Origin of the sequence: Lysobacter sp. S4-A87 (genome assembly GCF_022637455.1) — a bacterium.
In the GTDB taxonomy this organism is placed as follows: domain Bacteria; phylum Pseudomonadota; class Gammaproteobacteria; order Xanthomonadales; family Xanthomonadaceae; genus Lysobacter_J.
The window spans coordinates 455,970-513,640 of record NZ_CP093341.1; the positions used below are offsets into that span (position 1 = coordinate 455,970).

Sequence of the window (57,671 nt, forward strand, 5' to 3'; positions counted from 1 at the left end):
GCTACTCTGGAGTCAACGACCAACGCCTCACCCAACGCGCGATCGTCTGTCACCAGGGTCTGAACCCATCCTTCTGGCATACCTGCTTCATGGACCATCCTGACGAGTTCCATGCAACTCATAGGGGTCCTGGTGGCTGGCTTGATAATAATGGGACAGCCGGCCGCTATTGCGGGGGCGATCTGGTGCACCGCCAAGTTGAGTGGGTGATTAAAGGCCGAAACAGCTGCCACAACCCCTATTGGCTCGGCGATGCTCCAGGCCCGACGCCGATCGCTTGCTGAAGTTAGTCCCATTGGGATCTCGCAGCCGGCCTGGGTGCGAATCACGTCTATCGCACTGCGTACGCCGTCGACGGCGCGCTCAACCTCGACCCTGGCATCAGTGAGCGGCTTGCCGCCCTCGTGGGAGATCTGCAGCGCCAGTTTCTCCGCACTACTGCGCATCAGTTCAGACAGTGCTGACAGAATCTCCACGCGCCGATAGGGTGGGATCCACGCCTGCCGGTTCTTGAACCGCTCGCGCGCCAAACTCAGCTTGACTTCGAGCGAATCCGCATCATCTGTTGGGACTTGGCTCAGTAGCACCCGATCGAAGGCCTGAACGACATCAATCATCGCAATCACCTTTCGCGTGGTATGGCGCAGTGTCAAACGCAGCGCGACGCTACGGACTCAGGATGACGAAGAATCAAGCCCCAGATTGGCGCGCCGCGTTCGCGATGACTTCTGCGACCTTGCCTGGCTGGGAAAGAAAGACCGCGTGGCTCGATTCAATCTCGGTCACGACACTGCCCGCACGCTCGGCCATTCGCCGCTGAAGCTCGGGATTTATCGTCCGATCCTTGGTTGTAACTATCGCCCAACTCTTTTTTGAGCGCCAAGCCGGCTTCCCTGCGGGTGCAGTGAATGCTTGCTTCGATGCAAAGACCTGCGACCTTGCCATGAATGCCGCCTCCTCTTTCGGGACATCCGCGGCGAAATCAGCTGCAAACGCGGCATGGTCGAGGTAGAGGAACTTGTCGTCTCTTGTCGCGACGATCGCGCGGCTCTCTGGCGGTGTCTCTGTGGCGAGTTTCAGCAGGCTCTCTCCCGTCTCCGGCTGAAACGCAGCAACGTACACCAGTGCCGCGACATCCGGTCGGGCTCCCGCTTCTGTGATCACCATGCCACCGTAACTGTGGGCCACCAAGACGCTTGGGCCGTCCTGCATGTCTAAAACACGCTGGGTCGCTGCTACATCGTCGGCCATGGAAGTAATGGGGATCTGAACTAGACTCACCGAGAACCCCTGGCCCTCCAGTATCTCGGCCGCCTTTCGCCAGCCCGAGCTATCGGCGAAGGCTCCATGTACGACCACAATGTTGTTGGCATGGGCGGGGGACGCATCCACGGCGACCGGGTCTAACGACGCGGACAGTAGCATTGGGAGCAGAGCTGGGGTGTGCATGCCGTTCTCCGGCTGGGGCGTTCGCAGAATCAGTGGGGGGTGAACTCGCGCTGACGGAAGACCTCGTCATGAACTGAGACAACGGCCAAGGACGACTCACGTGCCAGCGCGATGCTTGCGGCAAGGATAGCGACGACGCCCAGTGAAGCCAAAGTCAATAGGACCTTGTCAAACCATTCATCTGTAAATGTTCCTATTGCTACGGCCAAACTCGTGCAGACAAAACAGGTTATCGACACATGCAGAAGTTGCCCCGTCCGCAGCATAATCATGCTGCGTTTTAGCTGGAGCTTTATGCACTGATCGAGCACTTCGGTTCGTTCTGGCGATGCCGAGACAGCCCTTTCATCGATCAGCGTTCTAGTTCTGTCCACTATTCTTGCAAGCCTCCCATTCGCAGACAAAAGTAAGGAGGCAGCTGCTGATAGAAAGAAGGCAGGTGTCAGCATCGCTGTAAGGACGTCGTAGATCATGGCTTTTGCCTGCTCCTGCTCCAACTCGCACACGTTGCAGAGGACCGTCAATGGCAGGACCGTAGCACCATGTGGATCGTCGTATCAGTCAATAGTCGTGAAGTGTGGTGAATATCGGATGTCGCGCCGTGATGTCGATCGGGACGAGGAGCGAATTCACATGGCGGAGGGTTGCCGCCGCGAGTCCGATTGCCCCCGCGCGTATCGGGGGGGGGGCGGCGATGGGGCCACGCGGTTTAGCAGGCCAGGGGCGTCTGCCGACAATGACGATTACGTCCATGCGCGGGGCTTGCAGGCGGGCGCTTTGAACACTGCGGCCGCGCACCAAACGGATGATTTGCAGACCGAGCGCGGACTTGCTCCGGACGCAGGCGCGCGGAGAGTTCCGGCGCGCCCATCGCGGTCAGCTGCGCGACAAATGCGATCGTCGCGCCACTGGATGGCTCAATCAATCAGCCCTCGTGCGGGCCGGATCACGCCTTCGGGCGCGCTGCCTTTTTGGTCGCTTCGTTCAATGCCTGGCTTTCGCGCCGGGGCGGGGTCAGTGGCGCGGGATGCGCGTCAGGCCCAGTTCCCGAAGCGTCATCGTACCGAAGTGCAGCGCCGACTCGATGGTCTCCCGCACCTGCCGGGTCACGCCCTCGCCGGCAAGTATTAGCTGCGAAAGCCGTTACGGCGGTGCGTATCGTCGCAGAATGGTTTGTTCGATGAGCCTCCGCAACGGCACAGCCGCGTCGATGTCACGCGATTGATGGTGCGTCCGGTGCCGCAGCAGACCTCGACGTTGCCGCTGAGGACGAGCGGGCCATTGACCTCCGGATCGACGTTCAGCGGGCCATCGCGCATCGGCAGGGGTTTCGATTCCACGCTGGCCGGTTCACCCGTCGCCTGAAAGTGGATCTCGCTGTGGCGGCCGTCACAGAACGGCTTGTGCCTGGATGCGCCGCACCGACACAGCACTGCGCGCATGCCGATGGGTACGCCATCGAGCACGATGCGGGCGCGGACACCCAACGGTCCGTTTTCGCGCAACTGGACGAGGTTGACCGGCGGCGGCGCTTCCTCGGCGCCACCGTCGCGGCGGCGATACGCGATCGCGCCCGACGGACACATATGGGCGACCGTGACTAGCGCTTCGGTGGTGGCCGCCTCCGGATGAATCCATGCGCCGGGCGTATTTGCCCTGAACACGCCCGGCAGCCCCAGCACGCAGTGACGTGCATGGATGCAGCGCGTACCGTTGTAGACGATGTCGACGGCGGGGCCCGGTATCAGTTCCGCGCCGTTTTCGAGGCGTTCCGGCGGCGGTGCCTGGCTTGCTTCGGGCGCACGAACGCCTGACACCTCGACGTTATCGGCGTTTGCAAGCATCGACGCTTCCTCGCGCCGGCATCGTTCCGCCTGCGCGGCGAGTCGATTGGCGAGGCGCTGCGTGCCGGCCCGCGTGGCATCGAGCAAGCCGGCTTCCTGCGGATGGATATCCATCAGGCGCTCGCAGCGCTCGCCGATCTCGCGCAAGCGCTCGACCAGGATATCGACGCTTCCAGCTTCGCCCATCAGTGCCGCCGACGGCCGAATGGTCGCGAAGCTCAAGCCGGCGGTCGCCTGCGGCATGCTCGGATTGGCGGGCAGGGTCCCCAAGCGGGTCGCAACGGGCGTGAGCAGGTGCATCATGTCGACGCCGGCCGACACGAGCGCGGCCTGCGAGTCGCGGCCAACGTCTCCATAGGCGAGTGACACACACCGCAGGCAGTGGTTGTACAGGGCATTGCCAAGATCCAGCAGCGCGGCGGCGGGTTCTTCACTGATCCACAGCCGGCCCGCTGGCGTCGGTGGCGGTCGCATCACCGGATTGTGGGCGCTCATTCGCGCGGGGCGAAACGCTGGCCGGGCCGCCAGCAGCGCGTCGTACTCGCGACCGATGCGCAGGAAGCGCTGGTAGTGCGAGTCGCCTGTGCACGAGTCGGCGCCTTCTCCCTGGCGAACGATCGCGTCGATCGCGTCCAGTGCGGTCTTCAGGCATCGGACGGTCTTCAAACCAGGTAATCGTGCGCCGCCGGCGTCGAGCTGGCGCTCCGGATTGCCGACGAACAGGCGCCGTTCGCCCATCGATTCGTTCAGGCGCTGCAGGCCAGCTGACACCGATCGGTACAGTTCGCCTACTGTTTCGTAGTCTGTGCAGGCCGTCATCAGCCGGTCCATGCCGAGCGCCCGCGAGTAGCGCTGGGGCGGTTCGAAGCCTTCGCCGTCGTGGATGTCGGCATCCTCGGGGCGCTCCAGGTACACGAAGTGCGCCAGCGTCTGCCGGTTGAACGGTGCGAGCTTAACCACCACGCCTGCAGGGTGATAGCCGGGCGGAATGGGGAAGTTCTGGTGGACCAGATGCGCCGGGGCGCCGAGCGCGGACAGGATATTGCAGACGATCGTCAGATGGCCCATCTCCTCAATGGAGACCGCCAGGATCTCGCGGCGCCATCGATCCACGGCCTGCAGTTCGGGCTCGGAAAGGTCTTCGTCGGTGCTTTCCTTGAGGCTGAAGGCTGCGTACAGGTAGCAGCACATCAGGTGGTGCTCGATCTCGGCCGCTTCGGCCAAGAGGGCCCACAACTGCTCGCGTGATGTCGGTACGGCGATCTGCGCTTCCAAGATTGCATCCTCCTCGCTGGCAGGTGCTGGGCTGTCGCGTTGCGGACCCCCAGGAATCCCGTGGCCGCCGTCACGAGTCTACCGCCGGCGCGGGGCAGGGGATGAATCCGTCAGGCGCCGAATGGCAGTGGTGCCGCGGGATCGACCAGCCGCGCCTCACGAAGCTCGCGCCAGAATGCCTTCGGTACGGATTCCGCCAATGCCGAACGATCCTCGTTCAACCGGCTGGGCTTGCTGGCTCCGGGAATCACGGCTGCCACGGCAGGGTGCGCGAGTGCGAATTGGAGTCCCGCGGCCTTCATGCTGACGCCGTTGCGGTCCGCGATCGCCTTGATGCGGGCAACGCGCTCAAGGATCTCAGGCGTAGCGGGCGAGTACTCGAAGTTGGGACCGCCGACGAGCGCGCCCGAACTGTAGGGGCCTCCCACCACGATGCCTAATCCCCGGTCCGCAACTTGTGGCATCACGCGCTGCAATGCTCGCGAGTGGTCCAGCAGGGTGTAACGGCCCGCAAGCAGGAACCCGTCGGGTCGCGGCGCTTCCAGGTCGAGCAATAGTTCGATCGGCTCCACACGATTGACGCCGAGACCCCAGGCCTTGATCACGCCCTCGTCCCGCAACCGGTCCAGTGCACGAAACGCGCCATGTCGCGCGCTTTCGAAGACGCCCAGCCACTCGTCGCCGTAGAAGTCCTGCGCCACGTCGTGCACCCAGACGATATCCACATGGTCCGTGTCCAGCCGCTTCAGGCTGTCCTCGATGGATCGCAGCGTCGCGTCTTCCGAGTAGTCGTTGACAATGCGGTTCGGGCGCCCGTACTTGAATACGTCGCCCTTCTCGCCGAGGTCGCGGGCAGTGACGTCCTCGATCTCATCGAGGATCAGGCGTCCGACCTTTGTACTGATCACGTACTCGCCACGCGGCCGTTCGTCGAGCACCTGCCCAAGACGGATTTCGGCAAGGCCCGCTCCGTAGAAAGGAGCGGTATCGAAGTAGCGGATTCCGTCCGCCCACGCGGCTTCTACGGTTGCACGCGCCTCCGCTTCCGGAATATTGCGGAACATGTTGCCGAGCGGGGCCGTACCAAAACCCAGCTTGCCGGGAAGAATGTCCTTTAATGCCATGGCGCGCCCCCGAAGGGAGGGTGGTGTCGATGCAACGTGGGAGGAGGTCAAACCGCAAGCCCTTGCCTTGCGGGTTGCGCACCCATGCTAGCGACCAGTCTCGCGCGCGGCCGTGACGACGACCTCTGCGACCTTGGCCGGCTGCGACAGGAACACCGCGTGACTGGACGGGATCTCGACGACCTTGCTTCCCGCGCGTTTAGCCAACCGCCGTTCCAAGTCTGGACTGATCGTACGGTCGTTCGTGGCCACGATTGCCCAGCTCTTCTTGTTCCGCCAGGCGGGATCGCTTATCGGCGTGGAGAATGCCGCTTTTGAGGCCAAGACCTGCGATTTGGCCATGAAGGCCGCGTCCTCGGCGGGTACGTCGGCCGCAAAATCGGGGCCGAACGCGGCGGGATCCAGGTAGAGGAATTTGTCGTCTTTGGTCGCTCGGATTTCGCGGCTGGGACCGGGCGTCTCGGTGACAAGTGTGATGAGGCTTTCGCCCTTCGCGGGCTGATACGCCGCCACGTACACAAGCCCAGCCACATTGGGATGGTTGCCTGCCTCGGTGATGACGACGCCGCCGTAGCTATGGCCCACCAGTATGCTGGGCCCGTCTTGCATGTCCAGGACACGATGGGTCGCGTCAACATCGTCTTGAAGGGAGGTGATGGGATTCTGAACGAGGGCAACCTTGAAGCCCTGCTTCTCAAGGATCTCTGTGACATTTCGCCAGCCAGAGCTGTCAGCGAATGCCCCGTGAACGATCACGATGTTCTTGATGTCGGCCGCGGCCGCATCGTGCGAAACAACTGACGCCAGGGCGGCAAGCGTGAGTGAAAGGAAGGAAGGAGTGTGCATGAGCTTTCTCCGAGGGTATTGATGCGATGTCACGGCACGCACGTTACTACCGCTGTGACGTGCGGACTGATCAATTCCAGTGAATTGTTGTGAACTGCGGGCACTGGCCGGTCGGGAACGGCGGCCGCGATGCAACTTGTCGCGCCCAGGCATCGATTCGTGCGCCGCAGGTCAGCGGCTATGGCGATATCGCAGCCGGCCAAGGTCAGGCCGCCCCCAGATGACGCAAGGGCGATATGCCCAACCGCCTCGACGGGTGCTAATGTCCGCTTCCGACTGCGGTTTCAACCGGTCGATGCAACACACTGAAGGCTGCCTCGGCAGCAGGAGTGTTGCAGATGAAGTACCGGGCAAGGATCTGTTACACGGAAGGCCAGAAGGCCCTGATGTGGGACCGCTGGCAACAGGGCGATTCGCTGCACCAAATCGCCCGGCTGTTTGATCGTCGCCACAGCTCGGTTCGCGGGATCCTGGCCGCGTCCGGTGGGATCCGGCCACCTCAGCGCCGCCGTTCTGAGCGGACGCTGAGCTTGGCCGAGCGGGAAGAGATTTCGCGGGGCGTGGTGAGCGGGCAATCGATCCGTTCGATCGCGGCCGCGCTGGGGCGGGCGCCGTCCACAGTGAGCCGCGAACTGCGACGCAACGAGGGTTCTGATGGCTACCGGGCGAACCGGGCCGACCAGGCCGCCTGGGACCGGGCGCGTCGTCCAAAGACTTGTAAGCTGGCCCGGCATCGAGCCTTGGCGCGGCAGGTCGCAGCTAAGCTTCAACAGCGCTGGTCTCCGCAGCAGATCGCCGGATGGCTCAAGCGCATCCATCCAGACGACGCGAGCGGTCAGGTGTCACACGAGACGATCTACCGCACGCTCTTCATCCAAGCCCGAGGCGCCTTAAAACAGGAGCTTCTGGGCTACCTGAGGCGCACGCGAGCAATGCGCCGCTCACGCCACCACACACAGAAGGCCGACAACCACGGCCGCATCAGCGACACCGTATCGATCCGCGAGCGCCCTGCAGCGGTCGAAGACCGGGCCGTGCCGGGCCATTGGGAGGGCGACCTGTTGTTTGGCAGCAGCAACAGTCAGATTGCCACGCTGGTGGAGCGGCATACGCGCTACGTCATGCTGGTGAAGGTCGGCGGCAAGGACACCGAAACGGTCATCGACGCGCTGATCAACAACGCACGGCGCCTGCCGAAGGAACTGTATCGATCGTTGACCTGGGACCGCGGTAAGGAGATGGCTGATCATCGCCGATTCACCATGGCGACCGACATCCAGGTCTACTTCTGCGATCCGCAGCATCCATGGCAGCGCGGTTCAAACGAGAACACCAACGGATTGCTTCGGCAGTACTTCCCCAAGGGTCTCGATCTGTCCACGATCACGCAGGCCAAGCTTGACGCCGTGGCCAGAGAGTTGAACGGACGGCCCCGGAAGACGCTAGGCTACGAAACACCGGCCGAACGATTTCAACAAGCTGTTGCATCGACCGGTTGAAACCGCAACCGAAAGCGGACGTTGAGTTAGTCCTTGAACATGTAGACGCCGCTCCTTCATCTGGTGCAACGATCAGCGCGCCGCAGATGAGCGGGTATGGCGATATCGGAGTTGGCCAACGTTAGGCCGCGCCACGTTGACCGCTGTTGCGGTACTCGTCGAGGGTGATGACCACGACCTTGACCAGCTGGTTGCGATTCGCCGTTTTCCGGGCTTCCTCGGCCTTTCGCCGGCTGGCGTAGCCCGCGAGTCGTAGTTCCATCTTGTCGCGCCACATGAGGCCGCGCAGGCGTTCAATCGTCATGCGCTGGCCGTCGTCGGAAACAAGATGGCGCCCTCGCAGGCGCCATCCGTACCAATCACCCTCAAAATCCGCGTTCACTGCATAGCCCCCTGTGGCTAGTGAACTGCCTACCGTGTCGCAAAAGCGGGGCGGGCGGTCGTAGGGAAAAGCCGCGCCAGGTTGTAGGCAATGCGTTTCTCGGCCTTCACAATAAGAGCGAACAGGGCGAAGAAATGGACAAGAATCAACCGGTTACGGCTGACTCTTACCAAGAATATGACCGGAAAATGGCTAAGCAGCGTTCCGCGGTCTCGCGAACGCTGGCCGTCTGTCGTTTTAGTCCGCCTATTTGACGTTCCCAGGGGTCGTGTTGGCGCTATGCTTCTCGCTTCCCTGTGATTTGGCGGGTTGCCGCACATCGCAATCGAGGCTATGCCTACAGTCGGACACAGCGCAGTGCTTCTCTGCGACGTGGGAACGCCGGTCGCTCACCGTGGGCGCGCTTGCAAGATTGCTCGCATTGAGTCCTTCGATCGAGTTGTTGTCCAGGACGATGTGACCGGCGAGCAGCTGCCGGCTAACCCCCATGAACTTCGACTGCTGAATAGCGAGAGAGCTCCCGAGGTGCGGAGCGTGGGCGATAAGGAGATCAAGAGGGCAATCAGGTTGACAGCACTTCTTCTCCCCCTAGTTGACAGGCGGATAAGTGCCGAAGAGCTCTCCACACTTCAGCGAAAGACCAGGCTCGGCAAGACGCAGATCTACGAATACTTGAAAAAGCTGCGTGTCTCTCCCTGTCCAGCAGCCATAGTCCGCGCCCGGTCTGGCTTCCCGAAAGGAAGGAGCCGTCTGAGCAGTGCTGTTGAAGCAATCATTTCCCGCGAAATCCGCAAAGCCGCTCGCAAGCCAGGCGCGCGCACTATCCAATCTGTTTTCGAGGATATAGAGGCCACCTGTGTTCCGTTAGGGCTGTCTCCTCCCTCGATTCAGACGGTGCGCACTCGTATAGCTACGCAACGACACGAGTTACTACACAGGAGGCGGCGTGGGAAGCGCCGTGCGATTGAGGAGACGAGAGCACTCCCCGGCACCATGCGAAGAGGTCTGCCGCTTGAATTAGAAGAGATAGATCACTCGCCGCTAGACATCACCTTGGTGGACTCGAAGAACCGAGTGCCCATTGGGCGGGCTCAGATGACTCTGGTCATGGATGTCGGAGAGAGCGCCTTTATGGGATTCCATATCGGAATTGACCCCCCGTCGCTACTGTCAGTCGCACTCGCTTTCACACATGCCGTGCTACCGAAGGAGCAATGGTTAATGGAGCACGACCTCCCGGAGGACAGCTGGCCGATGTACGGCCTGCCCAAGAAGGTCCGCACGGACCGGGCTGCAGAGTTCAGGGGATTACAGTTCAAGGGTTCGTGTAAAGCGTGGGGAATTGAGCCTCTGCTTCGTCGAAAGAAGGAAGATGGCGGCATCATCGAACGCGGCATCGGCAAAATACAGGCTCGTGCGGCGCTGGAACCCGGTGCAACCGGAAGCGATCCAAAGAAGCAGCGTGGAGAACGAGATCCTTCGGATTATGCCCAGATGTCGATCAAGGAGGCAGAACGTTGGCTTGCGCGGGAAATTACGGGGCGCTTTCACTACGAGCGCAATGACGAGCTTGGCATGTCACCAAGCCAAGCCTGGCAAGCGGCGCATTCTACGGGAGGGGAGCTCCGTCTTCCGCCTATCGTCTCAAACCAGAAGGAATTCCTGATTTCTTTCTTGCCATGGGAGATGAGATGCGTCACACCAAAAGGGGTGCAACTGTTCAAAGAGTTCTACTATTGCAGCGAGCTAATTCCGTTCGTCGGGAACAAGATCAAGTACAAGGTGCACTATGACCCGAGGCGGCTGGGTCGCATCTACATTGAGGCAGGGAAGGATCCTAAGGATCCTATCACCGTGCCCTATGCGGACCCGTCGAAGCCCTGCTTGCCGAAGTTCGAGGTAGATGCTCGTCGTAGGCGCCAGAAGGAGGCGTATCCCAACGAGTATGATCGAGCGCAGCGCGTGGCCCACAATACCGCGCAGGCGGCCGACCGACGAACTTCGAAAATGAAAACTCGCGAGGCGCGGCGTAAGGAACGCTTGCACCAGGCGGCAGTCCAAGCGGGAGCGGACATTCCTCGCGATCACGATCCGCCGCCGTCGCCGCCGAAGAAGGTAACGGTCGACTATAACCGCCGTCCAAAGGTGAGTGTTGGCGGTGTTGTGTGAGTAGCTATCAGCACATTGACTCTCGCTTGTGGCCGCTTATGGAAGGGTCGAACGAACAGCGAATTGACTATGTATTGTTCCCGCGATTCATTCCCTATCCAAGGGCTGAGTATCTGTTGGGGGAGATAGGCGACCTTCGCCGAATGGACGTCAGCCCCCGACCAAAATGCATACTCGTGTCCGGTGCTCCTGGCTTTGGCAAGAGCATGATCCTCAAGGAAGCGCTGAGGCTGTATGGAGCTGAAATAAGCGAAGCCAGTGAAGTCGGGAGGAAACGGTGGCCGTTCTTTGGCATTGAGCTTCCGCCGATGAGCGACATTCGACCGCTGTATGGCAGGGTGCTCACCAAACTAGGAATTCCGCACTCGTTGGAGGACAAGCCGTCGTTGCTGCACGAGCAAACGTGCACCGCTCTAGACGGCGCGTACACGGTGCTGCTCGGACTGGATGAGATCCATAATCTCCTCGCGACAAAAAAGACCGAAGAGTGCATGACAGCGCTTCGTGATATCACCAATCATGGTGTCGCGTTGCTTTGCGCGGGCGTAGAATCTGCTAGAAATGTGATCAGTGCCGATGCACAGATGGCGGATCGTTTCCGGTGCCATCGTCTACAGCCGTGGATATGCAATGACGACACGCGCGACTTCCTTGCCACGCTCGAGACACGTCTACCATTGCGCGATCCTTCCGGATTGGACCGTCAGGAAATGCTCGAGGCTATCGTGCTCCTGTCGCATGGGAGCCTGGGCAAGATGGTGACCGGTGTACGCGAAGCGGCCCGGGACGTGATACGAGACGGCCGTGAGTGCATAGGTCTTGACGATACTAAGCTTGCAATGTGTCGGCAGATTGCAGAGGGCTACGACGTGTTTGCGTGAGACTTAGTATGGACTTTCGATCGCCTCATTTCGGAGAGACCTTGTCGTCATACCTCGCGGCGTGGCGCGGCCACTTCTCGGTGAAGCGCGACGTAATGATGGCGCGAATTCAGCGGGCTAATCCGAGTGCGTCTGTCGCTCTCGCGGTTGACCCAGACCTACCATCGATGCCGGGTTGGTCGGCGGCTGTCGCTAGCGTCACTCAGCTTTCGCAGGAGGTTATCGACACCGTTGCCAATCCGTGTGGCTTTTGGTATCTGGCGCCTCCAGTGCGAACGAATGCCTGCCTTGCTTGCCTCGCTGAAGCGGAGAGCACTGCATCTCAATGGCGGGACCACATGTGGGCACATTCGACAGTAACGACCTGCTGGCTGCATGACATGCCACTGATCGAGGTCCCCGCCGTTGGTTGGGAGTGGGCGGAACTACCGGGCATTCAGCGGCGAAATCGACGGCGGCTAATGCTGCGACCCGAGATTGGCGCGGACGCGGTGATGAGTGCCTGGAAACGCGTGCCCGAACAGTACCGACGTGCGATCTTCGTTGCTGAAGCGAGCGTGTGGGCGTTGGGAATCGGCAACGCGCGCATGCTTGAGGCGCTGCGATACATGGACGACGACTCCGAGGGCGTATGGCGTGACCTCCTGACTCTGCTGTGTGTTTCGTGGCAGAACGTCAGCGCACCGAGCCTGGCACTTCTCGGCGTGCCGCTAACTCTTTATGGTGAACATGGCGTTCAGCGTTTCGGGGGTCGCAACCGACCAGTGCTGTTGGAGGACCCGAGATTCAGCTCTTTCTGCGCACTTGGTGAGCCATCAGAGCGGCGCGCATGCATGCTGATGGCGATGGACGCGATCAGGCATGAGTACTTGGTCGAGCTACTGCCCCTCTTTGGTACGGAAAAGTTCGGCTGGAAGAAAATAGTGAAGGGGATGCCGGCGGAGGCCTGGGCGTGGCTGGAGTCGCGAGCGGAGTCGTGGCCGCCCCGCTGGAGATATCGCTTCGGCGATTGGCGCGAACTGCGCGAGTCGAGGCCACGTTCGATAGCGGACGCGAGACGTCTTCGTGGTCTATTGTAGTTGGTTGCGGAGGAGGGAATCGGCGGTGAGGATGCGTTGCATGGCATGGGGGAGCGACCGGAGATACCGCAAATCCGAACGATCCCCGTAGCACCGATAAACCTCGCTTATCGGCAGTAGGCGCGCGAGCGCCCCTCAACGCGGCGCCAGCACCGCCAACGCAATCTCGCGAAATGCTTCCCGAACGGCCGCAGGATCCTCGATCCATGGGAAGTGTCCCGCGCCAGGGATCTCGCGCACCATGACGTTGGGCCAGTTGAAGCCCGCGGCGCTCCAGGCTCGCTGGCTGACGATGCGGTCGTTGGCGCCCCAAAGGCGCAGCACCGGGATGCCGGTGGGCCACCAGAGTGCCTCGTATGTTTGGTCGAAGTGCGCATCCGACCACTCGACCGCCGCGCTGTTGTACGGCATGCGCGAGAGCAGTGCGCGCCCGGCAATCAGGCCCGCGAGAGTGAAGTTCCATTGCGCTAACGCAATGACCAGCTTCGTCAGTCGATCGATCTGTTTCGCTCGTACTCTTCGAGGGAAGCGTCGAATCCTGGCAGCGGACGGTTGCGGGTCATCTCGACGTACTCGGCATGCCAGCCACTGTCCGGGGCGGTGTCCACCAGTGCCAGGCCGCGAATGCGGCCCTTCACGCCGGGCGTCGCGAGGAGGTGCATACCGCCCGTTGAGTGCCCCACGAAGACGGCGTCCGGAACGGAAATACCTGTGGTTCCTCAAACCGATACCAAAGCTGGATAGACACGGCTCGATCGATGGATGCACTCTCACAACCATCGAGGCATGGCAGAACGAAGCGTCGGATTCGAAAGACTTGCGCAGTGCCGCGTATCCAAACATTGATTGAGAAATCCGCTGGTGAGCAGGGGCGGTATGCAAGTACCCAACCACGACGCCAAACCGATGGAGAAGAACATGCGCATTCTTATGGTTCTGACATCGCACGACACCCTCGGAGACACTGGGCGGAAGACCGGATTCTGGCTGGAGGAGTTTGCTTCCCCCTATTACGTCTTTACCGACGCGGGAGCGTCTGTGACGGTGGTGTCACCGAAGGGGGGGCAACCACCGATCGACCCCAAGAGTGACGATCCCGACAACCAGACCGAGGCGCAAACGCGCTTCAAGGCTGACAGGGATGCAATTGCTGTCCTCGCCAACACCCTTCGTTTGGATTCCATCTCGCCGGCCGATTTCGACACCGTCTTCTATCCGGGAGGTCACGGGCCCATGTGGGATCTCGCGGAGGATCCCGTTTCGATCAAGTTGATAGAAGCGTTCTACGACAGCGGTAAACCCGTGGCTGCGGTATGTCATGCGCCCGGAGTGTTGCGTCACGTAACACACGATGGAGAGCCCATCGTCAAGGGAAAGCGCGTCGCGGGATTCACCAACACGGAAGAGGAAGAAGTGCAGCTCACCAAGGTCGTACCCTTCCTTGTTGAGGATGAACTGAAGCGTCAAGGCGGGCTGTATCAGAAGACCGATAACTGGTTTCCATTCGCCGTCGTGGATGGTCTCCTGATCACGGGTCAGAATCCTGCATCCTCCACGATTACCGCTCAGACGCTGCTTAGCATCATGAACAGGCGGTAGGTCTCGATTGCAACTTTGGAAGAGGGCGAACCATGGATATTCTCACGACAGCAAAGTTATTGGCCGAGCGCGTGGAAGCCGAGGCGGCAAAGGTCAGGATTCCAGTGTCGGTTTGCGTCGTGGACATTCATGGAAACCTTGTGCTCCAACATCGAATGAATGACGCTCCGGCGTTTTCGATGGAGATCTCGGAGCGAAAGGCCTATACCTCGGCGCTCGTTGGGGTGCGCACAGCTGATCTTCTACCGCTCGTGCAGCCAGGTCAGTCTCTCTTCGCGCTTCTAACAATGGCTGGTGGGCGTTACACCGCGATGGGCGGAGGCGCGCCCCTCAAGCATGAAGGCAGGTTGTTCGCCGGGGTAGGTGTAAGTGGCGGCACCGTCGAACAGGACATAGCGATCGTCGATGCAGCGCTTTCATAGGCAATCAACCGGGTCGGCATGCACCGAGCTGCAATGAACCCGGCGCGATGCATGACCGGATTGAATGATCTTCGAACCTGCATTCGGGAGTCGACCGGATGGATCACAATATGATCATCTTGCACGCAGCCGTTGGCCTTATGGCATGCACGGGGACATGCTCCGCACAGGGCGCTGGACTGCCCTCCAACGCCTTCGGTTCTGTATTGCAGGAAGGTATCCAATGGGCGCCATTCGCTGCATTTCCCGCGCAGGCTCGTCTGGCGGTGCTGGTCGGCGACCCGAAGAGTCCCGGGCCTTACGTGGTGCGGGTGAAGGTCCCCGCTGACCTGAGGCTGATGCCACATACTCACCCCGAGGACCGGGTCTATACGGTCATCTCCGGTGTCTTTTACATAGGGCTCGGACCGAAGTTCGAAGAATCAAAACTGATCGCCTACGCCCCTGGGAGCGTTGTGGTGCTGCCCGCTCACACTCCTCACTTTCACCGAGCGAAGTCAGGCGAGTACGTTACCCAGGTTACGGGCTATGGTCCGCTTGGCATTGAATACGTCGAGGCCACGGACGATCCACGCAAGCACGCGCCATGAGCCTTAGGGGTCTGCTCAGCACGGTCGGCGGTCACCCCGCATGGCGCCGGTCGTGCGGTGTCCTTCCAGTGTCCTGTTCGGAAACCACCAGCTATCAGACCATGATGGTCGATGGAGTCCGCATCTTCTATCGCGAGGCCGGGCAGGCGAATCCATCGACGATTGTGCTCTTGCACGGGTTTCCTTCTTCTTCCCGTCAGTTCGACGTCCTTATCCCGCTATTGGCGCCCTACTATCATGTGGTAGCGCCGGACTATCCTGGCTTCGGCCATAGTGATTCGCCGCCTCCCTCTTCGTACGAGTACACGTTTGACCATCTCTCGGAGTCGGTCGATCGTTTTCTCGAGATGAAAGGAATCGATCGGTGCACCTTTTATCTGCACGACTATGGCGGCCCGGTCGGGTTCCGCGTGATCCTGGCGCGACCGCAACGGGTGCAGGCGATTGTTGTCCAGAATGCCAACGCCTACGAAGAGGGTCTTGGAGCGAAATGGGCGGCCATCCGCGAGTACTGGAGAGACCCTGAGAGCCATCCCGAAGTGGTTGACGCGTTCCTTTCGCGGGAGAGCACAGAGCAGCGTCACACGCTCGGCACCTCTTACCGGGAGCGGTACAACCCGGATGCATGGACCGACGAGTCCGCGCACCTGTCGAAGCCGGGCCAACGGGAGATCCAAGGCCTTCTTCTCTACGACTACCGTACGAACGTTGCGTCCTACCCCGTCTGGCAGGCATGGCTGCGCAAGCAGCAGCCAAGTGCCTTGGTGATATGGGGAAAGAATGATCCATCGTTCATCGCAGCGGGTGCGGACGCATACAAACGGGACCTGCCGGGGGGAGAGTTTCACCTGTTGGACGCAGGACACTTCGCGCTCGATGAGAAGGTCGACGAGGTCTCCTTGCTTATGCTGTCCTTCCTGGATAGGCACGTGAAGTAGCTGGCCCGTAGCGCCGATATGGAAGCCACTAGAAACGGCCGAGCGGTGGCACGCCGCACTCGGCGGGCATCCCCCTTCGACGCGATGACGCGAACTGCCAGCTCGATGTTCTCGTAGCTTCGGCCTCGCCAATCGGAACCTGACGGCCGGCACTTCGGGCCCCGCCGATAGCGAGCCAATACTCGTCAAGGGTGAATCGAACATGCATGACGGAGGTCCGTGCACAGCCGGAGCGGGGCAGGCGCGTCAGGTGGCGTTACACCCCACATAAGCGATCGACCGTCCGTTGACCTGAGTGGCGTGATCGGAATCTCGGCAGGAATCGACACCTTCGTCCAAGAGGCGCGAGAGGCCGATCGTGCTCCAATTGGCAGAAATCGGTCACTGTATTCAACAGGGGAAGCGAATGCTCGTTTCAAGCGAATCACGCGAGATAATTGAGATGAGACAACTCGCCATCGTGGCCCATGAGTTGCGCAATCCACTTTCCGCGGCGTGGTGCGCCGTTCGCATGCTAGGGCGTGCCAGTCATGGCGTGGCCGAGATTGACCACGCCTTGCCGCTGATCGATCAGCAGCTCGGATACATCGCGCGAATCGTTGACGATCTGGTGGATGTCGCGAGCGTAACGTCTGGAAAGTTCACGCTGCAAAAGAAGAATGTGGATCTTTCTGATTTGCTGCGTGGGGCCGTCAACGCGTGCTGCCAGCGAGTTGATATTGGAGGACGGGAGTTCAATTTGCAGGTGGCGAAAAGCCCTATCCAGGTGAATGCAGATCCGTTGCGACTGATGCAGGTATTCGCTAATTTGCTTGACAACGCCGTCAAATACTGCAGCCCCTGTGGTCGGATCGGCGTCACGATAGAGCGAAATCGCGACGAAGCTGTCGTCACTGTCGAGGATGATGGCGTCGGCATCAGCGTTGACGTGCTGCCCCGCATATTCGATATGTTCATGCAAGGCGATACGCCCACGATCACCAGTTCGCGAGGGCTTGGCGTGGGACTGGCGGTTGCGAAACAAGTCATCGAGGGTCATGGCGGGCACATCGAGGCACGCAGTGCTGGCGTCGGAGCTGGAAGTCGCTTCATCGTGCGACTTCCGCTGGAGAGCATGATGCGCGCGCTCATAGACGAACTAAAGGATTGAACCAATGGCCATCCTCACAATCGACCTGCGCACCGGGCGGACGGACGAACAGAAGCGGGCATTCGCGGCGGCGCTGCTCGACGTGGTGAGCGAAGCCACGGGCGAGCCGCGCGAGAACATCCACCTGATCCTGCATGAGAACCCCGGCATCAACTTCGTCGAGAACGCGAAGCACCTCCCGGAGTTCGGCAGTGCGTCCACGAAACCCTCAGGAGGCACTGAACATGCCGCTGATCCAGTGCCATCTATCGAAGAAGTTATCGCCCGAACGGAAACAGCGCCTGATGGCGGGCCTTGTTGATGCGACGATTCGCGCGCTCGGGGCCGATCCGAGCACGATAACCATAGTCCTGAACGAGCACGACGCCGCGAACGTGCGCGAGCTCGCGTTCGTACCCGCGGGCAATAGCAGTCCAGGCAGCTAACCCGATGGACCGCTTCGAGGCCATGAAGACCTTCATTGCTGCGATCGACGAGGGCAGTCTCGCCGGCGCGAGCCGCAAGACCGGGCGCTCCGCGGCGGCGGTGAGCCGCGCCGTCGCGTTCCTGGAGGGGCGTGTCGGCGTCCCGCTGCTGCACCGCTCCACGCGCTCGATCAAGTTGAGCGAGGCGGGTGAGCGCTACGCCACCGCGGCACGCCGTGTTCTGGCCGAACTCGAAGAGGCCGAACGCCAGGCCGCGGGCGAACGGTCCGTGCCGCGCGGCACGCTGACGATAACTTCGACCGTGTACGCGGGCGTGGAGGTGTTGCGTCCCATCGTCGATGCCTTCATGGACGAGCATCCGACCGTGCAGGTACGGATGCAGCTGGTCGAGCGCGCGGTCAACCTGATAGACGAAGGCATGGATCTCGCGCTGCGCATCACGCATCTGGCCGATTCCAGCCTGGTTGCGCATGCCGTTGGAGATGTACGCCGCGTAGTCGTCGCCGCCCCGCGCTATCTGGCCATGCACCCGCGCATCGACGAAATCGCAGACTTGACCAAACACGACATCATCACCACGGCGCACATGGGCATGGAGTCATGGAGCTTCACGCCCGCCGATGACGGCTCGCAGATCCCGCGCACGTTGTCGTTCACGCCGCGTCTGGTGGTGAACAACGTTCACGCCGCGATCGCTTCCGTGGTCGAAGGCCATGGCATCGCGCGCGTACTGTCGTACCACGTCGCGCCGCAACTCGAACAGGACGCGTTGCGCATCATCCTCGCGCATGCCGAGCCCAAGCCCATCCCGGTTCACCTGGTCTCGCCGCAGGGACGGCTCGCCGTGCCGAAGGTGCGGGCATTCGTCGATTTCGCCCTGCCGAGGCTACGGGCCGCCTTCGGGCGCCTGCGCCCGTAGGCGGGCGATCACACCGTTTCGCGCAACAATGTCTGCCTGACGACGTGGATTCGCAAGCCGTCGCCCGGCACCTAGATTGGGCTCCGTCGGAATTACCCGACGCTCCTCCGCAATCTTGGAACCTACCCATGAACAATTTCAGCAAAGTCACCGTTGTCACCGGCGCTTCCCAGGGCGTCGGCGGACCCCGCGGAGGCGAAGTGATGCGTCGCAAGCTGCATTTGCAGGTCGTGATCGACTTGATCTGCCCCTGGTGCTTCATCGGGAAGCGCAGCCTCGACCAGGCGCTGGTGCGTCTGGCCGCGCAGGGCGTGGACATCGAAATTGATTGGCTGCCGTACCTGCTCAATCCGGATCTGCCCGACGATGGCATGGATCGGAAGCAGTTCCGATCCAAACGCTTCGGCTGGGAAACCGCGCTCGCGATGGACGCGCGCGCAGTCGAAGCCGGCAAGCGCGTGGGTGCGAATTTCGACTACGGGAGGCAGACCCGCACGTCCAACACCGTTACCGCCCATGCGCTGGTGCGCCTTGCGAGCGAGGAGGGCGGGGCTGGGCAGCAGGAGCGTCTCGTCGATGCGCTCTTTGTCGCTTACTTCGAGCAGGGCCAGGACATCGGCGATCACGCAGTGCTCGCACGCATCGCGCATGCGGTTGGCCTGCGCGAGGGAGCGGTGCAACGTGCAATCTCGGGCCTTGACACGGTGCGCGGACTCGCGGCGGACGTACTTGAGACCGGGTTGACCGGCGTACCCAGCTACCTCGTCGGCGGGAATCTGCTTTGGAGCGGCTCGCAGGACGTGGAGGGCTACGTGCAGCGCCTGCTTCGCGCCGCGGACGTGCTGGCGGGTTCTTAACGAACTGTATTCGCGGGGCGCGCCACCTGGCCGATTCCTCGCAAGCGCGAAATGGCGCCATCGAAATGACCGGGGGCTCCGGCCTCCGGCAGACCAAGCTGGACCGTAACACCCTGACCACCGGGCTTCGCCTCGCCTTCCTCGTACACGTGGATGGCATCGGTGCTGTACTCGCCCCGCTGGTTCTGACTGCATTGCTCGCCTACGGATACTTCGATCCTGATTGCAGGGTGGGGCACATCCCTGGCCGCCAGGACAGCACCAGGCCGATCAAACAACGACAGGGGCCGGACGCTATGCGTCTCGCCGGAAAGCTGAGGCCGATTCGAAGAGAAATCGGTTGGTCAAAGTCGCGATCATTCCGCTTTCGCCGTATCTCGACGGCTAAAAAAAGCTAGAGCCGCTGAAATCTCGTATGATCAATTCGCTTTTCGCCCCAGGTTGAAACGCCGTGATTGTCTTCATCAATGTCTTCCAAGTCGATCCGCCCAATCAACAGCGATTGGTCGATATATTGACCAAGGTCACCGGCGAGATCGTCAGCAAAGCGCCTGGGTTCGTTTCGTCGACCCTTCATCGCAGCACAGACGGCAGCAAGGTCACCATGTACGCTAAATGGGCCAGCCTCGCTGACTATGAGGCCATGCGCCAAGACCCAGCCCCACGCCCATTTCTCGAGGAAGCCCTGTCATTCGCTACATTTGCTCCCGGCATGTATGAGGTTGTTGGCGAGTTCCGTTCGAAAACGACGGATGGAAAATCCAGGTCCCCTCCGCTTTGAAGGTCCGCTAAGGGTTGCGGGCTCAACCGGTCGATGCAACACACTGATGACTGCCTCAGCAGCAGGAGTGTTGCAGATGAAGTACCGGGCAAGGATCTGTTACACGGAAAGCCAGAGGGCCCAGATGTGGGACCGATGGCAGCAGGGCGAGTCGCTGCATCAGATCGCACGGCTGTTTGATCGGCGCCACAGCTCGGTTCGTGAGATCCTGGCCGAGTCCGGTGGGAACCGACCACCTCCTCGCCGTTAGCAATGGGATGGACTCCTCCTCACCTTGGCACCTGATGGGTGCCAGACTGAATTTCCGAAGACAGTCGCGGCGAGAAGGAGCCCACCATCAACGAGCTTATGCGCATTGGGGTCGACTTGGCCAAGAACGTGTTCCAGGTGCACGGCGTGGATCGCCAGGAACGACCAGCATGGTGCAGGCGGCTGTCTCGAGACCGCTGGCTGCAGGCGGTGAAAGAGGCGGCGCCGGCCGGATGCGAAATCGGAATGGAGAGCTGCGGCGGCGCCCATCACTGGGCTCGGCAACTGCAGGCCCGCGGATTCCGCGTGAAGCTGATCGCTCCGCAGTTCGTGAAGCCTTATGTGAAGAGCAACAAGAACGACGCCAACGACGCGGAAGCGATATGCGAGGCAATGAGCCGACCCAGCATGCGCTTCGTGTCGGTGAAGTCGGTGGAGCAACAGGATATTCAGGCCGCTCACCGCATTCGTGCAGGCTTGGTGGAGCAGCGCACGGCCAAGGCCAACCAGATCCGCGGGTTGGTAGCGGAGTACGGACTGGGCGCTCCCAAGGAACTGTTGTCCCTGCGTCGCGCGATTCCCTGCTGGCTGGAAGATGCTGATAACGGCCTTAGCGATCGTTTCCGTCATCTGCTCGATGGGCTGTGGCACGACGTACGCGCTTTGGATGACCGCGTCGCCGAACTCGACGCAGACATCGGCGCCATTGCCAAAAGCGATCCGGATGCTGTGCGGCTCCAACAACTTCGTGGCGTCGGGCCGATGATCGCCACGGCATTGGTGGCCGCAGTGGGTGACGCCAAGCAGTTTGCCAATGGCCGCCAGCTGTCGGCGTCGTTGGGCCTGACGCCCCGTCAGCATAGTTCGGGTGGAAAAGAGCGCCTTCTTGGCATCAGCAAACGCGGCGATGCCTATCTACGGTCCTTGTTGGTGCATGGTGCGCGGGCGATGCTGCGAACGGCTAAGGGCAAAGAGGACCGACTTAGTAGATGGGTCTGCCGACTGGCAGAACGGTCACATCCCAACGTGGCCTGCGTGGCCTTGGCCAACAAGACCGCGCGCATGGCCTGGGCCATGCTGCGCCACGGCACCAACTATCAACCGGACCTTGCTGCCGCCTGACAACTAGGAAATCCCCCTGCGAACAACCTGCAGATGGCAAACCGGTCGGACCGGCGTCGGCAAACCCCTAAATGTCCTGGTGCGTAAGCACGTGATAGCGATTGGGAGCCGGCACGCGAATAGCCCATCAAGGCCCAGCATCGCTAAGCGATTCAATCAGTCCGAGGCCGGATATACGTGCGCAGTCGACTAGGGCGCCGGATGCAGGATGCTTGCAGCCAGAGGAGGAGTCCATATACGGACGTCGGGGTAAGGCGAAACTGTGCTCTTACGGCGCCTGAGGAGGGCGGTGATAAGCAGGTCTTGCCCCTTCCGGACCGTCGCCCTGTGATCGCAAAATTGCCTCGGCTGTCCACGGCCGACATTGTCTTCCGATCTATGCTGGAGTGCCGCTTGTGGACGCTTCGGGCATAGGAGCGTCTAACGCTTCGGGGCTTCAGCCGCGACGTTGCGCCCGAGCTCCAACTCCATTTCGGAACGCGTCTGGAGTCCCGACTCGAGCAGTCGCGTCACGCGAGTCATGGTGCCGGGCCTCGCGATCGAGCGATAGAACTGTTCCAGCGCCGGCGGAAATAGCGAGTCGTCGGGCAGCGAGACTTCGTCGACGAAGCGCTTCGCCTCGACCAGCGATTGCCTGTCGAAGCTCGCGATGCGGCGGGCGAATGCATCCACGAACGTATCTAACTCGGCGTCGGGTACCGCGCGATTGACGTAGCCGTATCGTTCGGCGAGGTCACCGGGGAAATCGTCCGCACCGAGCACGACTTCCAGGGCGCGCCCGCGGCCCATTAGACCCGCCAGGCGGGCCATCGGATTACCTCCGGGCACGGCACCGACGCCCACCTCGAACTGCCCCAGCACCGCCTTCTCGCGACTGGCGAAGCGCATGTCGCACGCGAGGGCGAATTCGCTCCCTGCGCCGCGCGCGCGCCCCCGTATGGCCGCGATCGACACCACTGGTGCCCGGCTAATGCGTGCCAGCACGTCGAGCCAGGGTCGCATGCCTGTCGGGCCGTCGGGCATCGATGCTGAACGCTCGCGATCGCTCAATACGTCGTAATGGGCGAGGAAGAAATCCGGATCGAGGCTGTGGAACACAATCACCTTCACGTCGACGTCCTGCTCCAAGGTGGCGACCAGGCGCGAAAGCTCGTCGATGGTGTCCAGGTCGATCAGGTTGATCGGCGGATTATGGAACGTCGCGTGCCAGTAGCCCGTGGCGGGCTGCGTGATCTCGATCTGCTTGTGCACGGCGCATTACCTCTTCGGACATGGTGGACAGTGACGGCCGATGGCCAGTCGCTGACCCGAGGATAGATAGCTGCGTCTGGAAAGGAAGCAGACAAAGGTGTTGGTACCTCCGTCGATTCCCGAGGGAGCGGCGGCGCATTGCACCAAGGTATCGATCAACACCTTTGTGCAATTCCCGTGCGACCGTCGCGCTGGTCAGATGGCGTCCATCTTCCAGGCAGATCGCAGGAACCGGGACATGAACAGGTACGCCAGAATGCTCGCCGCATCTGCCATTGCCACGATGATTGCGCCCGACGCATTTTCGCAAACGGCTCGGTCGCTAGTCGTTCCTTATGAGAACGAGCCTCCACCGAAGCTGACCATCGAACCGCCCCTGCCCGGGCCGCTCGCCAAAGGCGTTGCGTTCATCCCGTACCGCGTCGAGAACCTGCGCATCCTTCCGGTCGGCGGAGCGTCGGCGCGTCAACTGTCGCCACGCGTTGGGCACATCCACGTAACCGTCGACGACCTGCCTTGGCAATGGGCGGATTACGGTCAGAGCGACACCATCATCCTGGTCAATCTGCCTCGCGGGGAGCACAAGGTCCTGATCGAGGCGGTAGATCCGGAAGGGGGCCTGCTCACCTCGCAGAGCATCAAATTCACAGCACCCGGCAAGTGACCAATCGTTCGGAGGACACCCCATGAAGCGCACGAGCAAGGCATTGATCGCGGGCGCCACCGCGCTGATCGTTGTAGTCGGAACCGCATTCTCCGCGCAGGACAAATACACGCTGAAATCCGCGGGTGGCATCGCCTTCGCTGATTTTCGCGGCTACGAAGACTGGGCGGTCGTGTCGTCGGCCCGGACCGACGAGGTGCTCAAAGTGATCGTCGCCAACCCGGCCATGATCAAGGCCTACAAGGCGGGCGTGCCGAAGAACGGCCAGTCATTCCCGGAAGGTTCGAAGATCGTGAAACTGCAGTGGAAGCCGAAGAAGAGCAGCGAGGCGCCATTCGCCGTGGACGTGCCCGATGTGTTCACGCAGGCGTTTGTGATGGAGAAGGACAGCAAGCGGTTCCCGAAGACCGGCGGATGGGGTTATGCGCTCTTCAACTACGACGCGCCATCCGACAAGTTTGTGGTCGATCCGAGTCCCGTCGACTGCGGGCAAGCGTGCCACGTGAAAGTGAAAACCAAGGACTACATCTTCCACCCCTACCAGAAACGTTGAAGCGCGCGGCCCGGCCGCACGCACTTCGACGTCCATCGAATTGCACCATAGACCCCACCAGGAGTCCGTCGCCATGCCCAGCATCCGTTCCACTCGAGTCGTTTCTCTGATCGCCGTTGCCGCTCTGGCGGCCTGCACACGCCAGGAGCCCGCGCCGCTGACGGCCGAGGCCGCCACACCTGCGCAGGGCGCCACTACGTCCACGTCCACGTCCGCCTCCGCCTCCGATTCGGCACCGGGCACGCCCGCTCGGGTTCCGTACGCAGAGATGCCGCAACTCGCCCCCATTGGCGTTCGGATCGACAAGCACCTGGACGTGCCCGAGTCCGCCCGGGGGCCCGCCATCGATCCGGCCAAGGGATATCGCTTGCAGGACCTCGGCGACGGCCTGTACATGGTCACCGACAACGCATACCAGTCGATGTTCCTGGTCTACGACAAAGGGGTGGTGGTCATCGATACTCCGCCCACGTTCTCGTCGCATATTCCCGCCGCCATCGCGGAGGTGACGAAGAATCCCGTCACGCACGTCGTCTACAGCCACTCCCACAAGGATCACATCGGCGGCACGCGGGCGCTGGGCGGCAAGCCGGTCATCATTGCGCAGGAAGAAACCCTGCGGCTGCTCAAACGCGACAACGACCCCGACCGCCCGCTGCCTACGGTAACGTTCAAGGATGCCTACACGCTGGAAGTAGGCGGGAAGAAGCTGGACCTGTCTTACCATGGCAACGGCCACGAGCCGGGCAACATCTTCATCAGCGCACCGAAGCAGAAGGTACTGATGGTCGTGGACGTGGTGTTCCCGGGCTGGATGCCGTGGCGTCGTTTTGCCGTTGCCCAGGACGTCTTCGGCTCCATCGCTCAGGTCGACAAGATCAACTCGATGGAATGGGACACCCTCGTCGGCGGTCACGTCGCGCGAACCGGCACCCATGCCGATGTGCAACAGCAGGCCGAGTTCTACAAGGATCTGCGTGACGCGGCGGGCAAGGCGTTGTCGACGACCAAGCCGGGCGAGGGTGTCAACCCCAAGGACATGGACAACCCGTGGGCGATTTTCGACGACTACATCGATCGCGTCGTCATCCAGTGCGTCAACTCTGTCACGCCGAAGTGGCAGCCGCGGCTGGCTGGCTACGACGTCTACATCTGGGACCAGTGCTATGCGATGGAGCAGGCACTGCGCATCGACTAGGTTGCGCCGTCGCTGCACTGGCCATTCAGTTCACGCCCCGCGTGGCGCTGCCGGCGCCCCCCCTGCTCGCCGGCGACTGCCCCGTGGGGCGTTTTTGACCACAGCGGGTGGCTGGATCAGCGCGTGCTCGATTCCAGCGCCGCAGCCATCTTCACAAGGTCGGGCACCGATCTGGCCCGCATCTTCTGCATGACCCGGCCGCGATGTGCCTTGACAGTGATCTCGCTGATGCCAAGGTTTCCCCCGATCTGCTTGTTGAGCAGGCCCGATACCACCAGCGCCATGACCTCGCGCTCGCGGCGTGTCAGCGAGGCATGGGCCTCTCGCAAGGATCGCACTCGCGTCGCATCATCCAGCGCGGCGTCGCTGCGTGCGATCGCTCCGCGAATGCTCTCCAGCAGGAGCTCATCGTCGACTGGTTTTGTGAGAAACTCGATCGCGCCCGCGCGCATCGCGCGCACTGTCATCGGGATGTCGCCGTAGCCGGACATGAAGATGATCGGCATGTCGGCGCGGTCTGTCGCGATCAGTGCCTGCAGGTCGAGTCCGTTGATGTCGGGTAGCGTCACATCAAGGACCAAACAGGTCGGGCCTGCTTCCCGCGGATGCGCAAGGAACTCTCCAGCGCTGGCGAAGGTCCTGGTGGTCCAGCCGGCGAACCGCACCAGCGATTCCAACGACTCCCTGACCGATATGTCGTCGTCCACGATGAAAACGATGGGCGCGGCGTGGTTCACGGATGCCACCTCGTCGGAAGTAGGTCATGCAAAGGGTGAATAATCCTTTCGGAGCGGCGATGCAAGCGTTTTGCGGCATTCAGCTTTTGGCGATGGCCGAGGCGATCGCGTCCAGCAGCGTTTCGCTCTCGAATGGCTTGAACAGGAAGTCTTCGGCTCCCCGCGCGATCAGGTCACGGCGAACCTCGGCGTCCACGTGGGCGCTCATGAAGATCAGCGGAAGCGTATTCCGCCGGCGCGACAGCTCCTCCTGCAGCGCCGGCCCGGACATAATGGGCATGTAGACATCCACGACCAGGCAGGCCGCGAGGTCGGCCGCGCCGGAGGCGAGGAAATCGATCGCGGACGCGAAAACCTGGGCGTCGTAGCCGCCTGTCTTCAGCAGGTCCGGGAGCGATTCACGTACCGACTCGTCGTCGTCCACGATCGCCACCAGTCGGCGCGACCTCACGGTAAGCCATCCATGCTAAGCGAACGGGTGACGCCGCTCGGACTGTTGGTCATGTCGGATCCTCCGAGATGAGCTCCTGGCCCTAGGATGCACCCGCGACCGAGCGGTTTACATGATACTTAGGTGTCGATTGGCCCGGCTCCGCAGGGGGGGGCGTCCGGGACCGATACCTTGGTGCAATCGCCTGCACCCCCGGCCTGTAGTTTCATCGGACTTCCCTCGCGGGCCGGAGAGTGACATGAACGACACCGAGCGCAAGCTCCTCTACACGGGCAAGACCCACACCGTCGGCGGCCGTGACGGCGGCAAGGCGAAGAGCACCGATGGCGCGCTCGAAGTCGGGTTTTCGACGCCGGGAACGCACGGCACCGGTACCAACCCCGAGCAACTGCTGGCCGCCGGCTGGTCGGCCTGCTTCATCGGCGCGATGGGCATCGCCGCGCGTCGGATGCGCGTGACGCTCCCGCCTGACACTGCTATCGACGCCGAAGTGGACCTGCGGCAGGGCAGCGAGGGCTACTCGCTGGCTGCCCGCCTCAATATCTCGTTGCCCGGAGTCGACCGGGAAACCGCGCAGGCGCTGGTCGACGCCGGTCACGACACGTGCCCGTATTCGAAGGCGCTCAAGACCAGCATCGAGGTAGCCATCAACCTAGTCTGACCCTGGCCCGCGGGCTGAATGCGCTGTCCATGGCTGGACATTGCCTTGGCGGGGCGGCGAGAACCACGCGATTGCCGCATCCGGAATCACCGGAGTATCGTCGAGCATCCGACACGCACTTGCGTGATCCCTCGCAGTTTCTGGCCGGAGGCCTCGATGGTGGAGACGTCCGCGCTGGAGACGGAGGGTGGCCTGGCCTGCCACGAGTTGCTCTGGGACGACGGCGAGCGCGGTTTCTGCCGCGTCCTTCACGCGCACGGCGATGGCACTACGCGGGAGTACATCGCAGTGGTGCCCCTGGCGGATCGGCCACATCCGTCCGTGGAGCTGGGTCTCCGGCGCGAGTATGCCCTCAGGGACCATCTCGACAGCGAGTGGGCGCTGCGGCCCAGCGTACTGGTGCGCAATCGGGGGCACACGGCGCTGCTCCTGGATTATCAGCCGGTGGAGCCGATTGAACACCTCCTCACCGGGCAACCGATGCAGCCGCGGCAGCTCCTCACACTTGCGATATCGGTGACCAAGGCCCTGGCACACCTGCACGAACGCGGTGTCGTGCATCGTGACATCAAGCCTGCCAACGTCATGGTGGCCCGGAACGGGGAGCACGTGTTCCTGTCCGGTTTCGGTATCGCTTCGCGCCTGCCACGGGAGCGACAGACTCCCGATCCGCCCGAACTGATCGCCGGCACGCTGGCGTACATGGCGCCGGAGCAGACCGGACGCATGAACCGTTCGGTGGACTCTCGCAGCGATCTGTACGCGCTGGGTGTTCTTCTCTATCGAATGGCGACCGGCGTCTTGCCTTTCACTGCTTCGGACCCGATGGAGTGGGTGCATAGCCACATCGCGCGAACTCCGATTCCTCCGGTGCAGCGGGTTCCAGAGCTTCCGCCGCCGGTGTCCGACATCATCGTGCGCCTGCTCGCGAAGACGCCGGAGGAGCGCTACCAGACGGCGGCGGGCGTCACCCACGACCTGCAGCGCTGCCTCGCGGCGCACGACGCCGGCGCCGCTGCCGCAACCTTCGCCTTGGGCCAGCAGGATCATCCCGATCGCCTGGCGATCCCCGAGAAGCTGTACGGCCGCGAAGCGGAGACCAACGCACTGATCGCCGCGTTCAACGACGTCGTGGAAACGGGTGTGCCGACGCTGGTGCTGGTCGCCGGCTACTCGGGCATCGGAAAATCGTCAGTGGTGCACGAACTGCACAAGGTGCTCGTTCCCCCGCGCGGCCTGTTCGCCTCCGGCAAATTCGACCAGTACAAGGCCGACATCCCCTACGCCACGTTTGCGCAGGCCTTCCAGCAACTGGTCAGACCACTGCTGGGCAAGCCCGAGGACGAACTAGCGCGGTGGCGGAACGCATTCGCGCAAGCGCTGGGACCCAATGGCGTCCTGTTGCTGAACCTGGTGCCGGAACTTCGGCTGATCATCGGCGATCAGCCTCCGGTGGCGGAGCTTCCCGCACAGGAAGGGCAGCGTCGCTTCCAGGTTACCGTTCGCCGCTTCATTTCCGTCTTCGCGCGGCCGGAGCATCCACTCGCGCTGTTCCTGGATGACCTGCAATGGCTCGACTCGGCCACGCTGGACCTGCTCGGCGACCTCCTCACCGCGAGTGACGTCCGCCATGTGTTGCTGATCGGCGCGTACCGCGATAATGAGGTGACCGCGCTGCATCCGCTCGTCCGCAAGCTGGAGGAGCTCGGCCAGGCTGGCGCGAACCTGCGAACGCTGAAGCTGCCGCCGTTGAAGGCTGACGACCTGAAACAGCTGGTCGCCGAATCGCTGCACGAGGAGCCTGCGAGCGTCATGCCGCTCGCCGAACTCATCCATGGCAAGACGGGTGGCAATCCCTTCTTCGCGATCCAATTCCTGCAGGCGCTGGCGGAGGAGGGGATGCTCGCCTTCGACCGCGCAGCGGGGCAATGGTCGTGGGATCGCCAACGCACGCTCGCCAAAGGCTATAGCGACAACATCGTCGATCTGATGGTCCGCAAGCTCTCGCGGCTTGAGCCGCGAACACTTGCCGCGCTGCAGACCTTCGCCTGCCTGGGCAACGCCAGTGACGCGCGCACATTGAGCGTGGTGTGCGAAACCTCGCCGGAACGGCTCGACGCCGACCTGTGGGAAGCGCTCAGCCAGGAACTGGTCCTCAAGCACGATGACATCTATCGCTTCGCGCACGACCGCGTGCAGGAAGCCGCGTACTCACAGGTCCCGCTGGACTCGCGCGCGGCCGCACATCTGCGCATAGCCCGGCTGCTTTCCGCGCACACGGCACTGCAGGGGCAGGACGAAGCGATCTTCGACATCGTGAACCAGTTCAATCGCGCCGGCGATCTCCTCGAATCGGCGGAAGAGTGCCGTCATGTCGCCGGACTCAACCTAAAGGCAGCGCGGCGCGCTCGCGCTTCATCTGCCTATGCATCGGCACTGAGCTACCTGCGCGCCGGTCGATTGCTCGTGGAGGACGAGGGATGGGCGGGCCACTACGAGTTGGTCTTCGCGCTCGAGTCGCTCATGGCCGAATGCGAACTGATGACCGCCGAACTGGACGCGGCGGAGAACCGACTGGCCAGTCTGGCCGATCAGGCGCGTACCCGCCATGAGTTCGCGGGGGTAACGCGCCTTCGGCTGACGCTCTATACCGCGCGTTCGCGCGGCGATCGCTGCGTGGAGGTCTTCCTGGATTACCTGCGCCGAAACGGCACCGATTGGCCGTCGCGACCCACCCGCGAACAGGTCATGCAGGAGTACGACCTTATCTGGACGCAGCTGGCTCAACGCCAGATCGAGGACCTGATCGACCTGCCGCTCGCCAGCGACCCGGACGTTCTGGACATGTTGGACGTGTTCACTGAGATCGTGACACCGGCGTTCTTCTTCGACGAGAACCTGTCCTCACTCGTCCTGTGCCGAATGGTCAATCTGAGTCTCGAATATGGGCACTGCGACGGGTCTTGCTTCGGCTATGTTTTCTTCGCCACGTTTGCCGGACCGCGTTTTGGCAACTACCGGGACGGTTACCGTTTCGGGCGGCTCGGTTACGACCTCGTGGAGAAGCGGGGGCTGACGCGCTATCAGGCGCGCACGTACATCGTCTTCGGCAACATGGTGATGCCCTGGTTCGAACCCTTTGCCAGCGGGCGCGAGCTGATCCGGCGCGCATTCGATACGGCTTTCGGCATGGGCGACCTGACCTTCGCCGCTTACAGTTGGGATGCGCTGATCACCAACTGCCTTGCAGCCGGCGACGAACTGGCCGGAATACAGGCCGATGCCGAGAACGGGTTGGCGTTCGCGCGCGACGCCGGTTTCGGCATGGTCGTGGATCTGTGCGCCGCTCAGGTGGGGTTGATCCGCACCTTGCGCGGACTGACGCCGACGTTCGGCTCTTTCGATGACGCCGATTACAACGAAGCCGAAGCCGAGGCGCACCTCACGGGTAGCCCGGTTCTGGCGCTGGCGACATTCTTCTACTGGACCCGCAAGTTGCAGGGACGCTATTTCAGTGGCGACATGGACGAAGCGGTGCGCGCCTCAGACAACGCCGAGCAACTGCTTTGGACCTCGCCATCGCAGTTGGAAACGGCTGATTTCTTCTTCTATGGCGCGCTGGCGCACACCTCGAGATGGCATGCCGCGTCCGACGACCAGCGTCGGGTGCACCTCGAAACCGCATGGCGCTACCAGCAGCAGCTGGACGTCTGGACAACATGCTCGGCCGGCAACTTCGAGAATCGTGCCGCGCTGGTCGCCGCCGAGATCGCACGTATCGAAGGGCGCATGCTCGAAGCCGAGCACTTGTACGAGACGGCGATACGTTCTGCGCGCGATAGCGGGTATGTGCACAACGAGGCCGTCGCCAATGAGTGTGCCGGCCGCTTCTTCCTGGCGCGCGGAATGGACAGGGCGGCGCGGGCCTACTTCGGCGAGGCGCGTGACAGGTATCGACGTTGGGGGGCGGACGGCAAGGTGCGTCAGCTTTCTGTGCAGCACCCTCATCTGGAACATTCCCTGGTCCAGAACGATGCCAACCGAACCCTGCTGGCTTCGGTAGAGCACCTTGAGCTGGCGACGGTGATTCGCGTCTCGCAGGCGATTTCATCCGAAGTCGAGATCGACCGGTTGATCGACACCATCATGCACCTGGCGATCGAACACGCAGGCGCCGATCGCGGCGTGCTGGTACTTCCGCACGGGCAGGACTACCACATCGAAGCGGAAGCGACCACGGGCGACCACATACTGGACGTCACGCTGGCATCCGCAGCGGTCACGGCCGACAGGCTGCCGTTGTCGGTGTTTCAGCTCGTCGTCCGCACGCAGGAGACATTGCTTCTCGATGATGCCTCGCGAGATGCTTCGTTCTCCTCCGACCCCTACCTGGCTGGGCACGCCGCGCGATCGATGCTTTGCCTGCCGCTGCTGAAGCAGGCGCGCCTGATCGGTGTGCTGTACCTCGAGAACAGCCTCGCCGGCAACGTCTTCACGCCCGCTCGGCTGGCGGTGCTGAAGCTGCTGGCCTCCGAAGCGGCGATCTCGCTGGAGAACACTCGGCTGTACAGCGAGTTGCAAATGCGCGAGGCGAGGGTGCGGCGGCTGTTCAACGCCAACATCATCGGCATCTTCACATGGCACCTGGACGGCCGGATCCTGGACGGCAACGATGCCTTCCTCAAGATCGTCGGCTACGACAGCCATGAACTGGCGGCCGGCCGCATGCAGTGGAAGGCGCTGCTGCCACCAGAATGGAGCGCGGACGACGACAGCATCATGAAGGCGATGCTGGAAAGCGGCGTGGCGCCACCGTTCGAGGGCGCGTACATGCGTAAGGACGGTAGTCGCGTGCCGGTACTGATCGGCGCAGCGCTTTTCGAAGGCACGCCATCGGAAGGAGTGTCATTCGTTCTCGACTTGTCAGACCGCGTCGCCGCGGAGGCCGCTGCCAGCGACAGTCTGCGTCGCTATCACGACGTGCAGCTGCGTCTGGCGGACGCCAACCGGGTGGCGAGCATCGGCCAGTTGTCGGCGTCGATCGCGCACGAGCTCAACCAGCCCCTGGCCGGAATCATGACCAATGCCTCAACCTGCCTGCGCATGCTGGCGGCAGATCCTCCTGCCGTGGACGGTGCAATCGACACGGCGCGACGCACGATCCGCGATGCCAACAGGGCGTCGGAAGTCATCATGCGATTGCGATCGCTGTTCGCGCGAAAGGAGACCACCGTCGAACAAGTCGATCTCAACGAAGCGGCGGAGGAGGTGGTGGCGCTCGCCTCCAACGCGCTCGTGCGCAGCCGGGTCAGCCTGCGAACCGAATTTGACAAGCATCTGCCGCAGGTAACTGGCGATCGCGTGCAACTCCAGCAGGTGGTCCTCAATCTGCTGATCAACGCCTCCGACGCGATGCGAACGCTGGAGCCGGGGCGCCCAAGGCAACTGGTGATCCGAACCCAAAGCGACGTCGGGGACGGCGTGCGCCTAAGCGTGTGGGACTCTGGCCCGGGCCTGGATCCGCAGAAGCTGGAGAAGTACTTCGACGCGTTCTTCACCACCAAGGATGACGGCATGGGGGTGGGACTTTCGGTCAGCCGGAGCATCATCGAAAGTCACCACGGTCGTCTGTGGGCGGAGCCGAACGAGTCCGGCGGCGCCACGTTCTCATTCGCCATCCCATGCGTACCGGAGTGATCCGATGACCGCGGCTATCGATTAGCCCTTCAGTCGGGTAGCGCGCCCAGCAGCTCGGCGGTGCTGACGATCGCATGGGCATAGGTGGGACCGTTGAGTTCGTGCGCGGCATGCATCAGCTCTTGCGAGTAGGCGGCTGTGGCGTCGCGAACCAGCGTTACGTGGTAGCCCAGCTCCATGGCGAAGCGCCCGGTCGACTCGATGCACGAATTGGCAAGCAGCCCGACGATTACAACATGGCTGATGCCATGCTGCTTCAGTCGCATGTCGAGATCGGTGTTGGCAAAGCCGCTTTGGCCCCAATGCTGTTGGACGACCACGTCGCCGTCCTTCGGCACGAAGTCAGGATGGAACTCGCCACCCCAGGTACCCTTCGCAAAGCTATGCCGCTTCATGATTGCTTGCTGGGTCGGGTTGATATGCTTCCATCCTTCGTAGTCGCCAGCCTCCCACTGATGGTGCGGGACGATAAAGATACGGATGGCGGCAGCGCGGGCTGCGGCGTGGATTGAACGGAGATTGTCCAACAGGCCGACTGCCTCGGCCACGTCCTTGAGGCGTGGCCAGGCGATACCACCGTCGGACAGGAAATCGTTGTAGGGATCCACGAGCAGCAGCGCCGTCGTGTCGCTTTGATAGTGACCTTCGGACATGATTCACTCCACGGTCGAAGAGGGCGTCGCGGCGATCAGCCCTGGCGAGCTGCACGCAACGCGTAGCGCTCGATGCTGGCGGCGAAGAACGGCGTTTCCTGTTTGTTGTGCGCGGTACTGATGGGCTTTCTCTGGTCCCGGAACAACTCGAACGGAATACCCTGGCGCGCGAGGTAATCCAGGAATCCTTCTGTCGCCCGGCTGCGCACGTGGTTGGTGAACGTGCAGCGCCCCGCATCGAGCGGCTCCACGCTAAGTTCCCACATCACCAGGATGGTTGTCCGGCCCGACGGCGTGAAGAGGTCCGACACCGAGTCGAGCACCAGGCGGTGCGGCTCGGCAATCTGCTCTACGTAGTGCTGCACCATCGGGACGCCGCCGAGCACCTCGACGTTGATCGACATCCGGCGTCCATCCTCGGACGTCGTCGCGCCGGCGGCAAAATGCGCTGGCGAGCAGCCCTGGTATTCCTTGTCGGGGAGACTGAAGCACCAGGAGGGGATGTCGATCTTCTCGATGGGTGCGTTGATGATAGCTGTGAAGCTCGAGTCCACGATGACATGCTCTTCCATCTGGATCACCTTGCGGGGAAGTTGGGGGCAACTCGACGCTACGCCCGCGCCCTGATCTTGCAAATCGTACGAAGGTGTCGATTGCGGCCCATTTGCTACAAATTCCTTGGCCTTATCGAGACGCGTCGCCGCGAACGAGTTCAGGGCGGCCTGTGTGAGATAGATGCATAGCAGCATCGTGGTCACCGCGATCGCAACCGAGACGAAACGGTAGAGCGAGATGCCGTAAAGGTCGGCACTGGGAACCAGTTGCCCGATGAGCACCGCGACAGCCGTGGCAGCGCTAAGTCCAACCGCAGGCCCTGCATCCTCGCGGACGTGCCACGTTGCGAACCACGTGACCCCGGCTGCGTACAGTGTGAGCAGGAGCGGTACGTGTGAGGCATGGGTGTACAGCACGACCTGCAGCGTCAGTGCGTACAGTGATCCAAGCAGCGTCCCAATCACCCGCGTGCACGCGGCCCAGCGTCCGCCCGATAGCGTCATGGGGAACAACACCAGCACACTCGCCGCCTGCGCCGACAGTGAATCCCGCAGGTCCAGCAACTGGAAGGCCACGTAGGACACGGTGGCGCAGATCGCACCGAGCAGCATCTGGTGGTGGACGATGGCGGGGGGCTTCGCCCGGGGCTCAGGCGTTGACGAACGCCTCTCAGGCAACACGGCATGGGTGAAACCGGAGACCACGACAGCCAACACGGTTGCAATGAACTGCGCGGTGTAGAGGTCGTCCGGTGCGACCTGCGGATAGCTCGCCAAGTGCGCAAGCACCGAGGTGGACAGTATCGCCAATGCGTGGAACAGGACCCACCGTTCTAGAGCCATCATGCGGAAGCAGTGCGCTGCGAAGGCAAAGAACGCAAGAACGGCCAGCAATGGGGCGACGTCCGACAGGATGATCAGCACTTGTGCGACGAGGATGCTAACCGCGCTGCTGCCGACGAACTGCAGCACGACCCCAAGATTAAGCGGTCGCACCAAACCGACCAGGACGATCGGATAGAAGGCGAAGAAGGCGCCGTACGGCCATCCCATCAGTTTTGCCGTCGCCAGACCCAACACGCTGGCGATTGCGATGCGCCGCGCGTGACGCCAGCTGTCCTCGGTGAGCGCCGTGCGTGAGGGTAGGTGGGCTGCGTCAATAGACATAGTGGAGCAGGCTGATCACGCGGATCTGCAAGTGGCCGAACCAGCCCGACACGCCATGCTCGCGTGGATGCAACTGCACGGTCGCACGCGCTCCGGTCATGAGTGGCCTCGGCGGTGCTTCGAGCAGGCGTAGATTGACGCGCACGCGCTCGGCGTCGCGGACCCAACGATCGCTCTGCTCCGGTGCCGCGAGCCTGCCGTCGGGGTCGATCTGACCGTTGGCAACGCCCGCGTCCAGAGAGGCAACTTCCGCCTGGAAGAGGCGGCCGGGCAGGGCGTCGAAGGCGACCTCCGCGCGCGTCCCCCGCTCGACGTGGAGCAACGCCTTCTCGCGGAAGTCGGCAAACAGACTGGGGGCCGTGCTGACCAGGGCCAGCTTTGGCTCCCCTGCCTGTGCGTAGGCACCGGCCTCCAGACGCAGATTGCTGACGATGCCCGCCTCCAGGGCGGTCACCTGCGAGCGATCCAGGTCGAGGCGGGCGCGGTCGAGTGCGTTACGTGCGCGCCGCAACCGCAGGCTGTGATCTCCCGGTTCGCCACGTTGCACCCGCGCCGCGGCGAGGCTTGCGAGCGATGCATGCACTTGCGCAGCGGCGACGTCGCGCCGCGCGCGTGCAGCGTCCAGGGCGGCGTGTGAAACATACTGCTGACGTTCCAGTTCATCGAAGCGACGCAGATCGCGGTCAGCGTCCTGCAGTTGCGTTTCCGCCCGTGCCAGTTCCGCTATCGCGGCGGCGATGACGGCATCGAACTGGGCGTTGTCCTGGGTTGCCTGTTCAACTTCGAGCTGGGCCTGTTCGACCAGCACGAGGTAGTGGTCCGGATCGACGCGGAACAACAGGTCGCCCCGTTGCACGCGCTGGTTGTTGACGACGCATACGTCGATGACGCGGCCACTGACCTCCGGAGCAACGCGGGTTACCCGATAGGTCAGCCGCGCGTCCGGCGACACCGGCATGTGGGTGTCCGCCGCCACGTAGTAGGCAAAGAATGCCGCCGACAGTGCCAGCGAGGTCAACATCCACGCACGGAAGCGGGCATCGGGACTCATGAGGACGGTCTACTGGCGCCGGGCTTCGGGAGCAACGACAACGCTACCCGCATCCATTGGCCACAACCATGATACGAAGGTGTCGGCGCGTCCGGCCCATCGCGGGAGTACCATCGTCGTGCCGCTCGACACCGCACGTACAGGGCTGGTGCGCAGTGCTCCACCATCGTGCAGACACGAGGTGCGCCATGGCCGAGAACGACCCCTCCGGAATCCGTCGCTACCGCAATCCCGCCGGTGGCTGGGGCGCGTTGCGGGCCACCGCACGGGCGATCGGGGAGCAAATGGAGGCCGGCGATGCAACGGCCGCGTTGTTGCGCACCAACCAGCCCGACGGATTCGATTGCCCCGGATGTGCGTGGCCCGACAAACATCACCGCTCGACGTTCCAGTTCTGCGAGAACGGCGCCAAGGCGGTGACCTGGGAGGCGACCAAGAAACGGGTGACGGCGGCGTTCTTCGCGCAGCACACCGTCGAGTCGCTGCTTCAATGGAGTGACCACGCGCTGGAGGACGAGGGACGTCTTACCGAACCGATGGTCTATAACGCTGAGCGGGACCAGTACGAGCCCATAGACTGGCAGCAGGCTTTCGCCCGTATTGGCGAGCTCCTGCGCGAGCTGGATCCGCAAGCCGTCGAGTTCTACACATCCGGCCGGACCTCAAATGAGGCCGCGTTCCTGTACCAGATATTCGCGCGCGAGTACGGCAGCAACAACTTCCCCGACTGCTCGAACATGTGCCATGAGGCAACCAGCGTTGGCTTGCCGATGTCCATCGGCATCGGCAAGGGCACGGTGTCACTGGATGACTTCGACCACTGCCAGCTGATCATTGCGATGGGCCACAACCCCGGTACCAACCACCCGAGGATGATGGGAACGCTGCACGAGGTCGCTCGCCGGGGCGTACCGATCATCGTCATCAATCCGCTGCGCGAGCGAGCGCTTGAACGCTTCGCCGATCCGCAGGACCCGCTGGAAATGGCGACGCTGGGCGCCACTGCCATCGCATCGAGTTACCTGCAGCCCAGAGTGGGCGGCGATGCTGCCGTGCTCAAGGGAATCATGAAGGCGCTGCTGGAAATGGACGCAACGGACGACGTGCTTGATCGCGCGTTCATCGCGGCGCACACCAATGGCTTCGAGGCGTTGGCGACCGGACTTCGTGCAACGCGCTGGCCAGACATCGAGACGGAGTCGGGGCTGTCCGAGCCGCAGATGCGCCGCGTCGCGCAAGCCTACGCGGCGTCAGACGCGACCATCGTCACTTACGGCATGGGCCTGACGCAGCATCGCACCGGGACGCAGAACGTGCAGCAGGTCGCCAACCTCTTGCTCCTGCGTGGCAATTTTGGCAAGCCCGGTGCCGGGATCTGCCCGTTGCGCGGCCACTCCAACGTGCAGGGCGACCGCACCGTTGGCATCACCGAGAAGCCATCGGCGGCAATGCTCAAGCGCATCGAGGCGCGATTCGGTTTCCGCCCTCCGGCCGAACATGGGCACGACGCGGTTTCGGCGATGCGGGCCATCGTCGACGGCCGCTCGAAAGCCCTGATCTGCATGGGCGGCAATCTTGCAGTGGCTCTGCCGGATCCAGAGGCGTGTCTACCGGCGATGCGCCGGCTGCCGCTGGCGGTGCACGTGGCGACCAAGCTCAACCGCACCCATCTGCTGGTGGGACGTCATGCCTTCCTGCTCCCGTGCCTGGGCCGCACCGAGCGCGATGACCAGGCCGCCGGACCGCAGGCGGTGACGGTGGAAGATTCGATGTCGATGGTGCATGCCTCGCGCGGACGGCTATCGCCGGCGTCCGCCGCACTGCGTTCTGAGCCTGCCATCGTCGCCGGCATCGCCGCGGCGACTTTGCCCGCAAGCGCGGTACCTTGGAGCGACCTGGTCGCCGACTACGATCGCATTCGCGAGGCCATCGAGGCGGTGATCCCGGGTTTCGACGATTACAACCAGCGTATTCGCAAACCCGGTGGCTTCCGCATGCCGCTACCGCCTACACAGCGCGTATGGAATACGCCGTCCGGTAAGGCTGAGTTCCTGCCGTTCGCCGGCCTGCGCGAGGACTTGCCTGGCCGCGATGCCTCCGTGCTGACGCTGACGACGGTTCGCAGCCACGATCAATACAACACGACGATCTACGGTCTGGACGACCGCTACCGGGGCGTGTTCGGCCGCCGCGACGTCGTGTTCATGAACGAGGACGACATGGCCTCGCGCGGCATCTCGCACGGTGACCCCATAGTCATTGAGACGGTGCTCGGGGTAAGGCGCGAGCGGACAATGCGCGATGTGATTGCGGTGGCTTATGGCATTGCACCGGGTTCGGTCGCCACGTACTACCCCGAAGGCAACTGCCTGGTACCGCTTGACCACGTCGACCCGGAAAGCGGCACGCCAAGCTACAAGTCGATCCCTGTCCGGATCTGGCGCGAGCCGAAAGCGGACTGATCCGCCAGTCTTCTCCCGATTGATCCGTGCGAACCGAAACGGCCCGAGCCGAGGTTCCGTGCGCACGACTGCGCGGCTCCTGGTGCATACAAAGGTATCGAACGACACCTTGGTGTAATCGACTGCACACGCGTGCCTTGGTGTGATGGCCCACGCGCATTGTGCATGGACGACGACCCGCGCCGGCCTCGGCCGGCGCACCGTTCCCCCCGAACCAAGGAATCGACATGATCGCCTGGTGCTCCACGCATGCCTCGCGCCGCGGCGCGATGTCAGTCCCGCGGTACTGCTCTTCGCTGACGACCGTGCGCGCTTCGTTGATCCGGCTTTGTGCGCTCGCCATTCCGCTGGCCGGGCTGCTCGCATCGCAGGTCGTGTCCGCCACTCCACACCGAGAGTCCGCCATGAACGTCTCCAGTGTCGCCTCCACCACCTCCGCCAATGCAACGGTGGACCAGGATACTTCGATACGCCCGTTCAAGTACCAGGCCACGCAGGCAGAACTGGACGACCTGCGCCGTCGCGTCGAAGCGACGAAATGGCCCGAGAAGGAAACGGTCGACGACCAGTCGCAGGGCGTGCAGCTGGCTACCCTCAAGCAACTCGCCGGGTACTGGGCGAAGGACTACGACTGGCGCCGGTTCGAAGCCAAGCTCAATGCGACGCCACAGTTCGTGACCACCATCGACGGTGTCGACATCCATTTCATCCACGTTCGTTCCAAACACGCCAACGCGTTGCCGCTGATCGTCACGCACGGTTGGCCCGGATCGATCGTGGAGCAGATGAAGATCATCGGCCCGCTCACCGATCCAACCGCGCATGGCGGCACGGCCGCAGATGCGTTCGATGTCGTCATTCCGTCGCTGCCAGGCTATGGATTCTCAGGAAAGCCCACGCAAACCGGCTGGGACCCGATACGCATCGCACGTGCCTGGGTCGTGTTGATGAAGCGACTGGGCTACAACCGGTTCGTCGCGCAGGGGGGTGACTGGGGCAACGCCGTTACCGAGCAGATGGCGCTGCTGAAAGCACCGGAACTGGTCGGGATCCACACCAATATGCCGGCCACGGTGCCGGCCGACATCGATGTCGCGCTGCAGGCTCGACAGCCTGCACCCGCGAATCTCTCGGTCGACGAGAAGCGCGCCTACGACCAGCTCGACTTCTTCTACCGCCACGGCTTGGGCTACGCGCAGGAAATGGCGGGACGCCCGCAGACGCTGTACGCCATCGCCGACTCACCTGTGGGGCTTGCGGCGTGGATGCTCGACCACGACGCGCTCAGCTATGCGCTGATCGCGCGCGTCTTCGATGGCCAGCGCGAGGGGCTGTCGCGCGATGACGTCCTCGACAACATCACGCTGTACTGGCTCACCAACACCGCGGTGTCGTCCGCGCGGCTGTACTGGGAAAGCAAGCTCGCGTTCTTCGCCCCCAAGGGCATCGACATCCCGGTCGGCGTGAGCGCGTTCCCGGACGAGCTCTATCAAGCGCCCAAGAGCTGGGCCGAGCGCGCGTACCCGAAGCTCATCCACTACAACCGGCTCGACAAGGGCGGCCACTTCGCCGCGTGGGAGCAACCAGACGTGTTCGTGGACGAGCTGCGCGCGACGTTCAAACCTCTGCGTTGAGCCTTTCAACGCTCCATCTCGAAATCCCGTCCCAGCACCGCATCGGAGCCAAGTCATGAAACTGCATTCATTCGCTACGGCGATTCTCGCTGCCAGTATGGCCTTGGCCATGCCCGCATGGGCACAGAAGGCACCAGCCAGCGGCGGCGCCCCGCACTCGGCCACCGACGCCGACGACCAGGTCCGCCTCACACGGGTGACCCCGGAATACTGGCGCGTCACGTTCCACAACCCGCCGTACAACATCTACGGCCCGAAGACGATGCCGCAGTTGAACAAGGTGGTCACCGCGTTGGAGAGCGACCCGCGTGTGCGCGTGGTCGTGTTCGACAGCGACGTGCCCGACTTCTTCCTGACGCACTACGACTTCGTGCCGCCTCTGACCGACACCACCGGTTTGCCCAATGGCGCCACCGGCCTGCCCCCCCTCCCGGACATGCTGGTGCGCATCAGCAAGGCGCCGGTGGTGTCGATCGCCTCGATCCGCGGCCGCGCAACCGGTGTGGGCAGCGAGCTGTCGCTGGCGAGCGACATGCGCTTCGCCAGCCGCGAGAAGGCCGTGCTCTCGCAATGGGAGGTTGGTGCGGGACTGGTTCCCGGCGGTGGTCCCATGTCGCGCTTGCCGCGCCTGATCGGACGTGGACGCGCCCTTGAAGTGCTGCTCACCGGCAACGACATCGATGGGCCGACCGCCGAGCGCTACGGCTACGTCAACCGAGCCTTGCCCGATGCCGAGCTCGATGCCTTCGTCGATACCATGGCGCGGCGCATCGCGCGATTCGACAAGCAGGCCATTGCCGACATCAAGCGCATCGTCGACGACAGCAGCTTGCCGTCGAACGAACAGCTCGGCGCGGAGTGGGCCGGCTTCATTGGATCGGTGCAGCGCGCCGCGGCGCAGCAGCGAATCAAGCAGTTGATGGATCTGGGCCTGCAGGTCAATCCCGACGTCGAGAAGCGCCTGCCCGTGTACACGGGCAAGCTCGGCGGAACCGCGGATTGATGCGGCGGGGCAGGGGCAGACATGGCCGTTTCGGCGCCCGCGATCGCGATTCTTCCGCTGCTGTTGGCGGTGGCCTTGCCGGCCGTGGCAAAGGCCGAGGCGTCCGGTGATCCGGACGCGCTCAACGCCTACGCAGACCGTATCAGTGGTGACTGGGGCGGGGCGCGAACGGCTCTTTCCCGGAGAGGAATCGACATGTCGCTCTCGTACATCAACGAGTGGCTGCACAACAGCACCGGCGGGGAACGCGACGCAAGCGCCTATGCCGACCAGTTCGCGGTGGGCCTGGATGCAAACCTCGAGGCACTGGTGGGCTGGCCCGGAGCCTCCTTCCATGTCCTGGTCACCAATCGTAACGGGCCGCAGCTCGACGCGAAGGCGGGTCTGGGCACGCTGCTGGAAACCCATGAGATCTACGGTCGTGGCCATTACACGCGCCTGACGCGCTTCTACTTACAACAATCGCTGTTCGACCAGCGCGTGACGCTGAATCTGGGTCGCAGCGATGTCGACTTCTTTCCGCTGTCATGCGACTTCATCAACATAAGCTTCTGCGGCCCGCTGCCGGGGTATCACAGCAACGGCTGGTACACGTGGCCCATCGGCCAGTACTTTGCGAACGTCACGTTCCGGCCGACACGCACGTCGTACCTCAAGCTGGGTGCCAGCGACGTCAACCCGCGCAACCTCGACGGCGACCAGGGTCTGCGCTTGCGCACGCCCCATGACGACCACGACGGCATCCTGTCGAACGTCGAAGCCGGCTGGCTGCCACGCCTGTTCGGTCGCCTTGACGGCGCTTATCGCATCGGTTTCTGGCGCAACAGCACCGACCAGGCCGACCTGCTTGTCAGTGCGCAGAGCGGGACACCATTGATGCGCGATCAGTCCACCGGCTACTACGCGATGGCGCAGCAGCAGGTGTGGTTCAACGAGAGCGGGCGCCTTCTAACGCTGTTCGCCAATCTTTCGCGCTCGGATCCGGACGTTGACCGTGTTGATCGATTGATCTCACTCGGCTTGTGGCTACACGGTCCCTTCGCCGGCAGGCCGCACGACCGGGTCGGCTTCGCGGTTGGCCAAAACCGTGTCGGCGCTCCCGCGCGCGAGGCCGAGCGTCTGGCACAGCCCGGCGCAGGGATGGATGCGGTGCTGCCGCGCCATGAAAACCCGGTCGAGCTCAACTATCAGTTCGCCGTCCTGCGCGGCGTCCAGTTGATGCCGAGCGTGCAGCACGTTCGGCATCCGGGCGGACGCAGTGACAACGACAGCGCACTCGTCTGGGGCCTCAAGCTCAACGCCGACTTCTAGTGCGAAATTTCGCAACAAAGACTGCAAGGAGACTGCCATGGATCACTTCAGTGCCGACAGCACCGACTCCATCAACCAGGACCGCCGCCTCATCCTGGGCGTCGCCGCACTGGGCGTTGCCACCGCACCGTTCGTGCTGGCCCGCGGCGCGCAAGCGCACGCCGGTGGCGGAACGCCCAGAACTGCGGCAAAGCCGGTGAAGACGGCGGCATTCGAGTTACTCAAGACCGTGCGTGCCGGTGTCCTGGATGTCGCCTACGCGGAGGTCGGCCCGACCTCTGGTCCCGTCGTGATTCTGCTGCACGGCTGGCCCTACGACATCCACAGCTATGCGGAAGTGGCACCGCTGCTCGCCTCGGCCGGTCTTCGCGTCATCGTGCCGTACCTGCGTGGTTACGGCACCACGCGCTTCGTGTCGGACGACGTGCCGCGCAATGCCCAGCCCGCCGCCCTCGCCGACGACGTGGTGCAACTGATGGATGCGCTTCGCATCCGCAAGGCTGTGCTCGCCGGTTTCGACTGGGGCGCGCGGTCGGCGGCCATCGTCGCGGCCTTGCGACCGGAACGCGTCGGTGCACTGGTCTCGGTCAGCGGCTACCTGATCGGGAGCCAGCAAGCAGCCCAGGCACCGCTGCCGCCAGCGGCGGAGCTTCAGTGGTGGTACCAGTATTACTTCGCGACCGAACGCGGCCGAGCCGGGTACGACAAGAACCGCAGCGAGTTCGCCAAACTGATCTGGAAACTCGCCTCTCCGAAATGGGCTTTCGACGACGCCACGTTCGATCGCAGTGCGGCGTCGTTCCAGAATCCGGACCACGTCGCCATCGTCATCCACAACTATCGTTGGCGACTGGGCCTTGCGGATGGCGAGGCACGCTACGACGAGGATGAGCGCCTGCTGGCGGCGTTCCCGCTGATCGAAGTCCCGACGATCACGCTGGAGGGCGATGCCAACGGCGCGCCGCATCCGCCGCCTGAGAGCTATGCCAAGCGCTTCACCGGCAAATATGAGCACCGGCTCCTCACGGGCGGAATCGGCCATAACCCGCCACAGGAGGCCCCCCGGGAGTTCGCTCGGGCGGTCCTGGACGTGGCGGGGCGTTAAGAGCCTAGCGTGGACCACCTCGTCCACGCGTCACTTACTGGAGACTTCGATGATCATCAATGACAAAGGCACAGCGCTGATCACCGGCGCATCGTCCGGCCTCGGCGCGATCTACGCCGACCGCCTCGCACGCGATGGGTACGACCTCATTCTCGTAGCGCGCAGCACCGCAAAGCTGGAGAAGTTGGCTGAGAGCCTTTCGACCGCCACCGCACGCCATGTTCGGACCATCAGCGCAGACCTCACCCGTGCCAAGGACCTGGAATGGGTCGAGGAGGCCATGCTCAGCGACACGTCGGTACGCATGCTGGTGAACAACGCCGGCGCCGGATCCACCGCACACCTGCAGGATCTGGATGTCGCCAGTATCGAGCGGATGATCGAGCTCAACGTCACCGCGCTGACGCGCCTGGCGCGCGCGGCGGCAATCGCATTTGTCGACAGGGGAGGGGGCACCATCGTCAACATGGGCTCCATCCTCGCGGTGGCCCCGGAAGTGTTGAGCGGTGGCGTTTACAGCGGCACAAAGGCTTACGTGCTGGCGTTCTCGCAGTCCTTGCGCCACGAATTCGGCGACAAGGGGATCCGCGTGCAAGTGGTCTTGCCCGGGGCGACCGCTACGGATTTCTGGGAACTGTCCGGCACCCCGGTCCAGGCACTGCCGGCGAACATCGTCATGACTGCCGAGGACGCCGTCGACGCGGCGCTGTCAGGACTGGCACAGGGCGAGTTCGCGACCTTCCCCTCGCTGCCGGATATCAACGAGTGGAACGCGATGGAGGCTGCACGGCGTGCGCTGCTTCCGGGGTTGTCTCGCACCACGCCCGCACCACGCTACGCCACGGGCAATTGACACGCCCACCCCTGCGACGGCCTTTGGGCGGTTCGCCAGGTCGTCGCAAGCCAGGTGGGGCGCCGCTCGCAATGCGGTACGCCCCGATGCATCCCCTTTCTACCGGAGCACCAGCATGAGCAGTTCTCGCAAAGTCGCCATCATCACCGGGGCCTCGCAGGGCATCGGTGCCGGCCTGGTCCAGGCATTTCGCGAGCGCGGTTACCGCGTCGTCGTAAACTCGCGCGCGATCAAGCCGTCTAGTGATCCCGACGTGCTTGCCGTGGCGGGCGACATTTCTGACCGCACCGTCGCGCAGCGCATCATTGAGGAAGGCCTCGCGCACTTTGGCCGCATTGATACGCTGGTCAACAACGCCGGGGTCTTCACAGCCAAGCCGTTCACCAAGTTCAGCGTTGACGACTATGCGAACAACATCGCAATCAACCTGACGGGCTTCTTCCACGTGACGCAGCTCGCGGTCGAGGAGATGGAGAAGCGTGGCAGTGGTCACGTGGTCACCATCACCACCAGCCTCACCGACCATGCAATCGACGGCGTCCCCTCCGTGCTGGCATCGCTGACCAAGGGTGGCCTGAACGCGGCGACGAAGTCGTTGGCCATCGAGTACGCCAAGCGCGGCATCCGCGCCAATGCGGTCTCGCCAGGCATCATCCGAACCCCGTTGCATCCACCTGAAACTCATGCGGGACTGGCGGGGCTGCATCCGGTCGGGCGCATCGGCGAGATCTCCGACGTTGTGGAGGCCGTGCTCTTCCTGGAGTCGGCGGGGTTCGTCACCGGCGAGGTCCTCCACGTCGACGGCGGCCAGAGCGCGGGTCACTGAAACCCATCGCGGCGGGAGGACCCGCCATCACTCAGCTGGAGTATCCCGATGCCCATTGTCACGATACAGATCACCCGCGAGGGAACCGGTCCGGGCCGCGATTCCGCCACGGCCGACGAGAAGGCTGCGCTGATTCGCGGCGTCAGCCAACTCCTGTTGGACGTGCTTTACAAACCGCTCGACTCCACCTTCGTCGTCATCGAAGAAGTTACGTTGGAGAACTGGGGCTGGTATGGGATGCCGGTGCCGGAGTTGCGCCGGCGCCGCGCCAGCGATCACCCCGTCTCGAGCGAGGAGGCGGGCCTGAGTCAGGGGTAATTCGCAACCAAGCCAGGCAGGAATGCTAACGTGCGATCTGGAAGCCCGCGGGCCGGGTATGGAATGCGGTCATGATCGAAGAGATCGGAGAAACCGAAGCAACAGAAGAAACCGAAGCCGCGATCCTCGCCGGCGGTTGCTTCTGGGGCATGCAGGATCTGCTCCGCCGCATACCAACGGTGTCATCGACCCGCGTGGGCTACACGGGTGGCGATGTGCAACGCCCCACGTACGAAAGCCACGGCACCCACGCCGAGGCGATAGAGATCGTGTTTGATCCGAAACTGCTTTCCTACAGGCAGATTCTCGAGTTCTTCTTCCGCATCCATGACCCGACCACCCGGAATCGCCAAGGCAGCAACATCGGCACTCGCTACCGCTCCGCGATCTTCTATCTGAGCCAGGCGCAGCGGCATACCGCCGAGGCGACCATCGTGGACCTCGACGCCTCCGGGGTACTACCCAGCCCGGTCGTCACCACGATCGAACCGGCAGGTCAGTTCTGGGAAGCCGAAGCGGAGCATCAGGGCTACCTCGAACGTCACCCCGCCGCGCGCGCATGCCGTCACATTCGCCCTGGTTGGCGTTGGTCGGCGGCGAGCGATCCCGGAATCGCCTGAAGGCATGCCGCTGCGCGGTACGGGTCCTGCCAGGCTTAGGCTCGACGATGCCGAGCACTGCGTAATCAGCGGAGCAGTCGCGGCCGCGCGCCCTCCACAACTGTGCGATTTCTGACATCGATCTGGTGCTGACCGACACCTTTGTGCAATTGGCACGTTCGTTCACTGCGGTGACACTTTCGCCTGAGTTCCCTCCACGGTGGCAGGAATGCGGGGTCGCCAGGCGGCTTGGCTACCGTACGCACTTACCGAGGACGCAGACATGCCCAGATCAGGTGCTGGCGACCTTCTTTCCCGAATCGGCATGCGGGTCCCGATCATTCAAGCGCCCATGGCCGGTGTCTCAACCGCGGCGATGGCCGCCGCGGTTTCGCAAACCGGCGGATTGGGGTCCCTTGGCATCGGGGCCATGACCGCCGAACAGGCGCGAACGATCATCCACGAGTTCCGGGCGCTGAGTGACGGGCCGCTCAACGTCAATCTGTTCGTGCATCAGCCCGCGAAGGTGGACCCTGGCAGGGACCTCGCCTGGTTGGAGCGCCTGGCGCCGGAGTTCGGGCGCTGGGGGCGGCCGGCACCCACGAGCTTGCGTGAGATCTATCCGTCGTTCCTCGACAACATCGATATGCTCGAGATGCTGGTCGCCGAGCGGCCAAGGGTAGTGAGCTTCCACTTTGGACTGCCGCACCCGGCGCAGATCGACGCGCTGCACCGTGCCGGCGCAGTGCTGCTGGCCTCCGCCACCACCCTGGACGAAGCCCGGGCAGTCGAGGCCGCCGGAATCGATGCAGTGGTGGCACAGGGCTTCGAAGCAGGCGGCCATCGTGGCGTGTTCGATCCCGACGCCGGCGACAGCCGCCTCACCACAGTGGCGTTGACCCGGCTACTGGCGCGCTCAGTTTCCGTCCCGGTTATCGCCGCTGGCGGCATCATGGACGGCGCGGGAGTCGCCGCAGCCGTGGCGTTGGGTGCCTGCGCAGTGCAGATGGGCACCGCTTTTCTGGCTACCGACGAATCATTGGCGGACGCTGGCTTCCGAACGCGCTTGCAAGGCAGCGCGGCCCACCAAACCGTGATGACGCGTGTCATTTCGGGCCGCCCCGCGCGCAGCCTGAGCAATGATTTCACGCGCTGGGGTGAGACGGTCCCAGACGGGGTGATTCCCGACTATCCGATCGCTTACGACGCCGGCAAGGCACTCAATGCGGCAGCCAAGGCTGCGGGCAACCTCGGGTACGGCGCAGACTGGGCGGGGCAGGGCGCACCGTTGGTCCGGGCAATGTCAACGCAACAGTTGATGAGCACCCTCATAGAGGAATTGCGCGCCGCATCGGCGGCCATGCAAGGTAGAACCGAGGGCGGCGCATGAACGCCAATGATGGAGCCTGCAGGGTGCGCGGACTCATTCCGCTCCGACCGGCAGAGCGGTTGCGCTGACTGGAAAGGGCACAAAGGCGCTCGCCTCGCGTTACCCTCCACCGCCCGCCACGCGTGGAGGCGTGCAGGAGGAGCAAGCATGGTGGATCTGAATGACGTTGCGTTGTTCGTGCAGGTGGTCAAGGCCGGCAGTTTTGCCGAGGCCGCGCGCCGTGCCGGCATGCCTTCCAACACGGTCAGCCGTCGTATCGGGCAACTGGAGGAGCAGCTCGGTGTGCGCTTGCTGCATCGCTCGACTCGGCACCTGACATTGACCGATGCCGGCGAGGCGCTCTTCGCTCGCAGCTCTGGACAGGTCGAGGCCCTGTCAGAGGCGGCATTGGACGTGGGAGAGGGAGGCCTGACGCCCCGCGGCAAAGTGCGGGTTGCTGCCGCCGCGGACTTCTTCCACTGGTTCGAGTTGGATTGGGTGAAGCTGTTCCTGACCGAGTATCCATTGGTGCGCTTGGAGTTCGTCCTCAGTGACGCACGCGCAGATCTCGTCGCCGAAGGCATCGACGTTGCCATCCGTGCCGGTGCGATCAACGAGCCCACCTTGATCGCACGCCGGATCGGTAGCAACCGGGGTCTCATGGTCGCCAGCCCCGGGTACCTTGCCGAGCGCGGTGTTCCAGAGTCCTTGGCTGATCTGGCCGGACACGATTGCATCTCAGGTCGCGATGGCCCCGGTCGCACGGCCTGGCATCTTGATGGCGCCAACGGACCGACCGAAGTCGTCGTGCGGGGACGCTTCTTCGCAAACTCGGCCCTCGCCCAGTTGCGAGCGTGCACGTCCGGCGTGGGCATCGCACTGTTGCCGGACGTCATGTGTGCCCCGTACCTGCTTGACGGGCAGCTCGTGCCCGTGCTGCCCGAGTTCGGGGTGGATGGACTCGACATGTACCTGGTTTACCAGAGCCGTCGTCAGCTGCCGCGCGCGGTGAGTGCGTTCGTCGAATTCGCCCTGGCAAAAATGGTCACGGCGGGGCTGGTCCGCGCCGGCGCTAATCCCATCGTCGCGACGAGCGGCCCGTGAACTGCGATTGCGCACCGGTTCGTCGACAGGATTGCTGCCACGGGTGGACGAGTGAAATCCAGGTCGCGCGGGTACTCGCACGGGCGCACGTCCGCTAGATTCGCGCCCTGGGTGTACTGCTAACCGCGCGGATCGCGCGAGGCAGCCACCTCCTTAAGGAGCGTGCATGAACACACTTGATCTTTCCCGGAGCACGGCCGGTGACGTGGCGAGCGACCGCCTGCGCCCGATCGTCCACAAGACGCGAGGGCAGCGCCATGGACCGATCACGCGACTGATGAGTCCCTCGGACTTGGGCGGTGTCCTGAAGCCCTTCGTGTTCCTCGATCTCATTGACGCGCAGGACCTCTCCCGCGTGAAGGTCGATGGCGTTGGTCTACACCCGCACTCGGGCATCGCGACCTTGACGTGGTTGCTCGAGGGCTCGGTCAACTACGAGGATGACCTTGGCCGACGGGGGCAAATCGAACAGGGCTGGATGGAATGGATGCACGCCGGAAACGGCGCATGGCACGGCGGAAACTTTGGTGACTCCGACCGTCTGCGTGGCTTCCAGCTATGGATCGCACTTCCTCCCGCGTCCGAGCTCGGGCAGCCGGTCAGTCGGTATCTGGCCCCGGACTCCCTGGGCCGCGAGGGGCCGGTGACGGTACTGCTTGGCCAGCACGGCCACGCCCGCGGAGCGATCGATGCGCCGTCGTCGATTGACTACTTCTCGGTGCGGCTCAAAGCTGGCGAGTCTTGGCGATATCAGCCACGGCCCGGGCATTCGGTGGCATGGGCGGCGGTGAGCGTGGGACACCTGCTGGCGCCAGAAAGCATTGATGCCGGAGAACTGGCCGTATTCGAAGAAGGTCCCGGTCCGATTGAGTTCATTGCGGTACAGGACACGGAGTTCGTGTTTGGTTCGGCCGCCAAGCACCCGCATGAGCTGACGCTGGGCAATTACTCGGTCCACACCAGCCCGCTGGCGCTATTGGAGGGGGAGAGGCGCATCCGCGAGATCGGCAGAGAACTGCGCGCCCAAGGGCGCCTCTGAAACTGCCCGCGAACCTGCCCGCTGCGCCAGAGCGCGGCGGTACCGATTACATGGAATCTCGGATGCGCCTTTGCTGAGCTTCGCTGCTGAAGGAGGTGCGCGAGGGACGCAGGCGCCACGCAACAAATGCCGAGAGCAGAGCCAGAACCAGTGCGGGCACTGGATTGCCGCCAATCAGGAAAAGGTGCGTGGCCACGCCACCCACCATCGTGGCGCTGAGCAGCAATCCACCGTAGAAGCCCGTCGCGGGGACAAGCAGCAGTGCGGCGCCCAGCAGTTCGACGACGCCGGTAACGTAGCGGAACCATTGGCCAAAGCCAACGGCCTCGAATACCTGGATCATCTGTGGCGCGCCGGTGAGCTTGGCCACACCGGCCGCTGCAAAGGCCAGGGCAAGCAGAATGCGAACGCCCCACACGAGGCGGCGTTGCGTGGTGGAAAGGGGAGGTGATCCGGTCATGGTGTGCTCCTGATGAAACCGCGTTGAGGGCGTCTCGCGGTGGCACCGCTGACGACCAACCGGTTTCGATCTAAGCAAGGTCGGCGCGCCGTCGCCATTGCACGATGGTGTCGGCCGATACCATCCGACGATCTCGCGGCATCAAGCCGCCGCGGGTTCGCTCGATACCTAGGTGCAATCGACGCAGCGCAACGGTGCTGGTGAGATACACAGCGCACACAGTCGCCCACTGTCTTTCGGACCCAAGGATTCGTCGCAATGTCTGCTTCCATGGCAATTGAGGAAACCATCGGTCTGCTGGGGGGCAAGATCGCGCTTATCACCGGCACCGGCGGCGGGTTGGGGCGCGTCGCGGCGCAGACCTTCGCGCGCGAAGGTGCCCTGGTGATCGGGTGCGACATCAACGCCAGCGCCAATGGCGACACCGTCGCGCTGGTACGCCGGGCCGGCGGCGACATGACCGGAATTGCTCCCGTCGACCTGACCGATCCGGATCAGGCGCGCCGGTTGATCGACGAGGCGGTGGCGGTCTACGGCGGCCTCGACATCGTCTACAACAACGCCGCGGTGCAGCGCTTTGGTCCGATGCCGACGTTCTCGATCGATGATTGGCGCGCGACGATCGCCGGCGAGCTCGACATACCGTTCTTCGTCTCCAAGTACGCCTGGCCGCATCTGGTGCGGCGCGGGGGCGGGGTCATCCTCAACATCGCCTCGATCGCCGGCATGATCGGCGGCGAGACGCCGCCGATGGTCGGGCACGCGGCCGCCAAGGGCGGGGTGATCGCGATGACCCGCCAGTTCGCGCTGGAAGGCGCGCCGCACGGCATTCGCGCCGTGGCCCTGAGCCCCGGCCCGTTCCTGACCCCGGCCAGCGATCGCGATCTGGGTGATGACCAGGCCATGCGTGACGCCATCACCGACAAGACGCTGCTCAAGCGTTTTGGTCGGCCCGACGAACTGGTGGAGCTGGCGGCCTTCCTCGCCAGCGACCGTGCGGCGTACATCACCGGGGCGAACTACGCCGTCGACGGCGGGGCCTCGGCCTGGTGACGCGCCAGGCCGCCGGTCGCGCTAGGCCGAGCAGCGCAGACGCGGTAGGCTTATCCGGTTGGGGTGTGCGCGACGTTGGACGACGATGCGCATGGAACCGAGAAGGCGAAGGTCGAACCTGGACCATCGTTCGCATTCGCCCAGATCGTTCCATCGTGACGATCGATGATCGTCTTGCTCACGGACAGGCCGATGCCCAAGCCGTTTGGTTTGGTCGTGAAGAAGGCTTCGAAAACTCTCCCAAGATCTTCGGTGCCAATGCCACACCCGTTGTCTCGCACCAGAAACTGCGCGATCCCTGGCGTCGTGGTGGACGACTGGACGACGATCTTCTGTGCCCCATCGTTGCTGGCGATGGCGTCCGCGGCGTTCAGCACGAGGTTGAGGATCACCTGCTGCAACTGGATGCGGTCTCCGAAAACGGGGGGCAGGCTCACGTCCAATTCGGACTTCAGCACGATGCCGCGTCGTCGCATGTCGTGCGAGCAGATGGAAATAATCTCCTGGGCGGCTTCATTGAGATTGAACAATTCTGGAGTGAAATCCTGCTTGCGATAGAGTCCGCGCAAGCGCTTGATCACTTCCGAGGCCCGGTTCGCGTCGCGGATGTTGCGTTGTGCGGTCCTGATGGCGCCCTCAATGTCCGGTTCGTCCGCGGTGAGCATGCGTAGGCACGTCCCTGCGTTGGTGAGGATTCCCAGAAGCGGTTGATTGACCTCGTGCGCGATCGACGCGGCCAACTCACCCAGACTCATCGCGCGCGTCACATGGGCCAACTCAGACCGAAGCTGGTCGACGGCGTCTTCCGCCAGACGGCGGCGCGTGATGTCCTGCGACACGCCCACGCACTCCAGGCGGCCATCGTCGTAGTGGAACAACACAGTGGATTGACTGAGATACTTGATCCGTCCATCCGGCATTACGATCCGCTCGACGTTCGGAGCATTGTCCTCCCCCCTAAAGATACGGGCGATCTTCTCCTCGACGATGGGGCGATCGTCGGGATGGACGATTGGCAGGAGTGTTGGAGGCCCGAGGTCTTCCGTTGGTTCAACTTCCCAGATGCGAAACATCTGCTCGGACCAGATGAGCTTGTTATTGCCCAGGTCCCAGGAGAATGAGCCTGTTTCGCTAATGCTTTCTGACGTGCGCAGCAGGAACTCGCGTCGTTTGAGTTCGTCCTCGGAACGGGATCGTTCGATGGCGATACTCGCGATGTGCGCCGCGCGCGAGATGATGTCCTGATCGTAGGGTTGCGGCCCCGTGCACCCGCGATGGTACAGGCACAAAGTTCCGAGAACACCGCCCGCCCGTGAGCGGATCGGGGTGCTCCAGACGCCGGACAGCCCGTGCTCGAGCAGCTGCGTACGAAACGGCGTTTCCAGCCAGCGCGGGTCTGTCCCCAGGTCGTCCACCACGACCTGAATGTTTTCGGTCGCGGCCAATCCGCAAGGCGCCAACGCCTGTCGCGCTGGCCGCCCCGTGATGAGGTCTTCGATTGATGCGGGACACGAGGGCGCCACGCCAAACTCGAAGATTGTCCCGGTCAACTCCAGAAGACGGGCTTCGCAGACGCACTCGGGCAAAACACTTTCGATCACGCTGCACAGTTCGCCGAGTACGTCGAGCAACGGCCGACCAGCGGCAATCGATTCGAGCAGCTGTCGTTCCCCGGCGAGCATCATGGTCCCGCGCTTCTGCTCGTCGATGTCGACCTTGACGCCGTACCATTTGACGATCTCGCCCCGATCATTGCGCAACGGGCGCGTGCGAAAGCTGAACCAGCGATACGTCCCATCGTATCGCCGTACGCGCGCGACCAGTTCGCCACCTGTTCCCTCGGCACTGAACCGCTCCCAGGCCGCGTGAATCGCTGAGTGGTCGTCCGGGTGGATGACGCGCATCCATTGCCAGTCGCTCAGCTCCTCCAGAGGGAGGCCGACATAGTCGAGGTAGTGGCGATTGAAGAAATCGGCGGTCCCGTCGGCTCGCGCCGACCAGGCCAGTGCGGGAATCGTGTCAATGGTCAACCGCAGGGTCTTCTCACTGGCGGTGAGCGCTTCCTCGGCGAGTTTGCGGTCATGGATGTCATTGACCACCCCGTGCCAGGCGATGATCTCCCCGGTGGCGTCTCGCAAGGGACGCGCCTGGTTATCGCACCAGCGGTACACGCCCGTGTGGTGCAAGAAGCGGACCTCGCGACTGTAAGCGCCGCCTGCGGCCACCGCACCCAGCCACGCGTTGACCGTCCCGTCGCGGTCGTCGGGGTGCGCCAGATGGACCCATTCGGAGGCCATGATCTTTTCTTCGCTTCGCCCGAACCATTCGCGCATCCGCGCGTTCAGGTAGTTGACAGAGCCGTCCGTACCCGCCGAGAAGACATTCGCAGGAATGGTGTCGATCGTCTGCGCGAGGCGACGCTCGCTCGCCTTGAGCGCTTCCTCAGCGAGTTTGCGATCGTGTATGTCGACGCATGAGCCATACCATTTAACGACCCGACCCTCGGCGTCGTGCAGGGGCAGGGCGAGCGTCAGGATCCAGCGATAGGTCTGGTCGGCAACGTGAAAATGGCGCACTTCGACCGAATAGGGGGCCCCCGTGGCAATGCAACGGAGCCAGATCGCCGCGGTCGGTTCGCGGTCATCGGGATGGAGCAGATTCACCCACCCGCCGTTCATGACCGTTTCGGCGGTGAGACCGCTGTAGGCGAGAAGGCGTTCATTGCAGTAGTCGATATTTCCGTCGGCGGTCGCGCTCCACAGCATCTGCGGAAAGGTCTCGGCCTGATGGCGCAGCCCCTTTTCACTCGCACGCACGGCCTGTTCGGCGCGTTTGCGGTCGTCTATATCGGCCAGTACCACAATCCAGGCGAGGACTCGTCCTTCTTCGTCGCGCAGCGGACGGCCACGGTTGTCGAACCACCGGTACTCGCCGTCGTAACGCCGCAGCCGTTGCTCGATGACGTAGGGCGCGCCCGACGCGATCGAGCTGCCGAACGCCTCGGCGACGTGGGGCATGTCTTCCGCGTGGACCGTGCCGTTGGTGCCCCAGGCGCGCAACCCTTCGATCGTTTGGCCGCAGTACTCTTGGATCTGCAGGTTCACCCGCTCGACGCCTCCGTCGGGACCGAGAATCGCGACGAAGCCTGGCAGCCCTTCGAACAGCGCCATTGCGCTGAGTTCGTTTGCCGGGTGGCGTTCCTCCCGGCGCAGCCGCGCCTCGTTCAGTGCGAGCAGTGCCCGGTCGCGCGCAACCGAGAGGACTATCCGTTCGGCCTCCGTGGGGAACTCTTCCCGGGCGGTGGCCACCGCGAGCGTGCCGCAACCTTGCTGCACGGCGATGGGAAATGTGGCGATGGACATCTGCCGGCCGAAAAGGCTGGCGCGCTGGATGGCGGGCCATGCACCTGGCTCGGGACCAAGCAATCGTCGAAGCTCTTTCCCTACCGTGGTCGAATCTGGGGCACTGTCGCCCCACGCGTGACTGCTTTCGAGTTCATCGTCTAGCGCGATCAACACGAGTTCGAGGTCAAGCATCGCCCGAAGCGCCTCGGCCAGCGCACCGCTGATCTCGGACGCCGCGCGCCCGGGCCACGAAGCAGACAGCGCGAGCAGTGCCCCCAGGTCGTCCAGGCAGGTGCGCAGGCGCGCGAGCTCGGCCTCCCGCTCACCCCCTCCGGCCGCGCCGTTCATGGCGCATCACGTTCGTCGCGTCGCCGCTCAGCCCCTTCGCGACGGGACCGTCGTGGTGGGGCGGGGGAGACTGTCTTCTGAACGAGTGCGCGATGACCGTTCCAGACATGGCCGATGCGTTGGGCTGCTAACGCGCCCCCTTCGCTGTCGAAGAGCGCGCTGATGTGTCGCGCTGCGTCGAGGTACGTGCTGGACGGGATCGCGTCCGCTGGACTCATGGTATGCCCCCTTAGATGTTGGCTTTCGCCGCGGGACGCGGATCGCAGTCCAACGGCATCAGCTGCGAAATCCGTTACGGCGGTGCGTGTCGTCGCAGAATGGTTTGTTCGACGAGCCGCCGCAACGGCACAACCGTGTCGACGTCACGCGATCAATGGTGCGTCCGGTGCCGCAACAGATCTCGAGGTTGCCGCTGACAACGAGTGGACCGTTGACTTCCGGATCGATGTTCAGGGGACCATCGCGCAATTGCAGGGGCTTCGATTCCACGCTGGCAGGCTCGCCGGTGGCTTGAAAATGGATCTCGTTGTGCGAGCCGTCGCAGAACGGTTTCTGCTGCGACGCGCCGCACCGGCACAGCACCGCGCGCATGCCAACGGGTACACCGTCCAGCACGATGCGAGCGCGAACGCCCAAGGGTCCGTTCTCGCGCAGTTGCACAAGGTTGACTGGCGGCGGTGCCTCTTCGGCGCCACCGTCGTGTCGGCGATACGCTATCGCGCCCGATGGACACATATGGGCGACCGTGACGAGGGCTTCGGTGGTCGCCGCATCCGGATGGATCCATGCGCCGGGCGTGTTCGCCCTGAACACGCCCGGCAGCCCCAGCACGCAGTGGCGTGCATGGATGCAACGGGCTCCGTGGTACACGATGTCGACGGCGCTGCCTGGTATCAATTCCGCGCCGGTCTCGAGGCGCTCCGGTGGCGGCGCCTGACTTGCTTGGAGCGACCGAACGACTGAATCCTGCAGGGTATCGGCTTGTGCCAGCATCGTCGCTTCCTCGCGCCGGCATCGTTCTGCCTGCGCGGACAGCCGATGGGCGAGGCGCTCCGTGCCAGTGCGCGTGGCTCCCAGCAAGGCAGCTTCCTGCGGATGGAGATCCATGAGGCGCTCGCAGCGCTCGCCGATCTCGCGCAAGCGCTCGACCAGGATGTCGACGCTGCCGGCTTCCCCCATCAGTGCCGCGGACGAGCGAATGGTCGCGAAACTCAAGCCCGCGGTCGCCTGCGGCAGGCTCGGATTGGCGGGCAGGGTGCCAAGGCGGGTCGCGACGGGCGTGAGCAGGTGCATCAGGTCGACACCGGCCGACACGAGGGCGGCTTGCGCCTCCCGGCCGACGTCGCCGTAGGCGAGCGACACGCATCGCAGGCAGTGGTTGTACAGGGCATTGCCCAGATCGAGCAGCGCGGCGGCGGGTTCGGCGCTGATCCACAGCCGGCCCTCCGGCGTCGGGGGGGGCCGCATCACCGGATTGTGGGCGCTCATCCGCGCGGGCCGAAACGCGGGTCGGCTTGCGAGCAGTGCGTCGTATTCGCGGCCGATGCGCAGGAATCGCTGGTAATGCGAGTCGCCCGTGCACGAGTCGGCGCCTTCGCCCTGGCGCACGATCGCATCGATGGCTTCCAATGCCGTCTTCAGGCATCGGACGGTCTTCAACGCGGGCAAGCGTGCGCCGTCGGCGTCGAGCTGGTGGTCGGGGTTGCCCACGAACAGGCGCCGTTCGCCCATCGATTCACTCAAGCGTTGCAGGCCGGCTGACACCGAGCGATACAGCTCGCCCACCGTTTCGTAGTCCGTACAGGCCGTCATCAGCCGGTCCATGCCGAGCGCCCGCGAGTAGTGCTGTGGCGGCTCGAAGCCTTCGCCGTCCTGGACGTCGGTGTCGTCGGGCCGCTCGAGGTAGACGAAGTGCGCCAGCGTCTGCCGGTTGAACGGCGCCAGCTTCACCACCACGCCCGCCGGGTGGTAGCCGGGCGGGATTGGGAAATTCTGGTGGACCAGATGGGCCGGCGCGCCAAGGGCCGACAGGATGTTGCAAACGATGGTGAGGTGACCCATCTCCTCCACCGAGACGGCCAGGATCTCGCGGCGCCAGCGCTCGACGGCGCCGAGCTCGACCTCCGACAGGTCTTCGTCGGTGCGCTCCTTGAGGCTGAAGGCCGCGTACAAGTAGCAGCACATCAGGTGGTGCTCGATCTCAGCCGCTTCGGCGAGCAGCGCCCAGAGCTGTTCTCGTGACGTCGGTACGGCGATCTGCTGGTCCAAGGTGGATCCTCGTGGCAGGTGCTGGGCCGCTTGCATCCGCCCTTGCCGCCCTTGGTGGAGTCTATAGCCGATGGAGGGGCTGCGGCGCGGCGGTCACATACATCAGATTCCGAACGGTACCGGTCGCCGCACGATCGACCCGCCGCGCTTGGCGCAGCGGTGCCAGAACCCCGCACCGTCTCGACCAGCCTCGCGCTATCGCCTTGCCGTCTTGCCGTTACCGGTGATTCGCGCCATCGGCCGCTGGCCCGGAGTCAGCAACGGCCAACAATTGCGTGGCGCGGCTGGCGAGCAGTTGGCCGGCCTGGAAGTAGCCCAGCACGGTGGCGACGCTGCGG

51 protein-coding genes and 1 pseudogene (2 of these 52 cut by a window edge) are annotated in these 57,671 nt (G+C 63.4%); 33 read left to right on the forward strand and 19 right to left on the reverse strand.

Translation table 11 applies throughout. The annotated features are described in order from the left end of the window. From MNR01_RS02075 to MNR01_RS02100, 6 genes are all read right to left on the reverse strand, one after another. Positions 1–617, reverse strand: the 5' portion of a protein-coding gene (locus MNR01_RS02075) for an aldehyde dehydrogenase family protein (protein ID WP_241919333.1). Its footprint begins 760 nt before the window's first position; 617 of the gene's 1,377 nt are visible here — the first part of the coding sequence; its start codon is at positions 615–617; its stop codon lies beyond the left edge, outside the window. 73 nt (positions 618–690) lie between these two features. Continuing rightward, positions 691–1,449: an alpha/beta hydrolase gene (locus tag MNR01_RS02080; RefSeq protein WP_241919334.1), complete on the reverse strand. Its 759-nt coding sequence runs from the start codon at positions 1,447–1,449 to the stop codon at positions 691–693. Positions 1,450–1,478: 29 nt separating this feature from the next. Further along, entirely contained in the window at positions 1,479–1,922 is a 444-nt protein-coding gene (locus MNR01_RS02085; RefSeq protein ID WP_241919335.1) for a DUF2721 domain-containing protein, read from the reverse strand. Between the two features lie 654 nt (positions 1,923–2,576). Beyond that, on the reverse strand, positions 2,577–4,568 hold the full coding sequence (locus tag MNR01_RS02090) for a ferritin-like domain-containing protein (protein ID WP_241919336.1): 1,992 nt from the start codon (positions 4,566–4,568) through the stop codon (positions 2,577–2,579). A 110-nt stretch (positions 4,569–4,678) separates the two neighbouring features. Then, positions 4,679–5,692, reverse strand: a complete 1,014-nt coding sequence (locus MNR01_RS02095; protein ID WP_241919337.1) for an aldo/keto reductase — start codon at positions 5,690–5,692, stop codon at positions 4,679–4,681. An 87-nt stretch (positions 5,693–5,779) separates the two neighbouring features. After that, positions 5,780–6,538, reverse strand: coding sequence for an alpha/beta hydrolase (locus MNR01_RS02100; protein ID WP_241919338.1), 759 nt, complete (start codon positions 6,536–6,538; stop codon positions 5,780–5,782). Positions 6,539–6,876: 338 nt separating this feature from the next. On the opposite strand from MNR01_RS02100, the gene MNR01_RS02105 reads away from it, so the two are divergent. Continuing rightward, positions 6,877–8,037 (forward strand): IS30 family transposase, encoded by a 1,161-nt coding sequence (locus tag MNR01_RS02105; RefSeq protein ID WP_241918113.1) that lies wholly within the window; start codon positions 6,877–6,879, stop codon positions 8,035–8,037. 121 nt (positions 8,038–8,158) lie between these two features. Here the strand turns inward: MNR01_RS02105 and MNR01_RS02110 are convergent, their stop codons facing one another. After that, positions 8,159–8,419: a DUF3653 domain-containing protein gene (locus MNR01_RS02110; protein WP_345779023.1), complete on the reverse strand. Its 261-nt coding sequence runs from the start codon at positions 8,417–8,419 to the stop codon at positions 8,159–8,161. A gap of 1,221 nt (positions 8,420–9,640) precedes the next feature. Between MNR01_RS02110 and MNR01_RS02115 the strand changes: the two genes are divergently transcribed. From MNR01_RS02115 to MNR01_RS02125, 3 genes are all read left to right on the forward strand, one after another. Continuing rightward, the gene (locus MNR01_RS02115; protein ID WP_241919340.1) at positions 9,641–10,588 is read left to right on the forward strand and encodes a Mu transposase C-terminal domain-containing protein; all 948 of its coding nucleotides are present in this window, start codon (positions 9,641–9,643) and stop codon (positions 10,586–10,588) included. Positions 10,589–10,626: 38 nt separating this feature from the next. After that, a complete protein-coding gene (locus tag MNR01_RS02120) occupies positions 10,627–11,469 on the forward strand; it encodes a TniB family NTP-binding protein (RefSeq protein ID WP_241919341.1) in 843 nt (280 codons plus the stop codon). 380 nt (positions 11,470–11,849) lie between these two features. Beyond that, positions 11,850–12,548 carry a hypothetical protein gene (locus tag MNR01_RS02125; protein WP_241919342.1) on the forward strand — a complete coding sequence of 233 codons (699 nt, stop codon included), beginning with the start codon at positions 11,850–11,852 and terminating at the stop codon, positions 12,546–12,548. Positions 12,549–12,683: 135 nt separating this feature from the next. On the opposite strand, the gene MNR01_RS02130 is transcribed toward MNR01_RS02125, so the two are convergent. Together MNR01_RS02130 and MNR01_RS02135 are read right to left on the reverse strand one after the other, a co-directional pair. After that, complete coding sequence (locus MNR01_RS02130; protein WP_345779024.1) at positions 12,684–12,959, reverse strand: alpha/beta fold hydrolase; 276 nt, start codon at positions 12,957–12,959, stop codon at positions 12,684–12,686. A 77-nt stretch (positions 12,960–13,036) separates the two neighbouring features. After that, positions 13,037–13,210, reverse strand: coding sequence for a hypothetical protein (locus tag MNR01_RS02135; protein WP_241920704.1), 174 nt, complete (start codon positions 13,208–13,210; stop codon positions 13,037–13,039). A gap of 256 nt (positions 13,211–13,466) precedes the next feature. Between MNR01_RS02135 and MNR01_RS02140 the strand changes: the two genes are divergently transcribed. The 11 genes and pseudogenes from MNR01_RS02140 (at position 13,467) to MNR01_RS02190 (ending at position 21,600) form a co-directional block, all read left to right on the forward strand. After that, on the forward strand, positions 13,467–14,147 hold the full coding sequence (locus MNR01_RS02140; protein ID WP_241920697.1) for a type 1 glutamine amidotransferase domain-containing protein: 681 nt from the start codon (positions 13,467–13,469) through the stop codon (positions 14,145–14,147). 32 nt (positions 14,148–14,179) lie between these two features. Next, complete coding sequence (locus tag MNR01_RS02145) at positions 14,180–14,569, forward strand: heme-binding protein (RefSeq protein ID WP_241919343.1); 390 nt, start codon at positions 14,180–14,182, stop codon at positions 14,567–14,569. A 110-nt stretch (positions 14,570–14,679) separates the two neighbouring features. Then, positions 14,680–15,159 (forward strand): cupin domain-containing protein, encoded by a 480-nt coding sequence (locus MNR01_RS02150; RefSeq protein ID WP_241919344.1) that lies wholly within the window; start codon positions 14,680–14,682, stop codon positions 15,157–15,159. 68 nt (positions 15,160–15,227) lie between these two features. After that, entirely contained in the window at positions 15,228–16,097 is an 870-nt protein-coding gene (locus MNR01_RS02155) for an alpha/beta hydrolase (RefSeq protein WP_241919345.1), read from the forward strand. Positions 16,098–16,503: 406 nt separating this feature from the next. Further along, positions 16,504–17,247, forward strand: a complete 744-nt coding sequence (locus MNR01_RS02160; RefSeq protein WP_241919346.1) for a HAMP domain-containing sensor histidine kinase — start codon at positions 16,504–16,506, stop codon at positions 17,245–17,247. 4 nt (positions 17,248–17,251) lie between these two features. Further along, positions 17,252–17,548, forward strand: a complete 297-nt coding sequence (locus MNR01_RS02165; RefSeq protein ID WP_241919347.1) for a tautomerase family protein — start codon at positions 17,252–17,254, stop codon at positions 17,546–17,548. Positions 17,549–17,676: 128 nt separating this feature from the next. After that, positions 17,677–18,591 carry a LysR substrate-binding domain-containing protein gene (locus tag MNR01_RS02170; protein ID WP_241919348.1) on the forward strand — a complete coding sequence of 305 codons (915 nt, stop codon included), beginning with the start codon at positions 17,677–17,679 and terminating at the stop codon, positions 18,589–18,591. Positions 18,592–18,719: 128 nt separating this feature from the next. Further along, positions 18,720–19,448: a DsbA family oxidoreductase gene (locus tag MNR01_RS02175; RefSeq protein WP_241919349.1), complete on the forward strand. Its 729-nt coding sequence runs from the start codon at positions 18,720–18,722 to the stop codon at positions 19,446–19,448. A 451-nt stretch (positions 19,449–19,899) separates the two neighbouring features. Next, positions 19,900–20,229, forward strand: coding sequence for an antibiotic biosynthesis monooxygenase family protein (locus MNR01_RS02180; protein WP_241919350.1), 330 nt, complete (start codon positions 19,900–19,902; stop codon positions 20,227–20,229). 76 nt (positions 20,230–20,305) lie between these two features. Further along, a pseudogene (locus tag MNR01_RS02185) lies at positions 20,306–20,473 on the forward strand (IS30 family transposase); the annotation flags it as partial. A gap of 104 nt (positions 20,474–20,577) precedes the next feature. Next, positions 20,578–21,600, forward strand: coding sequence for an IS110 family transposase (locus tag MNR01_RS02190; protein WP_241919351.1), 1,023 nt, complete (start codon positions 20,578–20,580; stop codon positions 21,598–21,600). Between the two features lie 420 nt (positions 21,601–22,020). Here the strand turns inward: MNR01_RS02190 and MNR01_RS02195 are convergent, their stop codons facing one another. Continuing rightward, on the reverse strand, positions 22,021–22,851 hold the full coding sequence (locus tag MNR01_RS02195; protein WP_241919352.1) for an enoyl-CoA hydratase/isomerase family protein: 831 nt from the start codon (positions 22,849–22,851) through the stop codon (positions 22,021–22,023). A 238-nt stretch (positions 22,852–23,089) separates the two neighbouring features. Here MNR01_RS02195 and MNR01_RS02200 point away from each other — a divergent pair, with 238 nt between their 5' ends. The 3 genes from MNR01_RS02200 to MNR01_RS02210 all read left to right on the forward strand — a co-directional run bounded on the left by MNR01_RS02200 (position 23,090) and on the right by MNR01_RS02210 (position 25,266). Continuing rightward, a complete protein-coding gene (locus MNR01_RS02200; protein WP_241919353.1) occupies positions 23,090–23,515 on the forward strand; it encodes a DUF6130 family protein in 426 nt (141 codons plus the stop codon). Positions 23,516–23,537: 22 nt separating this feature from the next. Next, complete coding sequence (locus tag MNR01_RS02205) at positions 23,538–24,068, forward strand: cytochrome P460 family protein (RefSeq protein WP_241919354.1); 531 nt, start codon at positions 23,538–23,540, stop codon at positions 24,066–24,068. 73 nt (positions 24,069–24,141) lie between these two features. Then, a complete protein-coding gene (locus MNR01_RS02210; RefSeq protein WP_241919355.1) occupies positions 24,142–25,266 on the forward strand; it encodes an MBL fold metallo-hydrolase in 1,125 nt (374 codons plus the stop codon). Positions 25,267–25,382: 116 nt separating this feature from the next. On the opposite strand, the gene MNR01_RS02215 is transcribed toward MNR01_RS02210, so the two are convergent. Together MNR01_RS02215 and MNR01_RS02220 are read right to left on the reverse strand one after the other, a co-directional pair. Next, the gene (locus MNR01_RS02215; RefSeq protein ID WP_241919356.1) at positions 25,383–26,003 is read right to left on the reverse strand and encodes a response regulator; all 621 of its coding nucleotides are present in this window, start codon (positions 26,001–26,003) and stop codon (positions 25,383–25,385) included. A 79-nt stretch (positions 26,004–26,082) separates the two neighbouring features. Continuing rightward, on the reverse strand, positions 26,083–26,427 hold the full coding sequence (locus tag MNR01_RS02220; protein ID WP_241919357.1) for a response regulator: 345 nt from the start codon (positions 26,425–26,427) through the stop codon (positions 26,083–26,085). 265 nt (positions 26,428–26,692) lie between these two features. On the opposite strand from MNR01_RS02220, the gene MNR01_RS02225 reads away from it, so the two are divergent. Next, on the forward strand, positions 26,693–27,115 hold the full coding sequence (locus MNR01_RS02225) for an organic hydroperoxide resistance protein (protein ID WP_241919358.1): 423 nt from the start codon (positions 26,693–26,695) through the stop codon (positions 27,113–27,115). Positions 27,116–27,271: 156 nt separating this feature from the next. Continuing rightward, positions 27,272–32,812, forward strand: coding sequence for an ATP-binding sensor histidine kinase (locus MNR01_RS02230; RefSeq protein WP_241919359.1), 5,541 nt, complete (start codon positions 27,272–27,274; stop codon positions 32,810–32,812). A 29-nt stretch (positions 32,813–32,841) separates the two neighbouring features. Here the strand turns inward: MNR01_RS02230 and MNR01_RS02235 are convergent, their stop codons facing one another. Genes MNR01_RS02235 through MNR01_RS02245 form a run of 3 tightly spaced genes read right to left on the reverse strand, consistent with a single transcriptional unit; the run spans position 32,842 to position 36,207 of the window. Then, entirely contained in the window at positions 32,842–33,465 is a 624-nt protein-coding gene (locus tag MNR01_RS02235; protein ID WP_241919360.1) for an isochorismatase family cysteine hydrolase, read from the reverse strand. 35 nt (positions 33,466–33,500) lie between these two features. Beyond that, the gene (locus tag MNR01_RS02240; protein ID WP_241919361.1) at positions 33,501–35,186 is read right to left on the reverse strand and encodes a DUF2955 domain-containing protein; all 1,686 of its coding nucleotides are present in this window, start codon (positions 35,184–35,186) and stop codon (positions 33,501–33,503) included. Further along, the gene (locus MNR01_RS02245; protein WP_241919362.1) at positions 35,176–36,207 is read right to left on the reverse strand and encodes a biotin/lipoyl-binding protein; all 1,032 of its coding nucleotides are present in this window, start codon (positions 36,205–36,207) and stop codon (positions 35,176–35,178) included. The genes MNR01_RS02240 and MNR01_RS02245 overlap by 11 nt, the downstream gene beginning before the upstream one ends. 218 nt (positions 36,208–36,425) lie before the next feature. Here MNR01_RS02245 and MNR01_RS02250 point away from each other — a divergent pair, with 218 nt between their 5' ends. From MNR01_RS02250 to MNR01_RS02305, 12 genes are all read left to right on the forward strand, one after another. Continuing rightward, positions 36,426–38,699, forward strand: coding sequence for an FdhF/YdeP family oxidoreductase (locus MNR01_RS02250; RefSeq protein WP_241919363.1), 2,274 nt, complete (start codon positions 36,426–36,428; stop codon positions 38,697–38,699). 404 nt (positions 38,700–39,103) lie between these two features. Beyond that, positions 39,104–40,333, forward strand: coding sequence for an epoxide hydrolase (locus MNR01_RS02255; RefSeq protein ID WP_241919364.1), 1,230 nt, complete (start codon positions 39,104–39,106; stop codon positions 40,331–40,333). Between the two features lie 55 nt (positions 40,334–40,388). After that, positions 40,389–41,336, forward strand: coding sequence for an enoyl-CoA hydratase/isomerase family protein (locus MNR01_RS02260; protein WP_241919365.1), 948 nt, complete (start codon positions 40,389–40,391; stop codon positions 41,334–41,336). A gap of 21 nt (positions 41,337–41,357) precedes the next feature. Beyond that, a complete protein-coding gene (locus MNR01_RS02265; RefSeq protein WP_241919366.1) occupies positions 41,358–42,647 on the forward strand; it encodes a carbohydrate porin in 1,290 nt (429 codons plus the stop codon). A 37-nt stretch (positions 42,648–42,684) separates the two neighbouring features. After that, positions 42,685–43,752 (forward strand): alpha/beta hydrolase, encoded by a 1,068-nt coding sequence (locus MNR01_RS02270; RefSeq protein WP_241919367.1) that lies wholly within the window; start codon positions 42,685–42,687, stop codon positions 43,750–43,752. Between the two features lie 49 nt (positions 43,753–43,801). Further along, positions 43,802–44,605, forward strand: a complete 804-nt coding sequence (locus tag MNR01_RS02275) for an SDR family oxidoreductase (protein WP_241919368.1) — start codon at positions 43,802–43,804, stop codon at positions 44,603–44,605. Between the two features lie 115 nt (positions 44,606–44,720). Beyond that, the gene (locus MNR01_RS02280; protein ID WP_241919369.1) at positions 44,721–45,431 is read left to right on the forward strand and encodes an SDR family oxidoreductase; all 711 of its coding nucleotides are present in this window, start codon (positions 44,721–44,723) and stop codon (positions 45,429–45,431) included. Between the two features lie 48 nt (positions 45,432–45,479). Then, complete coding sequence (locus MNR01_RS02285; RefSeq protein WP_241919370.1) at positions 45,480–45,749, forward strand: 4-oxalocrotonate tautomerase family protein; 270 nt, start codon at positions 45,480–45,482, stop codon at positions 45,747–45,749. Between the two features lie 71 nt (positions 45,750–45,820). Then, the gene (gene msrA, locus MNR01_RS02290; protein ID WP_241919371.1) at positions 45,821–46,369 is read left to right on the forward strand and encodes a peptide-methionine (S)-S-oxide reductase MsrA; all 549 of its coding nucleotides are present in this window, start codon (positions 45,821–45,823) and stop codon (positions 46,367–46,369) included. A gap of 262 nt (positions 46,370–46,631) precedes the next feature. Continuing rightward, a complete protein-coding gene (locus MNR01_RS02295; RefSeq protein ID WP_241919372.1) occupies positions 46,632–47,738 on the forward strand; it encodes a nitronate monooxygenase in 1,107 nt (368 codons plus the stop codon). Positions 47,739–47,885: 147 nt separating this feature from the next. Next, entirely contained in the window at positions 47,886–48,821 is a 936-nt protein-coding gene (locus MNR01_RS02300) for a LysR family transcriptional regulator (protein ID WP_241919373.1), read from the forward strand. 166 nt (positions 48,822–48,987) lie between these two features. Further along, entirely contained in the window at positions 48,988–49,860 is an 873-nt protein-coding gene (locus MNR01_RS02305) for a pirin family protein (RefSeq protein WP_241919374.1), read from the forward strand. Positions 49,861–49,906: 46 nt separating this feature from the next. Here MNR01_RS02305 and MNR01_RS02310 read toward each other — a convergent pair whose 3' ends face one another. After that, the gene (locus MNR01_RS02310) at positions 49,907–50,320 is read right to left on the reverse strand and encodes a DoxX family protein (RefSeq protein ID WP_241919375.1); all 414 of its coding nucleotides are present in this window, start codon (positions 50,318–50,320) and stop codon (positions 49,907–49,909) included. Positions 50,321–50,578: 258 nt separating this feature from the next. Here MNR01_RS02310 and MNR01_RS02315 point away from each other — a divergent pair, with 258 nt between their 5' ends. Then, entirely contained in the window at positions 50,579–51,373 is a 795-nt protein-coding gene (locus MNR01_RS02315; protein ID WP_241919376.1) for an SDR family NAD(P)-dependent oxidoreductase, read from the forward strand. Between the two features lie 50 nt (positions 51,374–51,423). Here the strand turns inward: MNR01_RS02315 and MNR01_RS02320 are convergent, their stop codons facing one another. The 3 genes from MNR01_RS02320 to MNR01_RS02330 form a co-directional block, all read right to left on the reverse strand. Next, complete coding sequence (locus MNR01_RS02320) at positions 51,424–55,065, reverse strand: PAS domain-containing protein (RefSeq protein WP_241919377.1); 3,642 nt, start codon at positions 55,063–55,065, stop codon at positions 51,424–51,426. Positions 55,066–55,341: 276 nt separating this feature from the next. Further along, a complete protein-coding gene (locus MNR01_RS02325; protein ID WP_241919378.1) occupies positions 55,342–57,333 on the reverse strand; it encodes a ferritin-like domain-containing protein in 1,992 nt (663 codons plus the stop codon). Between the two features lie 217 nt (positions 57,334–57,550). Continuing rightward, positions 57,551–57,671, reverse strand: partial view of a site-specific integrase gene (locus tag MNR01_RS02330; protein WP_241919379.1) — the final stretch only. The gene runs 995 nt beyond the window's last position; 121 of the gene's 1,116 nt are visible here — the last part of the coding sequence; its start codon lies beyond the right edge, outside the window; the stop codon is at positions 57,551–57,553.

What these genes read in the sequence shown, in the direction of transcription:
- MNR01_RS02240 (WP_241919361.1), bottom strand. Translation starts at nt 35,186, where the DNA reads ATGTCTATTGACGCAGCCCACCTACCCTCACGCACGGCGCTCACCGAG.
- MNR01_RS02275 (WP_241919368.1), top strand. Translation starts at nt 43,802, where the DNA reads ATGATCATCAATGACAAAGGCACAGCGCTGATCACCGGCGCATCGTCC.
- MNR01_RS02255 (WP_241919364.1), top strand. Translation starts at nt 39,104, where the DNA reads ATGAACGTCTCCAGTGTCGCCTCCACCACCTCCGCCAATGCAACGGTG.
- MNR01_RS02305 (WP_241919374.1), top strand. Translation starts at nt 48,988, where the DNA reads ATGAACACACTTGATCTTTCCCGGAGCACGGCCGGTGACGTGGCGAGC.
- MNR01_RS02265 (WP_241919366.1), top strand. Translation starts at nt 41,358, where the DNA reads ATGGCCGTTTCGGCGCCCGCGATCGCGATTCTTCCGCTGCTGTTGGCG.
- MNR01_RS02115 (WP_241919340.1), top strand. Translation starts at nt 9,641, where the DNA reads ATGGAGCACGACCTCCCGGAGGACAGCTGGCCGATGTACGGCCTGCCC.
- MNR01_RS02310 (WP_241919375.1), bottom strand. Translation starts at nt 50,320, where the DNA reads ATGACCGGATCACCTCCCCTTTCCACCACGCAACGCCGCCTCGTGTGG.
- MNR01_RS02175 (WP_241919349.1), top strand. Translation starts at nt 18,720, where the DNA reads ATGAACAATTTCAGCAAAGTCACCGTTGTCACCGGCGCTTCCCAGGGC.
- MNR01_RS02250 (WP_241919363.1), top strand. Translation starts at nt 36,426, where the DNA reads ATGGCCGAGAACGACCCCTCCGGAATCCGTCGCTACCGCAATCCCGCC.
- MNR01_RS02140 (WP_241920697.1), top strand. Translation starts at nt 13,467, where the DNA reads ATGCGCATTCTTATGGTTCTGACATCGCACGACACCCTCGGAGACACT.
- MNR01_RS02095 (WP_241919337.1), bottom strand. Translation starts at nt 5,692, where the DNA reads ATGGCATTAAAGGACATTCTTCCCGGCAAGCTGGGTTTTGGTACGGCC.
- MNR01_RS02260 (WP_241919365.1), top strand. Translation starts at nt 40,389, where the DNA reads ATGAAACTGCATTCATTCGCTACGGCGATTCTCGCTGCCAGTATGGCC.
- MNR01_RS02285 (WP_241919370.1), top strand. Translation starts at nt 45,480, where the DNA reads ATGCCCATTGTCACGATACAGATCACCCGCGAGGGAACCGGTCCGGGC.
- MNR01_RS02245 (WP_241919362.1), bottom strand. Translation starts at nt 36,207, where the DNA reads ATGTTGACCTCGCTGGCACTGTCGGCGGCATTCTTTGCCTACTACGTG.
- MNR01_RS02200 (WP_241919353.1), top strand. Translation starts at nt 23,090, where the DNA reads ATGAACAGGTACGCCAGAATGCTCGCCGCATCTGCCATTGCCACGATG.
- MNR01_RS02300 (WP_241919373.1), top strand. Translation starts at nt 47,886, where the DNA reads ATGGTGGATCTGAATGACGTTGCGTTGTTCGTGCAGGTGGTCAAGGCC.
- MNR01_RS02160 (WP_241919346.1), top strand. Translation starts at nt 16,504, where the DNA reads ATGCTCGTTTCAAGCGAATCACGCGAGATAATTGAGATGAGACAACTC.
- MNR01_RS02150 (WP_241919344.1), top strand. Translation starts at nt 14,680, where the DNA reads ATGATCATCTTGCACGCAGCCGTTGGCCTTATGGCATGCACGGGGACA.
- MNR01_RS02190 (WP_241919351.1), top strand. Translation starts at nt 20,578, where the DNA reads ATGCGCATTGGGGTCGACTTGGCCAAGAACGTGTTCCAGGTGCACGGC.
- MNR01_RS02105 (WP_241918113.1), top strand. Translation starts at nt 6,877, where the DNA reads ATGAAGTACCGGGCAAGGATCTGTTACACGGAAGGCCAGAAGGCCCTG.
- MNR01_RS02315 (WP_241919376.1), top strand. Translation starts at nt 50,579, where the DNA reads ATGTCTGCTTCCATGGCAATTGAGGAAACCATCGGTCTGCTGGGGGGC.
- MNR01_RS02135 (WP_241920704.1), bottom strand. Translation starts at nt 13,210, where the DNA reads ATGCACCTCCTCGCGACGCCCGGCGTGAAGGGCCGCATTCGCGGCCTG.
- MNR01_RS02235 (WP_241919360.1), bottom strand. Translation starts at nt 33,465, where the DNA reads ATGTCCGAAGGTCACTATCAAAGCGACACGACGGCGCTGCTGCTCGTG.
- MNR01_RS02230 (WP_241919359.1), top strand. Translation starts at nt 27,272, where the DNA reads ATGGTGGAGACGTCCGCGCTGGAGACGGAGGGTGGCCTGGCCTGCCAC.
- MNR01_RS02225 (WP_241919358.1), top strand. Translation starts at nt 26,693, where the DNA reads ATGAACGACACCGAGCGCAAGCTCCTCTACACGGGCAAGACCCACACC.
- MNR01_RS02280 (WP_241919369.1), top strand. Translation starts at nt 44,721, where the DNA reads ATGAGCAGTTCTCGCAAAGTCGCCATCATCACCGGGGCCTCGCAGGGC.
- MNR01_RS02080 (WP_241919334.1), bottom strand. Translation starts at nt 1,449, where the DNA reads ATGCACACCCCAGCTCTGCTCCCAATGCTACTGTCCGCGTCGTTAGAC.
- MNR01_RS02125 (WP_241919342.1), top strand. Translation starts at nt 11,850, where the DNA reads ATGCCACTGATCGAGGTCCCCGCCGTTGGTTGGGAGTGGGCGGAACTA.
- MNR01_RS02145 (WP_241919343.1), top strand. Translation starts at nt 14,180, where the DNA reads ATGGATATTCTCACGACAGCAAAGTTATTGGCCGAGCGCGTGGAAGCC.
- msrA (WP_241919371.1), top strand. Translation starts at nt 45,821, where the DNA reads ATGATCGAAGAGATCGGAGAAACCGAAGCAACAGAAGAAACCGAAGCC.
- MNR01_RS02295 (WP_241919372.1), top strand. Translation starts at nt 46,632, where the DNA reads ATGCCCAGATCAGGTGCTGGCGACCTTCTTTCCCGAATCGGCATGCGG.
- MNR01_RS02085 (WP_241919335.1), bottom strand. Translation starts at nt 1,922, where the DNA reads ATGATCTACGACGTCCTTACAGCGATGCTGACACCTGCCTTCTTTCTA.
- MNR01_RS02170 (WP_241919348.1), top strand. Translation starts at nt 17,677, where the DNA reads ATGGACCGCTTCGAGGCCATGAAGACCTTCATTGCTGCGATCGACGAG.
- MNR01_RS02100 (WP_241919338.1), bottom strand. Translation starts at nt 6,538, where the DNA reads ATGCACACTCCTTCCTTCCTTTCACTCACGCTTGCCGCCCTGGCGTCA.
- MNR01_RS02120 (WP_241919341.1), top strand. Translation starts at nt 10,627, where the DNA reads ATGGAAGGGTCGAACGAACAGCGAATTGACTATGTATTGTTCCCGCGA.
- MNR01_RS02205 (WP_241919354.1), top strand. Translation starts at nt 23,538, where the DNA reads ATGAAGCGCACGAGCAAGGCATTGATCGCGGGCGCCACCGCGCTGATC.
- MNR01_RS02130 (WP_345779024.1), bottom strand. Translation starts at nt 12,959, where the DNA reads ATGCCGTACAACAGCGCGGCGGTCGAGTGGTCGGATGCGCACTTCGAC.
- MNR01_RS02270 (WP_241919367.1), top strand. Translation starts at nt 42,685, where the DNA reads ATGGATCACTTCAGTGCCGACAGCACCGACTCCATCAACCAGGACCGC.
- MNR01_RS02320 (WP_241919377.1), bottom strand. Translation starts at nt 55,065, where the DNA reads ATGAACGGCGCGGCCGGAGGGGGTGAGCGGGAGGCCGAGCTCGCGCGC.
- MNR01_RS02210 (WP_241919355.1), top strand. Translation starts at nt 24,142, where the DNA reads ATGCCCAGCATCCGTTCCACTCGAGTCGTTTCTCTGATCGCCGTTGCC.
- MNR01_RS02165 (WP_241919347.1), top strand. Translation starts at nt 17,252, where the DNA reads ATGGCCATCCTCACAATCGACCTGCGCACCGGGCGGACGGACGAACAG.